The sequence below is a fragment of the Arthrobacter sp. CC3 genome (assembly GCF_039907775.1).
Taxonomy (GTDB): domain Bacteria; phylum Actinomycetota; class Actinomycetes; order Actinomycetales; family Micrococcaceae; genus Arthrobacter.
Genome location: NZ_JARCCY010000013.1, coordinates 1 through 56,973, shown reverse-complemented (window position 1 = coordinate 56,973; position 56,973 = coordinate 1). Strand labels below are relative to the sequence as shown.

The window sequence follows — 56,973 nt, the reverse complement described above, 5'->3', positions numbered from 1 at the left end:
GTCAGTGCCGCCGTTCGAGTCAGCAGGCAGGGCACGGGCATCGCAGCCCTTAATCGCTCGATCATTCTGGCCACCTCCACGGGGCGCTTCACCAACTTGGCTGCCGTCGCCGCCACCGGGGCCGATCGCAAGCGTTCGGCCGGCGGGCGGCAACGCACTCTGACCATTGAGGCCGCCGGCATTCGTCGACGCGTTCTTGCCGCCGCCCGCGTTGCCAGCATTCAGCGGTCGTGAACCGCCGACGGGCTTGCCACCGATGCCCGCAGCGAGCTTCTGCCCGGCCGCAGCGCCAGCACCGGTTCCCAGCGCCTGCGCCGGCGATGGCATCGCCCCAGCCTTGTCCGCCTTGGACGGAGTACTGGTCTCGAGGAACTTGTCCACCAGCTTGGTGAAGACCTCGTCCATCGCCTGCAGCACGACCTTGCGCACCCGCAGGAGGGCGAAGGTCACGCCCATGATCACCAGCGACGACACGATCGTCAGGAGCACCACGACGATCCCGCCAAGCAGCGGGCTCCCGAGCAGGCCGTCGGGAGCCAGCAAGCTCGACACCGGACCGGACATGATCTCCGGGATCGAGATCAGGAACTCGGAGACGAACTGGTAGATGAACAGCGTGACGATGACCTCGAGGATGAGCGCGACCGAGTAGACCACCACCTTCGCGATCGCGGAGAGGGCTCCGAGCGTGGCGAACGGGATCGCCGCCACGAGGCTGAAGGTCCGCTTGACCGCGCCCGCGAGCATTCCGATCGCGTACCAGAACCCCAGGAGGGCGATGCAGCCGAGGACCGTCGCGGCGTTCTGCCAGTACATGAACTTCGCTGGGCCTGTGCCGACCTGGCTGACCGCAATGTGGTCTTCGCGGGTCAGGCCGCTGGTGACGTTGTTCGAGGAGTACATGGTCAGCGAGTCGGAACCGAACCCGGTGTTCAGGTAGTTGTATGCCGACAGCGCCGACAGGTTGCACGAGGCGAGGTTCCCGTCAGCGTCCAGGACGCTGAACCCGCAGCCCTGCTTGTTGCCTGGGGTCGTGAACGTCGTCGAGCTCCCGCCAGGGTTTGAAGAGGTCAGGCCCTCCGTGCCCGCGGTCGCGAGGACGGGGTGCTCACTCGGTGCGGGGCCGCCCTGCTCCCCGAACCCCTCGACGTCGCCGTAGCTGCGGTCGTCGACGAACCACTCCTTCTTCTCACCGTCGCCGACGTCCAGGTCCGTGATCGCGCTCTTGATGCCCGACTCGAAGTCCGAAGCGGACGTGATCTGGCCGGAGATGTACTTGTTCAGGATCCCGAAGGTCGAGAACACAGCCTGGACGTCGTCTCCCGCGGAGCCGCCGACGTCGACGGTGCCGGCGCGCCACGCGGCCTCGGCGTCGCTCGTCTTCGTGCCGACCGAGATGCCACTGAACTCCGGGTTTGACTGGGCGTTGATCGCCAGTGCGCTGTTCCGGACCGACATCATCGACTCGGAGCCAGCCTGTCCGTCCGCCCACGAGATGGACGCCTGGTCGGGCACGGCCAAGCGGTCGTTCATCATCCACGCCTCGAAGTCCACGTACGTCGAGAGAACCACTCGGGTCGGCCCGGAGTGCTGACCGAGCAAAGAGTCGTCGAACTTGTCGAGGACGCCGGTGTACATCGAGCCCAGCAGCGGCAGGCCCACGCCGATGAAGACGACGCGGACGATCAGCGTCTTGATCGCCGAACCGCGGTCCATCTTCTTGAACAGGACCAGCCCGATGAGCAGGAGCGCGATGAACAGCGGGACCAGCGCCTCCCAGGCGATGGACTGCAGCAGCCCGTACCAGCTCGAGATCCAGTGCTGCAGCCCTGCCAGCGCCCCGCCGCCTGCGTCGCCGCCGGTCATGCCGTCGGCGAGCTCCTGCTGGTGGGAGCTGTTGGTGTTCCCGCTGGCGTCGGCGACGCTGGCCACGGCTTGGTAGAACCACATGAACGGGTTGATCGCCTTGAGCACCTGGATGATCAGGAAGAACACAGTGCCCAGAGCTAGCGCCAGGAGGTACAGCAGCCAGATCACGCCGCCGCCGATCATCGAGACGATCTGACCGCCGATGCCGGAGGACATCGTGTCCAGGCCGAGATCGGCGTTGGCTGCTCCGAAGTGGACGTAGTCGAGCATGCCCGCGTAGTCGTTCCCGTCCTCGCCGCCGGACGTCCTGAGCGTGTCGTAGGTGATGGTCTGAGTGGAGCCCGTCGACTCGGCGAAGAGCCACCCGATGACGTCTCCCATGCTGAAATTCGGGTCGGCGTAGCCGAGCATGTCGCCGCCCGTGGCGGGACTGCTCGTGATCGCGTCCCAGTCCTCGTGCAGGCCATCGCCGCCATCGGGCGAGTTCTTCTCCCCGAAGTAGGACGAGGCGTTCGAGGCGAGCTGGTAGAGCGAGTAGTTGTCGCGCTCCTCCTCGTCGTCCGCGTGCGCCGCGGACGGGAACGCCGTCATCAGCAGCGGCACGACGAGAGCGGCATGCAGCACGACGCGGAGCAGACGAAGGAATCCGCAGTGGCCTCGAGCCGTGTTCGCGGCGCTCATCGAACCTCACCGCTGTCGGAGGAGTCGACGAACTGCGCGTCCAGCCACGCGTCAAGGTCAGCCAGGTAGTAGCGCACCTCGCCGCCGACCTTCTGGAACCGGGGGCCGTAGCGGCGCATGCGCCACTTGCGCAGGGTACCTTCGGCGATGCCGAGATACAGCGCCGCAGAAGCGGAGGTGGTGAAGTCATGGCCGTCGGCGAGGGTTTCGTCGCGGATCTGCTCGCGGATGGCGGCGATCGGAGGGGCAGGCACGGTCGACTCCTTCAATGCTCGGATCTTCTTCAGATCCGAGCCCGGAGATTGCTCGGCCGCGCAGGCCATTACGCCCTTTAACGCTCTGCGCGTGCCCGTCCTCGCCGTGAGAGGAGTCGATTGCTCGCGCCCGGCGGACTTCCCCATGGGAGGTTGCCCGTGCATCCGATGGTACCTGCGTGTTGACCGCTGTTCCAGGCCGTACCGGACGAGACAGGCCGTTCTGACTCGGATTCCAGGAAAAAGAAAGTTTCGGCTCATTCGCCGTACCCGCGCTCTCGCTGCAACTGCGCGACCTCCACCCCGAGGCGCTCCCCGCCGTCCGCGATGAACTGTTCGCGGTCGCCGGACTCGAGTTCGAGGTCTCCGGCCACGCCATGCTCTACCTCGAACCGCGCTAGGCGCTGATCGACGAATCGCTCGAAGCCGGGACGGTAGGAGCGGCCGCTTGGATCCATCCGGTCGAGGTACTCCTCGACGAGGAGCGGGATCGGCTGGAACCGGAGCCGCTCGAGATAAGCCTTGAGCGCCTCGTCGGCCTGAACCTTCGCCGCGCTGCGCTCGGCCGCGTAGCACTCCCTGCGCACCTCGTCCCGCGTCTCCTCGGCGATGCGCCGTCGCAGCCGCGGCAGGGCGGCCTCTCGTTCGTCGAGTTCGGCGGACCGCGCGTCGAACTCATTCCGGATCTCGGCCACCTTCTCCTTGAACGCTGCGATCTTGGTCCTGTTGGCTGCGGACGTCGCCCTCGCGCCCTGGAGAGCGGCGTTGGCCTCGGCGGCGGCGTCCATCGCCGCTTCGAACTCGGGCTTCGATAGTTCCTTGCCGTGCCGCTCGGAGACCTCCTCCTGCACTGGCCAGCCGAGTGCGACCATGTGGGCGCGGAAGCCGGCCTGATGGTCTCTCATCTTCGCCGGCCCGCTGATCTGGCGGCCGCGCTCGTCCGTCACCTCTCGATGCGAGCCGTATGCCTGGTTGTGCTCCGTCCGCAGAGCATCGGGCCGGTCCTCGGGAGTCCTGGGGTCCGGGGCGAACGGATCGGCCATGATCTGGATGTGCGGCGTTGACTCGTCGAAGTTTGTGGCCCAACCGTGGATCGCCTCCTGTCCGCCGGGGACGATGTGGCTGCCGAGCCGGTCGATCGCGTCGCGGAAGTAGCGCATCGCTTCATCCTGGTCTCGTGCGACCCAGCGCGATCTGGACATCGGCTCGCCCGTGGCCGGATCCAGCCGCTCGGAACCGTCGGCGTTCAGCCTCGGGTAGTAATTCGGGATCTCCATGCACATCGTCTTCGGCAGGTGGACGACGAAGAGGTTTGTGGTTACCTGCTTCTCGTTGATCTTCCGTCGCACCCGCTTCTGACGGGCGTCGCCGTAGTCGAGGACTTCCTTGACGGTCTTCGCGTTGCGGAATCCGCCAGCGCCGTCGTTGACGAAGGCGGCGTTCGAGTGCGCTTCGGCGGGAACGATGGAGGGGTTCCTCGCAGCGTGACGCGCGACGTCCTTGGCGTTCAGGTGCCGCATGGATTCGTGGAGGATTGCCCGCCTGTCGGCGCGGTTCCCGCTCGTGCCGTGCGCGACGTGCCTGAGGTGGAACGCAGCGTGCCCGGACTGCTCGCTCACGGTGATTCCTCGCTTTCGTTGCTGTGAAGACTTCGGACGCCGATCGGTCCCTGGCGGGACCACTCGGCAGCGCTTGATCGATGGCCGGGAGCCCTTCCCGCGCCGCGGTCCCGACCATCAATCAAGCGCGCCATTCCATGTCTCGGGTGCCCTCCAACAACTGGGCCCCTGCACCCCGTTGTTGGAGCCTCTGGCACCCCGAGACATGGAATGTCATAGCCCCGTAAGACATTCACTCGCTCCGCTCCTGAATGTCCGGGGCCCTCCGGGGGCCGCTGCGCGGGCAGCCTGCCCGAGCGCGGACCGCGCAAGCTCCGCTCGCCGCCCCACAGGGGCGGCTCACGGAACCCTGCGGCCACGTCCGCGAAGTTCCATGTGCCGACGGGATCGAAAGCACCCCCGAGACCACGCAGGACCGCACGAGGCGTCGCTGCGCGGTCCTGCGTGGGTCCGATCCGGGTCTCGCAACGGTCTTGTGACGGTCCCGACCTGGGCCGGCTCCGGTCTTGCTGGACGCTGGACTCTTCGAGGGCTCCTGACGGTCGCGTCCTGGACCTTCGAGGGGCCCTGCGAGGCGTCGTTCGGGGCTCCTCACGACGTCTAGTGCAATTGGACAGTTCGAGGTCTCATCGAGGTCTTCGGTGCGGCGTTCGATGGTCTCCGCCAGGTCTGGTCGGCGACCCATGAAGGCCACCGACCGCGTTGGACCCCGCGACGTCTCGTAGAGGGCTTCAGCGGGGCTCATTGTGGTCCCATTCAGGTGCGTCTGTGGTCGCTGAATGTCCGCCCGCGTACACGAGGGCATCGAGCACGCACCGCAGGGCGTCGGGTCGAGGCCCGTGACGGCATCGCTGAGGTCGACGGGGTGCACGGCGCTGGCGAGCGACGACGCGATGGCCAGCGCGCGGCGCTCCACGCCGCTCAGATGTCCGCCCGCTTCCGCGGCGACGTCAGGGTCGAACCAGAACGAACCGAAGCCTCCCGGACGGACCCAGGGGCCGTCGACGAGGCGGCCCGCGCCGAACGAGACCAGCATCTCGACCGCGACCAACTGGGCGGTGACGCCGTCCGCCCAATGGCGGAGGCGTTCCGGGATCACAGCGGGGCTCCCCACGTCTCGGCCTCGAACGTCGTGCCGTCCTCGCGCGTCACGACGCACCGCACGTTCGAGGGCGCGCGCACCTGGGTGCGCAGGATCGTCTCGCGGTAGTTCCTGTCCGAGTCCGGGCTGCGTTCGGCGAAGGCGAGGACGACGACGTCGCCATCGGGATAGGTCAGCGTGATCCTGCGCCAGCAGCCGGCGGGCACCGCGCTGAGCGGGTGGCCGGGGACACGGTCGCCGTAGAGGATGGCTTCGCTCTTGAACATCTCTTCTCCTTCGTCGTGGTGGGGACTGCCGAGGACGTCATCGGGCATTTGCAGCGACCATCGCGGCGGCTCGATCGAGCAGGAACGGTCGGCCGTTGCGCCGCTCTACGTGCTTAGCTCGGCTCGGGATCGTCTCCAGGGCCGCCTTGTAGAGCAGCCAGGCCTGATCGCTTGACGAGTACGTGGTGAAGCTCCGGAAGCCGACGACGACCAAGTGGCGGCGCATCTCCCGGAAGAGCGTCCCGAGGATCGAGAACTCCCAGCGCGAGCGGTCGCCGCCGAAGTCGTCGAGGCGCTTCAGCCTCGGCCGTGCGCCCTCCAGCGTCCGTTCGACGATCTGTTCGCCGCCCCTGATCTCCGGAGCCTCGTCATCAGTGCCCACCATCGTCGCGCAGGCGCTCGGCGACGCCTTCGCCCTCGACGCCAGCGAGGCGTACAGGTGCTCGATCGAGGCGAAAGGGGCAGCCGCGAGGTCCTGCCTGCCGACCTGCGGCCAGGTGTCCTCGTGGACGGGCAGACGGGTGAAGGTCACCCAGTGCTCGAGCAGGAGCTCGTACCAGCCGTGCTCCTCTCTCAGCACTCGTTTGGAGGACGCGCCGCCGTAGTGGTGGAAGTTGTCCGGCAGCGCGGCCATGAGGTGGTAGCCATGGCCGGACATCGAGGTCTCCGTGTACAGGAGCCCAGGGAGCGCGAGCAGATTGGCCGCGATCTCAGCCGGGCAGTCCGGCTCGACGTCGATGACCATCAGGCCATCGACCGCCGCCTGCAAGTAGTAGGCCGCGTTGGCCGCGTTCGGCAGCGCAGCGGTCAGCTCGTCGAGCATGACCAGGCACTGGTCGCCGACCGACCATGCCCCTCGCACCCTGCCGATGTCGAGCAGGGCCCGCATGTCGATCGGGGCCTTGCCCTTTGCGCCCACGTCGTCTCCCAGGCGTCCCGAGACCGTCCATCGCGACGCGCGGGCGAGGGCACTAATCGCTGGGTTGCCGTAGAACGCAGGGAAGAGCTCCTGCGGGGAGGCGAGGCGGCTCATCGCCGCGTCCCCTCGCGAGCATCGCCGCGGTCGGCGACGATCCGGTCGAACGAGGCGAGAGTCAGGCCCAGGCGGTCCAAGTCGTCGAAGAGGCGCTGGTCGATGGCCTGCGAGGTCAGGGCCATCGCCTGGAGGTCGGCGTCTCCGTGGAACTTTGGACTCTCACGCAGGACCAGTGCCCGTTCGCCAGCGTTCTCGGGCTGCATGCCGTCGGCGACGAGCCGATCGGTCCACCGCGCAACGTCGAGCTCGTGCAGCTCGCGCGCGGCCTGCACGACGGCGATGTCCGAGGCCGTGACGCGCTCCGCTCCAGGAGGCACCAGGACCCAGGTCTTCGGCCGCTTGCTCTGAGGGTCGGGCACGACCTGCTCGACCACCCAGCCGGCCTTGCGCAGGTCGGGAGCGACCTTCTTGAGCTTCCCGCTGACGCCCCTCTGCTCGGGCCAGAACTTGTCGTCGACCGGCCGCGGCAGCAGGGCGTACAGGTCCTTGCCGGTGCCCTCCCAGCGCTTGGTGATCTGCACGGAGATCGCGGAGAGGAACTTGTCGGTGGCGACGATTTCCTCGGAGACTGTTTCCTGCGAGCGGGCGTAGTGCTCCAGCCCGTTCGCGCCTGTGGCGAGGTCGACGGCGGCCAACACCTCGGCGAAGTCCGCCATGCGGGGCTTCTCGGCGAGATCCACCTCGGGGAGCCTCTCCAGCGTCTTCGCGACGAGGTCGAACAGGCCGCCGACCATCGACGGATAGGCCTCGTCCCACATCGCATTGAGCTCGCGCTCGGAGCGGCGCTCGGTCCTGGGGATCACGCAGAGGTCGGCCCAGACGCACCGCTCGGCGAAGTCCCCGGCGAGGGCTCCGACGTCGATGCCGGTGAAGCCAACCACGCCCTGGAACTCGATGATGCGCTGCTCGTCGTCGGTGTACAGGGCCCGGTCGACGTCGGAACCGCCAGTGACGGCCTGGCAGAGGATGTCCGACATCCACTTGGGGATCGACGACAGGTTGTCGAAGCCGGTGGTCCGCGACCCGTGCAGCGAGTGGAGGAGCTTGCCCGCGTCCTTGGGAGGCATCCGGACCTCGGCCTTGCTCGGGTCGAAGAGCTGGAACGTCCTGCGCATCGCGCTCGACTTGGCGGTGCCCTGCTCCCCGAGCAGTGCCAGGACGGGGCACGGGAGCCCGACGAGCATCACGGCACCGACAAGCCAGCCGCGGATCACCTGCCGGTCGTACTCGCGAGGCGCGTTGACGAAGTCCCAGAGCCGGTCGAGATCGCCGCCTGGCTCCGGGGTCGGCAGCGCGAGCGTGAGGGCAGAGCGACGGAACAGCACGGGCACATCGGTGTTGCCGTCGAGGACCTCCCAGCCGGCGGCGGTGATGCGGACGACGCGTTCGGTCTGGTCGCCGAGGTCGACGTAGAGCTCGCCGTCGCTCGGCCTCGCCACCCGTACGGCGAGCTCGGCCGGCTCCTTCTCTGTGGCCTCGAACTCGAGGACGTCCATCGCCTCGGCCAGCGCGTTCTGGGACGCGGTCTTGCCGGTCATGCGGTAGAAGAGGCCGCCCAGCTCCTTCCGGAGCGAGCGCTTGCCGCCCTTGAGCGGGCGCGTCACGTGGCCTCCCTTGCGTACGGCGAAGGGCTTGTCGTCGGTGTCGACGCCTAGGTCGTAGCATTCGAGCGCCAGCTCGACGAGCTGCTGCGCCGCCGACTTCTTCTCAGGCTTTTTCGTGCTCTGGGCGAAGGCCTGAAGCTCTTCGGGGTCGCCGTGGATGGCCTTGGTCGGAGTTTCACGGTCAGGTACCATGGGGGTATCCCTTCGGGTCAGATGCGAGGTGCGAACTCGCGATCCAGATGGGTTGAGGTTTGAGGAAAGCCCCGCTTTGGCGGGGCTTTTTTCATGTCGTCACGCGGACGCGAGGAGGCGGCTGAGCTCGCTCTTGCGTTCAGCGGAGAGTCGAGGCCAAGTCGAGACGATGCGTGCTGCCAGTGCAGCGAGGTCGTCGAGATCGGCTGGAACAGCGGCGATAGGGCGCTCGCTGGGAAGCGCCGGCAGGCCTTTCGACTTCCGCAGGCGCACCAAATCGGGCTGTCTCATCAAGTCGGACTGCCGCACGATGAACGTGCCGCGGTCGTCGACGCGCTCGGCGGGGAGCTTGCCCGCCTTGATACGCCGACGCAGCGTCTGCGTGTGACCCCAGCCCGCGACAGATGCCTCATGCAAGGTGAGTGAGAGATCGTCTGCATCGGTGGGGGTGGTGGCAACTGAGATAGCGGACATTGCGATTCTCCTGAGATGCGATGAATCGCCGTCCGCAGTTTCCGTGGTCCGCTGCGGGGACTTCCGAGTCCGTCTTGCTCGGCTCCCGATTTCTCGAGTTCAGACGCCCTCACTCCGGGCCTCTCGGTCGGTGCCGCTCGTATTGAATGAACACCTGCCATCAGTCTATCCACAGCATGCGCGCAGTACAAGGTGATTTGCGACATGAGATGCTTGAGATGCATGAATCGCTCGAGAATAAGGAGAACCGAGATGTCGTCATTACCGGGACCAATCTTTGCCCGCCGTCTCCGCGACGAGCGAGGGCGCGCGGGAGTCAGCCAGGCTGCGCTCGCAGATCACCTCACCGCCACGCTTGATCACCGCGTCGACGCCAGTGCGATCTCCCGGATGGAAAAGGGCGATCGCCCGGCCCGGCTCGACGAGGCGGTAGTGATCGCCGAGAAGCTCGGCGTGCCGCTCGCGACACTGCTGCGGGATCGCGATGCGATCGATGAGCGGATCGACGAGCTGCGGTCACAGCTCTCGGAGTACGTCTGGCGGCTCGACCAGGCAAAGGGTGAACTCGAGCGTGCGCAGGCCTCTATCGATGCGGCTGAGCGTGCAATCGCCGAGCTGATGGCGTCGCGCGGAGAATGATCGCCAGATCTCAGGCTGGACCGACTGGCCGGGCTCGGTCAGGGAGGCGAGTCAGCCGGTCGGGAGGGAGCACGCCATGCGGATGCGGATTCCGCCCCCATGTTTCTCTTGGTTCAGCCAATACCCTTCTCTTCTTCTAACGTGTGAGGAGAGAAGTAGGTGGGTTCCGTCCGCAGTTCCGCAAATTTCGGGCCGACTTCCATACGTGACCTGGGCAAATGCACGTGCGGAACTTTTGCGGAAACCCCTGCGGAACTCGCCTGCGTGGCAGTTCCGCAGGGGTTTCCGCAAGAGTTCCGCATCGCTGATCGGCCACGATCAACGCCCCCAGTCGCGTCAGGCCTCGGGCGTCTTGTCGCCGCCTAGCGATCCCTTGCCGGTGATCAAAGCGCCTGCAATGGCTGTTACTCCTGCGATGGCGAGCCCCCTGAGCACCGGCTTGCCCTTCTCCCAGGTGACCGACCCGCCTTCGGCGAGGGCGTTCTTCACCTGCTCGACCTCGAGCAACGCTGCCCGCCACTGCTTTGCCGTAATGTCGTCCCAGTCGATCTCGAGACCGAGCGCGTCATAGAGATTCTTAACCGAGCCTCGAGATTCTTTGATCGTGCCGAGCACCCTAGGCGACTTCTTGGGGTGCCCCACCACGTTCTTATTGGCCCTCTCGGCGCTTGCCGTCATCTGGCCCATCAGATCGGCGACACCGTCGGACAGCTCGATGATCGCCTCTCGCCGGTCCTCCTGGATCGCCCGGCGCTTGGCGTCGAGTTTGCTCGGAGCGATCATCGCCGTGTGCTCCAGTTCGAGCGCAGAGAACTCGTCCAGGGCGGTGAAGCAGCGTGCGATCACTCCAACCCACAGCTCGACCTGCTTTTTCAACTCCGGCAGGTGGGCGTCGAGGTCTCCGACGCGCTTGTGCTGCTCCATGTCTGCAGCGACGCCGCGCAGCTTCTCGACCGCCGTGGACTGGATCTCCCGGATCCTCTGCGGAGCGCCGGCGATCTTGTCCCACTCCTGTGTGTCGACCTCGCCCTGAATCCGCAGGAACGTCTGAGCGGAGCGGAGATGCCGCTCAACACCCCTCAGAGGACCGAGAACCTCGTCGCGCTGGCCGCGGAGCACTTTATCGATCTTTGCGTCCAAGGACTCCAGCAGAGCCCGCAGCTGCTCGGCCTCGGCTTGGCTAGCGGCCTGCGCAAGCCCGCCGGCGACGCCGGAGAGCATACCGGGGTTCGTGAGCCTTGCACCTGTCGAGGTGCTGATCTTCAGCCACTGCTTGATGTCGCCGGGGCGGCCCGCCATTGCGTAGGCCACGCCGGGGACGTCGGTCTCAGTGAGCCCGAACTCCTTGATCGCCTGGGCCGACTCCTCAGTGAGTTTGACCCACAACCCCGATTCCGCGCCTTCGTCCGCGATTGTTTGGGTCACTTCTGAGGCAGTGCGGAGTATCGGCACGAGCTGCTGGGAGGTGATCACCCTGGCACGTTCCAGCAGGCCAGCCGAGAGCATGAAGCCCTCTACAGCACGTTTGCTGCTTCCGACGACGAGGAGGTTCTCCCCGTCTCGCATCAGTTCTACCTCGTCGGCCGGCTCAACCGTGTCGTCAGGCTCTTCGCTCATCTTCGAAGGGTATCTGGGAGTGTGCTGATGCAGCGAGTGCGTTCCGCAGCCCGGCACACCTCAGAGGTGGTGAAAGTCTTTCCAATACTCCCGCCAGCACCCACGTCGGGCAGTCCAACGGCGGGCGACCGGACGCGGACCGGCCTAGCTGCGCTCCTTCGACGATCCGACCGGAACGTTCTGCACGGCGATCGATAGCTTTCGGGCATCGTTGCGCGGGGAGTCCTCCAGTCCGTCGTATCCATATTGAAGGTCTGCGACCGGAAGTCGCATGAACTGTACATGTCCGGGCAAGATGGCCTCATGCTCATCGTCGTGCTTGATACAAACGCCCTCCACTCGGACGCATGGCTGACGGGCCAGCATGGCCGAGCACTCGTGGACCTCGCCTCAAAAGGCCGTATTCGACTCATTGTTCCGGAGGTAGTGCGCGACGAGATCCTCCGCCAGCGGCGTGAAGCAGCCGAGAAGGCGTGGAAAACGGCCGACGAGGCATTGGACGAGATGCAGAAGGCCGGCCTCGATGTCAGTGAGTCCAAGGCCCGTTTGAAGGCGACCTTCGGGAGGATCGACAGCGAATTCGACGGGGCATTCGCCGAGCTCTTCGGCCGAGACGGCGTCTCGATGGAACCCACGCCCGACATCGACGTCAAGAAGCTTGTGGAACGCGATCTGGCTCGTCGACGTCCATTCCTCGAAACCGAACAGGAGCGGAAGAAGAAGAGCTTCGGTTTCAGGGACGTGGTGATCTGGGAAACGGTGCTTGCAGTGCTTGACGGGGCCGACCCGGAGGACACCTTCTTGTTCGTCTCCGCTGACAACGGCTTCGTCGAGAGAGGCGAGGCGGTCAAGATCCACCCGGACCTCCTTGAGGACTTCGATGCGCGCGGCATCGACCACGGGCGCATCGCGAACGCCAAGGCGCTCAACCATGTTGTGGCCGTAATCAAGACCCATGATGAAGTTTCACGGGTGAACGTCGCGACCGAGGCGGTCTACGCCCTGGCCGGCGAAGAAGTCGGCATTCAGCTGCTGCACGGGGGAGACTACGACTACCCCGACTTCGTCAAGTTCACCGTGCCCGACTTCGAGAACCCTGAAATCTCCGAACTCGAGCTGGCTACCCCATTCGCCTTAGAGGAAGACGGCACCAATGTCACTGCTACGGCGGATGTCGACCTGTATCTCGACGGGGCCATCTACAAGGGAGACTGGCTCGGCGGCGACGATGAGCCATTTCACGTCGGTTCGGAGCTCAACCGTCACTACTTCGAGGCCGATGCCTCGATTACAGTTCGAGCCGTCGTCGAGCTGGACGTTAGCGGCCGCGACCCAGTCGTGACCAGTATTGAGCTCCACGACAAGGAAGAGGCCCAGCCGTCGGCCGCAGGATCGTAGGGTCGCGAGGAAGAGGCGGCAGCCAGTCCGAGGTGCTGGCACGGGATCGAGTACAGTCGCTCAATGAGTGGTATCGAGAGTCTCCAGATGGTCAGCAGGACGCCCGTGCGCAAGCGCCGGTACTGGACCCCCACCTACGAGAGCTCTTCCGACTTCCAGATGCTGTGGTGGCGGGACAAGTACGAGAGCGAACCGCCAATCGAAGACCATTGGGTGTCGTTCGTGCTCGGCGATCGAGAAGTCGCGCGCTGCAAGTACGTCATGACAGGCGCGCGTGCGGACCCTGTTCTCGGCGACCTCCCGCACGGGCAGCTCGACATCCTCGCGTTCGAAGTCGCGGTCCCCATGCGCCACAAGGGCATTGGCCGCGCGGCGATTCAGGCGATCCGGGACCAAAACCCGCTGCCACGCCTGACTGCTTTGAACGATGGCGTCGAATCGAGGAAGTTCTGGGACGGCATCGGCTGGATCAGGCACGAGCCTGCTCATGCCATCTTTAGGGACGTCGAACGCGTGACTTACTCCGAGCCATGAGGCTTGCGCACGATGCGCATTCGGAGAAGGAATCCTGTAGGCCGCGACATCTGGTGTCCGGGGATGCCGGCACCTCTCGGACTATCCTGCTCCGAAGGGCGGGGCGATGCGGAACGCGATTGTGCCTGGACAGAGCGGTTTCAATGTCGTCACGTTGAGAGTCAGTACCATCCCAGAAGTCTTGTCAGATCCTTGTCAGATCGCTTCTCCGTCAATGACGAAGGCCCCGAGATCCTTGATTTCTCAAGGATCTCGGGGCCTTCTACGTGGCGGTGACGGTGGGATTTGAACCCCCAGCCGCGGCACGGCCGCATAGGGCATTGGCGATGCGTCAGTTGGTCCGAGGCAGTTCCGTGCGTTCAGCTTCCTTCCTCGTCTGATTCTGCGTCGGCCGGCACTGAAGTTGACATGCTCTGGAATTGCGCGCGAAGGTCGCGCAGCCGACGCCCGTCCGCGACAGCCCAGAAGTACCAGCCGTTCGTGGCCTTCTTGCGCAGGTGGTGGCCGGCCGATGACGGGGCGGTGAAACGCTTGCCATCAAGCTCGATCGATCCGTCCGACCTGACCAGCGCTTCGACGCCCTTGAAGTCGCGGTGCGTGGCGATGAGCTTGTCGCCCGAGGAAAGGAGACCAGCAGCAATCAGGTGCTTGAGCTGGACCCAATCTTCCGCCTTGGCCTGGGGGTCGACTACCTGACCTTTGTGTCCGTCGGGGACAGGCCACACCCTGAGAAGCGTTTCGACCAGGACCTCTGTCCGGTGGTCAATGAGCGATTCACGCCACACTTCTCCTTCGGTGTCCGCGACCACGCGCCCGGTCAGACTGATCGTGTTGTGCTTGAGCATCGCGTGGCGTTTGGCCGGCCACGGGCCATTGGAGACCTTCGAGTTGAGGGGAGAGGTCAGGAGTGTCAGGTTGCCGAGGCGGTGCACATGAGCTTGACGGTCCTGCTGTTCTTCAGGTGTGTCCAGTGGCCAGTTGTCCTGCCACTTCTGCGGAAGGATGTGCTCGATAGGAAGCCCGGATCGCACGACTTGTGCCTGCTTGGTTTCGGCGCGGAAGTGGTTCTCGATCGCCTCCAGGAACATGCGCAGGCGAGGGCGTGGGTAACGGCGGTAGGCGGGCTCATCCTTGAGCGCCACCCTGATCTCGTCGTCCCCAGGCCAATACGTGCTTGAGACATTGAGACGGGCGAGGTACCCGGTGACGCGCTCGACCAGTTCGCTGACTTCGACATCGGAGTTGGCGTGGATAACATCGGCAACGATGCGGCCGAGATCGGAGCCCGTGAGGCGAAGCAGTTGCCGACGGATGACCCAGCTCTCTGCGACACGGATCACGGCGTCGAGAACGTGCTGTGGAAGATCCCTGCCGGGTTCGTACAGCCAGAGCATGAGTGGCTTAAGAAGCTCTATGCCAGCGGCATTCATGCGGTGGAAAGCCATCTCGACAGCGCCGAGATTGCCGTCAGGCCTGAGCGAGGCTTCCGTCCACGACTCATAGAACGCAGCTTGCTGCTTGATCACGGCGAGCAGGTCAACCATCTTGTGCCCGGCTGTGTGCTCGACGTACGACTTGAATCTGGTGAACGTCGACTGCGGGCTGATCTCCTCACCTGTACGAGAGATCAACCACTGGTTGAAGAAGAGCGAGCTTCGGCTCACGAGGTAGCGACCGACGCTGACCTCCTTCGTCCAGAACCTGGCCTCGAAGGGCCAGTCCTCGCGGTAGGCCTTCCTGGTGTCTCCGCCTTCAGCTTCAAGCCGCTGGAACACAAAGTTCCGGATCAGATCCGCCGCCGTCAGGGGAGTCCCGCGGGCGTTGAGCGTCTCGAAGATCTCCTGCGAGTTCTCGGACGCTTTGAGCTCGATGGTCACCAGCTGCAGGTCATCGAGCAGGACGCGAGCGAGTTCTTTGGCCTTCGCCGCAAACTCGTCTGTGCCAGGGTTCCCGAGCCACTGGGTGACTGCTGTCGTGAAGTACCGATGCGCATGAACGATCCGGGATTCTTGGTGCTTGAGGTCAGAGTGGTCGATCGGTGGCTCCGCTGTCATGACTTCCAGGAAGGCGTCGTGATCATTATTGAGGTGCCGAACCTTGAGCGGGCTTTCGTCTTCCTCGATGAAGCTCTCGGAGTTGTGCGTCAGGCCTTCCAACTGACTGGCGTGCTTCGAAAGCCCTGCCTGGGCGAAGATGGCGCACGTCGCGTCGGCGAGCAGCTGCAGCGTCGTTAGTCGCTGCTGGCCGTCGATGACATTCCATGTGGTGAGCCGTGCGCTCTCGGCTTCCTGTGCCTGGAGAACGACGGCTCCCAGGAAGTGTTTTGGTGCCAGGTGGGGCTCGCTCATGCGCAGCTCTGCAACGCGCCGAATGTCTTTCCACAGTGGCTCCCACTGCTCATCCTCTTTCCAGACGTAGGGGCGCTGGAACAGGGGTATGACGAAGTGCTGCGGCAAATTGAACAGCTGTAGCGGCGTCCGCTTGAAAGTCTCCACGAAGGTAAGCCTGCCTTAAGGGTCCAACCATTGCGGTCAGTCCTTTTCTTTCAAGGCCAGCGTGTCGCGTGGAACAGTTCGAGCATCGCGCGTTTCAGCCGGGAGCTGGACGGGTTCTTCTACTCCAATTCAGATGCTCCTTTTGAACCAGCGGAACTGCCCGCGTATATGGCGGCGACGACGAGACCCGGGACTCAAGCCCCCTTGTCGGCCAGTGACGGTATGTTTTGGCCGTGAGCTTCCCTAAACCGAACCAGCACTCAGGGCCGATGGCGGGCCATGTTGGGCGGCCTGCCAGCCCGGAGACGCGAACAAACCCAGGCGTAGATCGTCCCGGGCTGATTCACGCTCCGCTGGGAGGTCAGGCCGCCCTCCGCTCGGGCTTTTGGACTCCTCGTCCTCGCCGGGCTGACCCGCCCACGAAGAGGGCGTGCAGCTGGTGGAACTGATCATCGGAGAGCGGGGGAGCCTCGGCGGCGATGCGCCTCGCCCACTCTTTCAGCGGCTCTTCGGCTTGGGTGTCCTGCTTCTCGGTGGTCGCGGGTGCGGCCATGCGCGTTCTCCTTCGAATGAAGGAGTGCTTCGCGCGGCGCACCCGCTGCTAGGTCTTGCACGAGGCGGGCCCACCGCCTCGACCAACCGCCCACGTCGGAGCGGCGACACTCTCGGTCGTCTGTCCTCATCATTTTAGTCGCGAGTAGCGACAATTTCTTACTTCCACGCGAACGACACACGTTCGCGGTTGATGCCCTTCCGGCCTTTCCAGTCCTCGCCGATTGGGCCGATCCTAGGTGTGACAAGCAGCCGGATCACCTGCCGCCGGTCAATCAGGGAGAGGTCCTCCCAACGCGCTCCAACGTCGTCCGCGCCAGCGAGTTCGATGATCAGCGGGTCGGTCGCCGCCAACGACTCCAGCCGCTTCTGCGCAGCCTCGATCTTTGGGGCAACCCGGCGTTCCTGGTCGAACAGGGCGCTGAGGTTCCGGACCCTCTCGGCCTCCGCACGGACCTCTTCCAGCCATTCCCGGTGGCCTCGGATCTCCTCCAGCAGAGCGGCGCGCTCAGCGTCCACGCCGTCGTCCTGCTGGCCGACCCGGGCGAGGAAGTCCGGGCGCTGGATCCGCGCCAGCACGACCTCGGTGACGAGCAGGTCCAAGTGGTCCTCTTTCATGGCCACGTGGAAGCCCGTCTTCCCAGGCGCGCCCTGGCATAAGTAGGTGTTGTAGTGCTCTTGCGGCAGTTTCTCGCCGGTTTCTTTATCGATTCGAGGCCGGCCTTTGTTCTGCTTGCCAATCCGCATACCCGCACCGCAGACGCCGCACTCGGCGATGCCGCCCAACAGATGTTTCGCCGGCCAGCTGTTCGTCTTCTGCCGGCTCCGCCCGGCCATGACTCCCTGTAGCCTGTGCCATTCGTCCGGTTCGAGCAGCGGCGGCCACACCGCTTCGACGTCCTGGAGTACCTTCCCCTGGTGTTGCCGCAACCCGGCATAGGCGGGCATCGATAGCATTTGCCTGATGGCCGGAGGTGTCCAACCCAGGACGCGACGGCGCTGTGTGAACGAGGACCGCCGCGGCGGGATACCGCGGGCGTTGAAGTCCTTCGCGACCGAGTAGTAGGTCTCGCCGGCGAGGATCCGCTTGCCCGCCTCCCGCACGATCGGTCCGTGCTCCGGGTGCTCGACTACCTCAACGAGCTGCCGGGTCACCTGGTCGTACACGCGCTCGTAACCGTATATGTTCTTCCCGTGAGGCCGGCCCTTCATGGCGTTGGCGCGCATGTTGCGCAGCAGCCGCTCGCTGGTCTTGTCGCTCTCGTACTCGGCATCCGAGGCGTCCTCGCGTAAGCTCCGGCGGTCACGGGCATTGCGAGGGTCGTAGACGCGGTTGTGCGTCATGACCCAGATCAGCACGCCGCGATCGGCGCAGAATTCGATCAGGTCGATCCATTCACCGGTCCTGCGGGAGCCGCGGCTGGACTCCCAGATGCCGAGCATGTCGGCGTCGAAAGTACCGTCCTCGAGATCCGCCATCAGTTCGGCGAACCCCTCGCGCGCCTTCCTGGCGTATCTGCTGGCGCTGCGGTCGGTGTCACGGTACGGCCGCGGATGGAGGGTCCAGCCTTTCTGTCGTGCTGCTGTCGCCATCTCGTCGTGCTGCTGTCCGGGGCTCTTGCCGGTCCCTGAGCGGTCCTGGGACACGCGGAGGTACTCTCTCAGGACGGGTTCCTTGGCTTCCACTTACCCATCTTAAAGTTGACCCGTACATGGAGAAGGTTTGCGAGATGGGTGTCGGAACTTTGGGTGGAGGCAACTGCCGTCCGCCCCCAGCGCGGTGACCCTGACCTGGTCCGGCGAGCGAGCCCTCAGCGGCTTTCGTACGCGTCCGGTGGGGATTCCTGGTCCGGCGTGCTCGGTTGGCCGCGATCGGTCAGGCACCCCCCGGCGGGAACCTTAGCGGGTTCTCAGTCAGTGAAGAGGCGAATCAGCTGCCAAGCCAGGCAGTCTTGTGGAGTCGAAAGTGAGTCGGCGCGAGCGGGGAACAACCGGCGGGGTGTGGCCGCGACAAGACTCGGGACATTTGCCAGCGGGTCTCTGGTAAGTGCGCTTATCGGGGCATGGAGGAAGACTGCCCTCGCGTGACGCGGTGAGGGAAAAACAACCGCCGCACCGTCCCGGATAAGATCACGGGGAGGTAGTGCGTCCCGCCCTGCCATGTAAGGAGTAACAACGTGTGTGAACCGTGGTCGTCTGCCGACGGTATTTCAGCTAGTGCCAGGGACAAGGGCCTCGTCACCAATTGCACGGCGGCCCATGATGGGATCACGTTCGCGAAGGAAACTCGTTCATGGTGAAGCTCAACCTGAAAGCCGTCGAGGAACGCGTTGCCCCGCTCGGCGGCCGTGAGTCCTACGATCGCGAGTTCATTTTCAGCCTGCTGCTGGCCTACGGCAAGCCGCAGGGCAACGTGACCAGGTTGCGCAATGGCTCACTGAATGTTGCCCACGACCCGGCCACTGAGGTCGCGCAGAAGAACGTCGTCTACTTCAAAGAGACGAGCGGTGATCCTCTCGCGGTCATCGACGAACTGAAGACTTCACCGTTGGTCGTCCGGTACAACACCCGCTTCGTGATCGTCACCGACTATACGGAGCTGCTGGCCATCGACACGAAGACCGGCGAGAACCTGATGATCCCGATCCGGGACATCGACCAGTACTTCACGTTCTTCCTGCCCTGGGCCGGCATGGAGAAGGCACAATACGTCGCTGAGGCGCACGCTGACGTCAAAGCTGCCGAGCGGATGGGCAAACTTTTCGATGAGTTGCTGGTGGCGAACCCCGAAATGTTCGACATGGCGCACGGGCGTCATGCGCTCAACGTCTTCTTCACCCGGCTCCTGTTCTGCTTCTTCGCCGAAGACACCGGCATCTTTGATGAGGGTGTCTTTGTAAATGCAGTCGGCTCACATACTCAGCCTGATGGATCCGACGTCGCGGAGTTCCTCACTGAGGTCTTTCGGGCACTTGATACTGAAGACACCGCCGAGAAACCGGTGCACCTGGCGCAGTTCCCATACGTCAACGGCCGGCTGTTTACAATGAAACCTGATCATGTGGTGCCGCAGTTCACGAAAAGAGCCCGAGACCTTCTGATCGAGTTGGGCACGCTGATCTGGCGTGACATCAACCCGGACATTTTCGGGTCGATGTTCCAGGCGATCGTCACTCCGGGCAAGCGCAGCGACCTAGGTCAGCACTACACGTCAGTGCCGAACATCCTCAAGACCATCGAACCTTTGTTCCTGGATGGCTTGAAGGAACAGCTTGATGTAGGTTTCGACTCCGTCAAAAAGCTTGAAGCACTGCTCGAACGCATCAGCGCGATCAAAGTTTTCGACCCTGCCTGTGGATCCGGCAACTTCCTCATCATTGCCTATAAGGAACTGCGCCGGCTGGAGCACGCGATCCTTGAGCGTCTTTTCGAGATCGACCCAAAGCACCAGATGCTGTACGCAGAGTCCAAGATCAACATCGAAAATTTCTACGGTATTGAGATCGACGATTTCGCAGTCGAGGTAGCGATCCTCTCCCTATGGATCGCAAAGCACCAGATGAATGCGGAGTTCAAAGATAAGTTCAACATCTCTATCCCACTGATTCCGCTCAAGGAAACAGGTCAGATCCGGCAGGGTAATGCCAACCGCGTCGACTGGAAGTCAGTCTGCCCCAACAACGAAAATGAAGAGATCTACGTTATCGGGAACCCACCGTACAAGGGGTCAAGCGAGCAGTCGCAAGAAATGAAGAGCGACTTTCCATTCGTCTTTGGTAACCGATCGTACTCAAAAAACCTTGACTACATCGCCCTTTGGTTTGTCAAGGGTTCTGACTATATCGTTGGCACTAAGTCTGAGTTAGCGTTCGTCACTACAAACTCGGTCGCCCAGGGTCAGCACGTCGAACTAATGTTTCCATCAATTTTCTCGCAAGGCATCGAGATCGGTTATGCCTACACCTCGTTCAAGTGGGAGAACAATGCGAAGCGCAACGCAGGTGTAACAGTGGTCGTCATCAACCTCCGCGTGGCTCGCTCCGGGCCAAAGTACATCTTCACTAATGGGTTACAGATTGAAGCGAAGAACATCAACGGTTACCTAGCTGATGGCCACACTGGCTTCGTTCCAGCAAGACGCAAGCCCCTCGCAGGATCCCTTCCGGCAATGGCATACGGGTCCAAGCCTACGGATGGGGGATATCTGACTCTCGATCTGCCTGAGCGTGACAGACTTGTCGATGCTTCGCCGCAGGCGACAGAATTTATCAAGCGATTTCTCGGAGCGGACGAATTCATTGATGGGAAACAACGCTTCTGCTTGTGGATCGATACACAGATGCTTGGTATAGCCCGGGCCATTCCCGAAATTGGCAGACGTCTCGATGGGACGGCTTCGATGCGCCGAGATAGCAAGAAACTGGCGACTCAGAAGCTTGCAGCAGTCCCGCATCGATTTGGGGAATCCCGTTACAAGGCCACAGATTCAATTATCGTTCCGGGTCATTCGTCGGAGCGCCGGGAGTACATTCCGATGGGCTATCTTGCCTCTGATACGGTGATCTCAAATGCAGCCTTCGCGGTGTATGAAGCGGAACCATGGTTATTTGCATTGTTGACATCACGCATGCACATGACATGGACCCGGGCCGTTGGTGGCCGCATAAAGATGGACTATCGATACTCAAACACAATCGTCTACAACAACTTCCCCGTCCCTCCGCTTTCTGACACGGTAAAGGAAAGGCTGACTATTGCAGCGTTGCGGGTGTTGGATGTACGCGAATATCACTGCGAACGAACCTTGGCTGAACTTTACGACCCAGAGCTGATGCCTGCAGATTTGCGGCAGGCACACGCCGAGGTCGACAACCTGGTGGATTCGATCTACTCCAAACGTGACTACGAAACCGACGAGCAGAGATTGTCAGACCTCTTCGGTATGTATGACGAGATGACTGCCGCCGAGGCCACAAAGGGGACGAAGTGAACAAGCCGATAAACATCGTCGACGTGACATATGCCCGCACTAAGGCATCGGTAAACACCGATGCACTGGGCATGCGGGAGATGCAGCAGCGCGTCTTCGCCAAGAGAGATGCCCAGCACCTTCTGGTCAAAGCACCGCCGGCGTCAGGGAAGTCGCGAGCCCTGATGTTTGTTGCGCTCGACAAGCTCTACAACCAGGACCGGAAAAAGGTCATCGTCGCCGTCCCCGAGCGATCCATCGGAGCCTCCTTCTCCTCAACGAAGCTCACCTCGCACGGATTCTTCGCAGACTGGGAAATCAAAGACAAGCACAACCTCTGCGACGCCGGTTCCTCGCAGGGCAAAGTAGGAGCGTTCATTGACTTTCTTGAAGGCTCTGACGCCACGTTGGTCTGCACGCACGCGACGCTGCGGTTCGCCTTCGAGAAGCTCGCACCGGAAGCGTTCAACGGCACCGTGCTGGCAATAGATGAGTTCCACCATGTCTCCGCTGATACCGAGGCCAACCGCCTCGGCGCGCTCCTGCGTGAAGTCATGAACGGCTCGGACGTGCACATCGTGGCAATGACCGGCTCGTACTTCCGCGGAGACTCAGTGCCGGTTCTGTCCGCTGAAGACGAGGCACAGTTCACGCCGGTCACGTTCAACTACTACGACCAGCTCAACGGTTATGAGCACTTGCACTCGCTCGGCATCGGGCATCACTTCTACCAGGGCCGCTATACGGACGCTATCGGTGAAGTCCTGCACCTGGACAAGAAGACCATCGTTCATATTCCGAACGTCAACTCGGGGGAGTCCACCAAGGACAAGATCGAAGAAGTCGGGTTCATTATCGATGCGATCGGCCACGTCGAAGCCACTGACCCCGATACCGGAATCATCAGCATCCGCCACAAAGATACCGGTGAGATTCTTCGCGTCGCCGACCTCGTGGATGACACCGACCAGAAAAAACGTGCTGACACGCTCCACTATCTCTCCCATGTCGCCTCGAAAGAGCGCGATGCCGTGGACATCATCATCGCCCTGGGCATGGCGAAGGAAGGCTTCGACTGGCCTTTTGCCGAGCACGCCCTGACCGTCGGGTACCGTGCCTCGCTGACCGAGGTCATCCAGATCATCGGCCGGGTCACCCGCGACAGCCCCGGCAAGGAGCATGCCCAGTTCACGAACCTGATCGCCGAACCCGACGCCACTCAGGGTGAAGTGAAGGTCTCGGTGAACAACATGTTGAAGGCGATTACGGCATCGTTGCTCATGGAGCAGGTGCTCGCACAGAACTTCACCTTCAAAACAAAGAAGTTCGACGGGGACGACTCGAAGATCCCCGGTCAGCTGAAGATTAAGGGCTTCAAGGAGCCCTCGACGGAGCGTGTCAGGCAGATCGTCGAGACGGATCTGAACGACCTGAAAGCTACGATCTTGCAAGACGACACCTTCGCTCGCGCAGCAGCGGGCTCGATCGACGCAGAGACCGCCAACAAGGTCCTGATCCCGAAGATCATCCGAGAAAAGTACCCGGACCTTGACGAATCGCAGGTTGAAGAAGTGCGGCAGCAGGTCGTCGTGGACTCAGTGGTCAAGAACGGTGAGGTCCGCGAAGTCGGAGACAAACGCTTCATCAAGATGGCAGAGAAGTTCGTCAACATCGATGAACTCTCCATCAACCTCATCGACTCGGTGAACCCCTTCCAGCGCGCCTTCGAGGTCATGTCCAAGTCGGTGACTCCCTCCGTACTGCGGATCATCCAGGACCAGATCACGGCTACCCGCGTCGAGTTCACCGAGGAAGAGGCTCTGGCTCTTGTTCCCCGGATCAAGAACTGGATCAAGGTCAACAATCGACGGCCAGACTCCCGTGCCGAGGAACCGACTGAGAAACGATACGCCGACGCGCTGCTCTGGCTCCAGCGGGCCAAGCAGAAACTCGAAGCCCAAAAGCGTGCGACTGAAATGGCATCGGACGAATGATCGATAACGACGAAATTTTCGAGGAAGCGCCGGCTTCCCTGCAAGACCTCATCGACAACGACCTCGATGGCCTGCTCAACGTGCCCGAGAAAGCCAAGAAGGTCACCTCGTCTGACCGCCTTGAGCGGGCTTTCCTAGAGATCGTAGAGTTCCGCCGGACACACGAGCGTCTGCCGAGCTCGGCGACGAGGGAGATCGCCGAGCGGAAGCTTGGGGCCCGCCTGGAGGGCATCCTGGCCAACGACGAAAAGATGGCAGCGCTCAAACACCTCGACACGGAGTTCGAACTCCTGGCTGTAGAGGCAGCGCCAGAGTCATTGGACGAGCTTCTTGACAGCGATGACCTGGACGATCTGCTCGGCGACGACAGTGGCATCCTCGACGTATCGGATCTTCCCGTGATCAAACGGCCCGAGTCTCCGGACTCGGTCGCTCAGCGGGTAAAGGCCGAGGACTTCGACCTGTTCGAACCTTTGTTCAAAGCGAAGCACGCCGAGCTGGCCGAAGGCACATATAGTCTGGTGCCTTTCACCGGCATGGATCTTATCCGTGAGGGTGCGTTCTTCGTTCTCAGTGGCGTTATGTGCTTTGTCGCTGAGGTCGGTGAAGACGTGGACCTGATTGTCGGCGGCAAGCCCAGGCAGAAGCAGCGGCTCCGCCTCGTCTTCGAAAACGGCACTGAATCGGCGATGTACAAACAGAGCCTCATGACCCGCATGTACGAAGCACAGGGCCAGGTCCTGGCGCGGACAGGCCACGATGCTACCGAAGCCCTCGACGCCGACGTGGAGAGCGGCCACATCTACGTATTGCAGTCGCTCAGCAAGGATCCTGTTGTCGCTGGGATGAAGGATCTCCACAAGATCGGCTTCTCGACTACCAAGGTCGAGACCCGCATCAAAAACGCGGCGAAGTCGCCGACCTACCTGATGGCACCCGTGAAGGTGCTGGCAGACTACCGCCTCTACAATGTGCGTGCGTCGTGGCTGGAGCACCTCTTGCACCGCGTGTTCGCCGAGGTGCGTCTGGACCTGACGCAGGTCGACCGGAAGGGACGCGACTACGACCCATCGGAGTGGTTCGTGGTGCCGCTGGAAACCATCAACAAAGCCGTCGCAATGATCATGTCCGGCGAGATCACCGACTATGTCTACGACGCTCAGCTCAAGAAACTCGTCGAACGACAACAGGCAGGATGGGAATGACGAATGGCTGTTGAGATGGGCTTGTGGCGGGCAGAGGGCGGCCAACTCAGCCGGATAGTGCCGACATCAATCGGCTTGGAATCCCAGTTGGAGGGCTACATCGAGTCTGACCCGTCAGTGCTTGGCGAGCCGCTTCTCGTCATTGGCCGGCAGGTTCCGACCGCGCACGGGGGATTCGTAGATCTGCTCGCCCTGGACGAAACGGCGTCGCTGCACGTAATCGAACTCAAACGCGACAAAACTCCACGCGATGTTGCCGCTCAGACCCTCGATTACGGCTCCTGGGCAGCAACCCTTGGCCGAAGCGATATCGACAATATCTTCGCCACCTACCGTCCAGGCCTTGCTCTTGAAGAAGCGTTTGCCGATCGTTTCGGCGACACTCTTCCTGAAGAGGTCAACACTGCACAAGAATTTAGAATCGTTGCCGCCAGTGTTGACGCCGCTACCGAGCGCATCGTGCGGTTCCTCAATGAAGACTTCGATGTCCCCATCAACGTCGTCTTCTTCAGACATTTTCAGGACAACGGATCTTCGTATCTTGCCCGCAGCTGGCTGGTCGATCAGAGCGAACAAGCCAAGTCGTCCATTGCCGCGACCTCACGGAAGAACAAGACACGTGAACCCTGGAACGGGTCTGACTGGTACGTCTCATTTGGCGACGAGCCAACAGGCCGGCAATGGGTCGACGGCATGAAGTACGGCTTCGTCTCAGGCGGCGGCGGCAAGAAGTATTCACAAACGCTGAAAAACTTGCCCCTCGGTGCCCGAATCTTCACCTACATCCCCAAAATCGGATACGTCGGAGTTGGTACTGTCGCGGGCGAGGCCCAGAGATTCGACGAAACCACCGTCATCGTAGATGGAATCGAGCGGAAGCTGACTGATCTCGCCCTGGCAGGAAACTATCATCATGACGGCGACGAGGACGACGACAATGCAGAATGGGCAGTACCGGTCGAATGGACACGCGCCGTTCCGCGTGATCAGGGAGTGCGGAAGACCGGGCTCTACGCCAACCAGAACACAGCTACAAAGATGCGCAGCCAGTTTACGATCGAGCACCTCACTGCTGCCTTCGGTCTTGATGACTGAGCCTGGGCGGATGGCCTATCGAGACTTATGCGGACGAGAGCGTTCGCGAATAGCAGGCCTGACCCTCGCCTGAGGCGACGCTCTTGTCGAACCAGTCCGCCGTGGGAGAATCGTGAGGATGACGACGGCACTTCCCGACCTCTGGATCGACTGGTGCTCGGTCATGGGCGTGCCTGCCGGAAGGATTGATGAGGCCTCACTCTCTCGCTTTTCGCGGCAGGTACAGCCGTCCCGGGCTGTGCTCTCGACTCTTCGCCGGCGACTGGCTCCTGACGTTCCAGCGGCCCCCGCGTGGCCGCGCGGGCACACGGAGGACACCGGCTCCCTGCAGCGGCTGATCCGGCGCGGGACGGCGATCGTCCAGCACCCTGGTACCCACTGGGTCTTCCGGCTGCGGCTGCGCAGGTTGCTGTTCGCTGCGGTTCTGCTGGCACCGCCCTCCCACGGAGGCCTCGGGCTGGACAGGGCGGGGGCGCTTGGGCTGCGGCCGGAGAGGATGCGCGAGCTGCGCCAGTGGATTGGCATCGCCGAGGACCCGAGCGCCTGTCCGGCGTGCGCCACCTGGTCGTGGCTCGATGTGATCGGCACCAACAGCGGGTGGTCGCACGGCTCCGTCCGGGCCCTGGGGCACCGCCGCGACGAAGTAGGCTCCGCGCACCGGCACCTGCGGCCGGATCCCAATCCGGACTGGCACCTCTGCGTCGGCATGCTGCCAGCCGTGGACCGCTGGGGATGGATCGATGCCTACCGCTCCATGCACCTATCCTCGCTGTCGGCGGTCATCAGTGCCGCGGCCCTGCTGCTCGACGGTCCGGAGCCCGCACCTGCGCCGGTGCCTGCTGCAGCTGCGATGCCGGCCAGCCCCCGGCGGCAGATGTCGCGTGAGGAGGAAGAGCAGATCCTCAAGCGCGCCGACGAACTGACCGCGCGCGTCGAGGCGATCCTTCGCGAGTTCGATACCGGCCGATAAAGTCGTGTGTATGGGATTCAACTGGGAGCAGGTCCTCGGGACCAAGGGTGCAGACCTCTCCGACAGCTACGACCAGAGCGCCTCGGACGCGCTGTACCAGGACCACCCGGGCGCGGCTCCGCCAGCAAGTCCGGAAGACCCGGGCGATGAGGTCGTCCGCCTGCCGTTCGACGAGAGCTGAGCCTTCAATCTCCCACGCCGTGGTGTCCGTTTTGAGACATAACCTGAGGTCAGCGCGCATGCACACTTAAATGTGTAGTCCCCCGGGTCGATGTCCTTAAGCATGTATGCGTGGAGGCGTACGAGCTGTGGCCGATTTGCCGTCAAACATGCGCGCGACATCTTGCGATCCTCCGAGAGATCAACGCCGTGGTCCCGTTTCAGGGAGAGGTTGGAGGACCCAAGAAATCGTTGTCTGGTGTCACTCCCGCCCACCTTTGTTGCAGGTCCCGGCTAGGATGACGGTAATAGTTCTCAGGTCAGGTGGGGGAATGGCGCAAGAGTTCATCGCGGATCGGTATGCGGCGATCAGGGGTAGCCACAGGCAAGGTGGACAAGGCGATGTCTTCAAGGCCGTCGATCTGGACAGTGGTAAAGAAGTCGCGGTTAAGGTCATTCCAGGCACAAAGGATGCGGTCAACGCGATCTTTTTCACGAGGGAGACGGATGCACTCGCCCGACTCGACCATCCCAATGTCGCCCGGCTCCTCGACAAAGGCTTCGACGCCCAACGTGGTGACTACTACATCGTCCTTGAGTGGATTCCAGACTCCCTGACGGACTGGCTCGCAGGCCTGGGCGAGCCCCCAGGGTGGGATGATCTGTGCGAGACTATTGGGCTCCCCCTTTCGAGCGCGCTAGCCCACGCCCACGCCAACGGTGTGTTGCACAGGGATATCAAACCCACCAACGTCTTGTGGGACGGCCATGGACCGCTGCTTGCCGACTTCGGCATCAGCAAAATTAAAAACCAAGTGGCTGCACCGGGAGATGCCACAGTCGTGGACCACGCCTCCACGCCTTATGCACCGCCGGAAAAGGTCACGAAGGCGGCATCGAACCGGGACGTCCATGGGCTCGCAGCCACGCTAGTCCGCTGTCTCGTCCCCTACGAGCTGCACAACTATGCAGACATCTCACGAGCCTTGTCCGACGACGTAGACGGCATAGATGTCCCTGAACAGGTCATGGACCTGTTGAAACGTTGTCTGAGCAATGACCCGAGTAACAGGCCCAAAGATGGCCAGGTCCTGGACCTCGAGCTCCGTAAGCTCCACTCCAACCGCAGCCGGAAATGGCGCGCCCAAACCGAGATGGCAGTCAACCTCACCACGCAGGCCCGTACGCAGTTGCTGAAAGCACGTGCTGACTCGATCCCTGAACGCTCGATCGAAACCCTCATGGGAACAGCCACGTACGCCGTGCCCCGCAGAGCCCAGAAGGGTTCAGCGGTCATCCTCAACCCGGACGAGTTCGAGCTCGTCGGCGACGAGCTTTGCCTCGTCGTCAAGTTCACAGAGGGAGGCATGGTCTGCACGCGAGCAGACGTCCGCGATTTCTACGAACTTGAGGCACGCCGTCGCTCGCCAGCAGCAGTCCTCCTGCCGTCAGATCAGTACGTCTGGACCGCCCGGCCACCGGCGAGCCCGCTGGCTGCACACCGCGCGACCAAAGAGCTTCACGAACTCCTTCGGCAGGCCATCCAGGATGCCGAGGACCGCGACAGCGAACGATTCCGCCAAAGCCGACTTGACGGCTGGTCACGACTCATCGAGGCCAAGGAGGAACTCGACAGGAAACTCGAAGACCCTGTCGGATACAGGCTCAACTCCCGTCACTGGAACACCGCAAACCTCCAACTGGACCACGAACCACGTGAGGAAATCCTCGACCAGGACCTCTTGGCCCGCGAAACAGCCCGGCCTATGTCCGGAACCTCTGTTTCATGCGTCGTGGAGGAGATCGACGGAGACGAGGCGACCGTCCGAATCTCAGGAAACCCTGCCGATTTTCCTGAAGACGGAGTCCTGGTCAGGAACCGGACAGCCTCGAACACCGCAGTGCGGCGACAACGGGAAGCACTCGGCTCGCTCCGCGACCAAAGAAGCCTGCGCCCGGACCTTCGCGACCTGGTACTGGACCCCGCGTCGAGCTCCCCTGCCCAGCCAGTGGAGTTCGCGCCCATCAACGCGGACCTCGACGACGACAAGAAGGTCGCAGTGGCAAAGGCACTCGGAGCCTCTGACCTCTTCCTCGTCCAAGGCCCACCGGGCACCGGAAAGACGTCTTTCATCTGCGAGCTCGTCGCACAGCACCTGAGGGCCCGCCCACATGACAGGATCCTCCTCGTCAGCCAGATGCACGTTGCTCTTGACAACGCCGTAAGCCGTCTCGACAGGGCAGGAGTGGACGGCCTTGTCCGACTCTCGACGCGAGAAGACCAGGTAGCCCAAGAGGCGGCCCATCTCCTCCTGCCGAACAAAATCAAAGCCTGGATAGAGGAGGTGAGGCACAGGGCTGGCCAAGGGCTCGAGCAGTTGGCCGCTGCCGTCGACGTCTCGGCCCCGCGCCTTCGATTGGCCTTCGCCGCAGAGGAAGCCGCAGCCGCGCTGCGGCTCCGGGACCAGCGTAAGGCAGAACTCGAATCATTCGACCCACAGGACAGCGACGACGACGTCGAAAACGAACTGACGGATCGGCTGGACAGGGCCGAGAAGGCGGCAGCCCTCGCCTTGGACACGGTTCGGCAGCAGGCAGGCGTCGTTGACGCCAATGTCGCCGAACAGGAAAGCATCGAAACGCTCACTCATCTTTCCGCAGCGTGCCTCGACAGAAACCCCGACGCTGCCCGCCTCCGGGACATCATGCGCGCCCAGGCCGACTGGCTGGCAAGCCTGCAGGATCCCCGCTCGGCCGAGCTGCTGTTCCTTCCGAAACAGTCCGTCATCGCCGGGACGTGCATGGGATTCCTGGGAAACCAGAGCGTCCGCGATATCGACTTCGACCTCTGCATCGTCGACGAGGCGTCACGGGCAACTTCCACCGAGCTCTTCGTCCCTATGGTGCGTTCGCGCCGGTGGGTGCTCGTGGGCGACACGAAACAGCTCCCGCCGATGCGCGAAGAGGTCATGGACCACAGTGAGCTTGTCGATACCTACAACCTCGACGAACTGCTCGGCTCCGACTCGTTGTTCAGCATCCTGGTGGCAGAGTCACCAAATGACTGCAGAGAGAGCCTCGTCACGCAGCATCGGATGGCTCGCCCCATCGGACAACTGATCTCCAACACCTTCTATGACGAGCAACTTGTGCACGATCCGCATCCTTCACTCCACGGAGAAGCCCTCAGCGGGCAACCTCGCGTGGCGTGGTTCTCGACAAGTCGTCGCGAAACCCGGCATGAAGACTCGGTCAAGGCGAAAAGCTCCTCGAACGCGACCGAGGTCGACATCGTCTGCCGACGACTTTGCCGACTGGAAGAAATGGCCAGAAGGGGTGAGCTCCGCCGTCTGGACGGCAACCGGACGGAAGTCCTTGTCCTCACCGGGTACCAACGACAGCTCCACATGCTGGACCGCGCAGTCCGCGCCCTTACTCTTCCCCACCTCGACATCAGCGTCAAAACGATCGACGCCGTACAGGGCAGAGAAGCGGACGTCGTAATATTCTCCGTCACCCGGAGCAACACTCGCCTCGACATGGGCTTCCTCTCAGAGTCCTTCGGGGAAGGCCGCATCAACGTGGCTCTTTCACGCGCACGCGAACTCCTCTGGATCGTCGGAGACTCGGAATTCTGCACTGCCAAAGACGGACCGCTGAAAAGAGTGCTCAACCACATAGATCACACCGACGACTGCCGAATGGAGTTCGTGTGACCGACCCCTTCGCCCTCGCTGCCCGACGCCACGCCCACGTCATCCCCGGCCACCTCTTGGTGTCCGCAGAGCCCTGCGCCATCCCAGCCTCAGTGCTCACCGTCGACCTGCTGGCCGAAAGAGCCAGCGAGCTCGGCGTCGCCGAGCGATACACCCTCCGGGCCATCAAATTAGGTTTGAAGCGGATCGAGGAAATCTCCTGGTTCCTCGGACTCGACCAAGACGATACCGCCAATGTGATCGGCGCCCTGCTGCAGAGGGAGATGATCGACTACAGGGCGCTCGACACCGACCACCGCCACATACAACTACTGCCCCCTGGGCAAGACGCACTCGAGGATACCGTGGCCGAGGCGCCGAAAGTCGTCACCCTCTCGGTCATGTTCGACAGGATCGTCCGCAAACCAGTCGCCTGGACCAAACGATCCCTCACACGCGCGGCCGAGATAGGGAACCGTGAAGGAATATTGGTCCTGCCGCCAGCGTCAGGCGAACCTGCAACCGTAGACGAACTGTCCGCAGCCGACCTCACCGCAATCCTGGGAGGCAGGAACCAGGTCAACCGGATACTCGGCACTCTCGGTGTCACCGAGAACCGGAAGTACTTCAAAGAAGCCATCCTGCTGATCTATAAAGGAATCGACTCCGACTCGGTTCGTCTGGGCCTAGACATCGACGGTACGTGGAGTCCGGCCCACGAGGTACAACTCGAGCGCCTTCAGACCGTCGATCGACTCGGCATCAGAATCGAAGGACCGCAGTCGCCCGCCGACGGCCAAACACGGACCTACGCCCCGGAGCCCGGCAGAACCCCGAAGATGGCGCGAGAAGAGGTTCTCACGCTCCAAGCGATCGCAGACGGTCCCGAAACCCGGACAGAGGGGCCCCATGCGGATACCAGCGCAGAAGCCGGCCAGACTGTCGATTCGGCCGCGATACGGTGGCTCGGCACCTATGAGCATCCCTGGATTCTCGATGAAGCAGTAACAAATACCCGGCGGAGACTCCTCATCATCAGCCCGTGGATCACAAGTGCGGTGGTCACAAAAACCTGGATCAGGCAGATCGAGAAACTGGCTGCCAAGTGCCCTGTCATCATTGCCTGGGGATATGAAGACCAGCCCAAGATCGACGAGTCCCTCACCGAGCTTCATTCGGCAGCGCGACGGTCAAAACAGCTCGCCGTAGTGCGATTGAAGAACACCCACGCTAAGGTGCTCGTCGGCGACGACTTCTATGTCACGACCAGTTTCAACTGGCTTTCGTTCAGAGGCGACAGGAGCCGACGGTACCGAATGGAGGAAGGAACCCTCGTCCGTGACCGCAGGCTCGCCGACCTGGCCTATGAGCGGTATCTGGACCAGGTCAGAGAGCAGGCCTTAGAAGTGATCGGCAACCTGCCAAACCCGTCCGGGGCCGCACTTCCGGATGCCAGCACCTCGAGCACGTCGCCAAACGCTGCATCCGATGCCCAAGATGACAACAGTAAAGGCCACAGCAGCCGGCCACCACGGCACCGGAAGCCGAGGAAGACGCCCCCAGAGGAGGTATGGGCACAGCTTCGCACCGGAGAGACGATTCCTGGCCGGATCCAAGGCTTTGCCGTCTTCGGGGTGTTCGTCACCCTCGAAAACGGCATCGTGGGCCTCATCCACAATTCGCAACTGCCGTCCACCATGCGAAGGCCCGAGGGGAACGGCCTCGGTATCGGAGAACGCGTCATTGTCCGGATTCTTGAGGTCCAGCCCGAACGCAAACGCGTCTCGCTCGCACTGCAGGGCTAAAGATACGGCCCGCTTCTGTATTGGCGTGTCCACCTCAAACGGATCGTCAGCCCGCCTCCGGGCCGTGGCCGAGAAGCCTTTCACGTGACCTGTGCCGGCGACATGCCCAGATCTCCGCGTTCGCGTTCGGCGTTCGCGGGGGCCAGCTGTTCTGGTGGGATCCGCAATATCAGCGGAAGATGCGCTGCCAAAGACGCTTGAACCATCCGGGTCTCGCCGAGGAACGGTAGTCTTCCACGGCATGCTGGTCGGCCTCCAGTGCCCGCTCAGTCTCGCTGGGAGTGAGTTTCCGGTCCCAATCGACTTCTCCGCGGGTGATGAAGTAGTGGGAGTTGCAGGGCAGGGCGATGGCTCCCACGGAGGGTGCGAGGGAGATCTGCCCGTCGTAGGTGATCCGCCACCTTGCGGGGGAGAGCTTGGTGACGACCTCGTTCCCGCACCCGCAGGCGCAGGAATGCCCCGCGGTGGAGTACTTCGCCGAAATATAGAGAATTCCCGGTTCCATGGGAGTTGGGAACGAGTCGACGAAGGCGGCGCTGTAGTGCCGCGGGCCGGTCATGCGGGGCCGCCGTTTCGGATTTCGTTGAGGTAGAGCTTGTACATGACCTCCGGGGCCGGCGAGTACGAGGCATAGTAGCCCAGGTACCGTTTCCAGGTGATCACGGCCATGAGCGCGTTCAGGGCATTAAGGTCCGCGACCTGGATGTTGCTGCTGTAGTCATCCTCACCTGGAGGCGCGGCAGGCTCGGTTGGGGGGATCATCCCGTTGCCGGGCATGTAGGCCGTGGTTTTCAGCAGCCCGGTCAGACCGGCTTCTTCCTGGCTGAGCCCAAGCCCTACGTCGATGAACGGCACGCCCCGCTCCTGGAGCCAAGCCATGATCTGCGGGCGTTCCTGGGCGTCGGCGGCGGCGAGGAACACGAAGGTCGCATCTTCGATGAGGTGAAGGTTGTCGGCCCGCAGGCTGTGTGGGTGGGCTGTGATCCCGGTGTGCATGCGGGAGTATTCGGCGGCGAAGTACTGGGCCTTGTTCGGCCCAGCCTGCAGTGTTTCCAACGCGGCTGCTCCCGGGGCGCGGAATGCGTTGTGGTTTTCGAACTCGTCGCCGTCGACCAGGATGATGCGGTCAACCCAGGTCTTCGCTACTTGGTCGAGGATGTAGCTGCCGGTCCCGCCGACCCCGACAATGGCGATGGTGTGTCCCCGGAAGACGCTGTTCAGTGCCGTCAACCCGGCCCGGGTGGTGTTGGTGTCCCGGTACACGAACGGAAGACCGTCTTCAACGGCCTGGAACGCTGCCCCCGGGGTTGCGTTCACGGTCGGGTCCAGCTGCTGCGCGGCGCTGCTGAGGATGCGGGCGTAGCTGCGGACCTTCTCGTAAAGCCCGGGGTGGTGTCCGCTTGGTGGCTTGAAGGAGAGCATCCAGGGCACCGTCCCGATCCCGACTATGTCGCGGGGAGGGATGGATGCGCCGAGCGGTGTTCCGTGTTCGTCGCGTGGTTCTTCCCCGGCGAACAAGATGGTGTGGTCCCCGATGACGTCGATGATCGATCCGGCGCTGTCGTTGACCGGAAGGACCAGCCGCCCGTCCGTACGCACCTCGCCGTCCGGGGCGATGTAGGGGACACGGCGCACACTCAGGTGCCCGTGGCCGAGGGTCAGGTCATACCCCTCAGCGAGGAGTCGGTCTACGGGGCTTTCAGGAGCGGACTGCGGGTTCGGCATCGAAAACCATTCCTTCCTTGACGTTCACGCTCTCGCCCTGGCGGAGCGAATGGTCCGGGCCGTGGCCGCGGCTGTACTCGACGCTCGTTGCCGCCGGATCGTAGTTTTGGCCCGGGAACGCAAGTCCCAGAACCTGCTCGAAGGTGATCTTCTTCTCGTTCCAGACGAAGGGGCGCGTGTTGATGACGATCGTGGCCGTGAATTCGTGGCCCTTCGCGGGTGCTGCTGTTGTTGTCTGATCAGTCATGACTGGTCATCCTTTTCCGTTTTATGGGCTCGCCTGTCTTGGTTGACGGGTCTCGCTCGGACTTCCGTGTTTCAGAAGTAAAACACTGCTTCAACTATAAGATGGTTCGCGTCGAACTTCAAACGGCGCTTCGAAAGTGCAACACTGTAGGTGAACCTCGAAAGGAGGATGCATATGACAAAGGCGAAGATTGATGTCCGCGGGCTGCATGCCGCCTTGGATGCAGAACGGCAGGCGCGTGGCTTGTCCTGGCGGTCGCTTGCCAAGGAGATCGGCGTCAGCCCCTCGTTGTTGTCCCGGATCGGCAATGACCTGCGCCCGGATGCGGATGGTTTCGCCACGCTCGTGCGCTGGTTGAACATGCCGGCTGAGAAGTTCATGGTCGATACCGACACTGACCGTTCCGCTCAGCGGGAACCGGACCTGATGACGGAGTTGGCGCCCCTGCTGCGGGCGCGGCAGGACCTCGACGCTCCCACCATCGCCTACATCGAAGAAGTCGTCCGGGCCGCGGTGCGGCATGCCCAGGCCCCGCGCGAGGGGACTGCGTGAGCGCCAAGTACGGTTTCAACAAAGCCGCGTGCAAGCGCCTTGCCGCTGAACTGCGCACGGAAATCGGTTTGGACCCCCTGGAGCCCCTCGACCCGTGGCAGCTTGCCGACCTGTACGGGATCCGGGTGATGTCCCTGAGTGCGCTGCCGATCGATGACAAGGTCCGGGAGTACTTCACTGTCGACCGTCAGGACGTGTTCTCCGGTGCGCTGGTTCCCCTCGGCAGCGGGGCTGTCATCATTGAAAATGACTCACACCCCGAGGCGCGCCGCCGCTCGACCATGAGCCACGAACTCGCCCATGTCGTCGGTGAACATACCTTCGGCACGAGCCTGGTCAACGAACGGGGGTGCCGGGTCGCGGACCCGACCCAGGAAGGCGAAGCGGCAGAAATCGCCGGAGAACTCCTCGTTCCTTTCGAAGCTGCCAAGCTCCTTGCCCGCAAAGGCCAGACCAACGAGGAAGTCGCCCTCCGGTTCGGGGTCAGCGTGGACATGGCACGGTGGCGGATGGATTCAACCGGGGCCCGCATCATCGCCAAGCGACGCACCGGGGCATACCGGGGTAAAGCCCGCAGTTGACCGGCCACCACATTGGGGGCACCCGGGCAAAAGCGCCGGGGAGGAAACCCAGTCGCACGGCCAGACAGGCGCCGTCCCCAGGTCTGACGCGCGGGCAGCCTCGACAAGATGGACGTCACGACGGTGCCCGCCTCTTCAACCGAACAAGCAGACACACCAGCGGCACACCCGCGTCGGATCCTGTATATGATCACTACGAGTGAGCCCTTGGCCCATGCAACGCCAAGGCACAGTAGCGCCGACCGCGGGGAGCGGGGGTGTAGTCCCGATAGTCGCATGACTGAAGGTTATTTTTGGGGGCAGTTGAAATGATGTTCGGGGAAGGGTTGTTCGCCAACGGCCGGCCTGAGTACGAAAAGGAACTCGGAGCGGGCATCACTGAGGCAAAAGTGCTGATCACGGTCAAGGCCGCTCCACAGCCCTCGGCTAACCACGGTGACACTGTTTGCGTGGCGGGTCTCAGACTTGCGGAAGGTGGCCCGGAATGGATTCGTCTTTACCCGATCCCCTTCCGCTATCTCGAGGCCGACGCGAAATTCAAGAAGTACGACATCGTGAAACTAAAGATCACACCAGCGTCCAAAGATCGACGACCCGAGAGCTACACCCCGATCCTTGACTCTTTGACCATCGACTCCCACCTTGAGCCGTGGAAGCCACGGCACCCACACGTTGATCCGCTCATCGGTGCGTTTAACACCTGCGAACTCAACGCCCGCGCCTTGAACGGATCGGCCGGCCCATCCCTGGCGGCAGTAGTGCCCGCGGATATCGACAAGCTGGAATTACGACTTTTCGACGGGTGGACCTCGGAACAACAAGCCAAGATGGAAGCGCATCTGCACCAAGACACACTCTTTGGACCCAAGACGGACAAATCGATCCTGTCCCCGCCGCGATTTGAAGGTCATTTTCGCTACCGCTGCACTGGCAGGATTTGCAAAGGACACCGGCAAGGTCTGCTGGATTGGGAGTTCACTGAACTTCAGCGGCGGCACGCGGGGGACACCGATGAAGCCGCCAAAGCGGCAATCCAAAAGAGATTCCTTGATCAACTGTGCGCTACGGCCCGCGGTCCCGTGTTTTTCCTGGGCAACCAGCTGAAAAGACCCCAGGCGTTCGGTGTCTTGGGTGTTTACGCAGCAGGGGCCCGTTAGCTGCCGACCAGAGCAGCCAGGCGTTCTTTAACACGGGCGAGAACGTATTTGCGGTGGCAGCACAGCTCGCTGGCCTCAAAGCACAGCACGGCCACACGCTGCCCCGCGGCAAGGTCTGTGAGCTCAATAATCTTTTCGGCAGCTACTTCACTGTCAAGCAGAGACTCGAAACGCTCGCCCGCAACCTTTGCGGCTGCAGTGCCCGGAGCCCAAAAACCTTCACGGTTGTCCTTGGGATTCCCTAACGCCGGCATGTGGCTGTAGCCGACACCGGCCTCGGCCAGAGCTTCGGTCAGGGCCCTCTTTGAGAAGCCTTTTTTCCTTGAGATCGGGTTCAACCGAACGTCAACGACCGTCCCGATTTTCCAGGCAGTCAGTTCCTCAAGGAACGACGCAATGTCCTTCCCTTCGTAACCAACACCGATGACGCCGCTCGTTTCAGTCCACATGGTTTCATTCTTGCACGGGCGCAAAATCGGCCGACGTCGCACCGCTTTGCCGCAGCCTCTACCCGTGCGGTCAATCCCATGTCTGGCCGCACCAGCAGCGGCCCTCCTGGTGCTCCTGGATGACAAGGACACGTTCCTCTCCGAGCAGGATGATGTCTTCGTAGCTGAGCATGCCCCCAGTGCAGCATCAGCGGGCCGGCTGCCGGTAGGGGCGTCTTGGTCTATGCGGAAACCGCAAGTAACGGCATCCGATTGCTCTGCCCGTGAGCCTGCTGTGACCACCATCGAAATCCGAGCGGCGGCGAACCAAGAACGAGCCTCCAGTTCCGGGAACCTACGCGGATGCACCACCAACTCTTTCCTTCACCCTCGAGGGCGAGTTTGGCCGGCGTGTGCTGTCGGAACTCGACAGTTAGTGAACATGTGGTGATCGCAGTGGGATGGGGCTGTTTGTGCTGATTTAGCAGGGATCCCTTCTTCTCGATTATGAGGGAAAAACATACCCCTCACATAGACCCCCGGGGGTATGCCCTTAACCATGTATATGAGAAGGGGTAAGCCGCTAAGCCATCTCACGGCGGTCTCTAGCGAAAAGTTTGGGGATGGGTGTCGCAGCCCGGCCGCGCCGCATGCCTACGCAAAACGGCTGTTGGCGCAGCGTTGGCGGGAACATGCCGCCCGCACTCCATCACCTTAGGGTCCGGTCATCGCATAGCTCGTCCGGCGGGTTGCTGTCTCTCGGTGCGTGTGCGTCCGTATTTGGTGATGCCGCGGGGTTTGTACACCGACAGCACGGCGGCCACTGCCAGGACGAGGACCGCGGCGCCGGCGTCTGCGATGAGCTGGGTGCGCATTCCGGTCATGTTGGTGGGGGACAGGTCCGAGGTGGATGCTATTCCTGCCATGTGGCTTACGGGCTGCAGGTGGAGGAGCAGCAGGGCCGTGGCCAGGGCGGTGATGATGAGCTTGATCAGGACCCAGTAGTGGCGGAACAGTCCCCACACGGTACCCAGGGCCTGGACGATGCCGGAGATCAGGGATGCCAGGCTCAGCGGGAAGATGAGGGACCAGCCGATGAGGTCCATGGCCATATATGCGCCCCGAACCATCACCGGTTCTGTGCTGGTCAGCCCGGCGATGGCCAGGACGAGGAAGGACACGACCGCACCAAGCCAGCCAACTGAACTCACCACATGGATGGTGAGGGCAAGTTTCCGCAGGCCCGGGGGCATCAGCTTCATGGTGTGTGGCTTCCCATTCCTCCGCCGGTGAGATGGAGGACGGCGAACGCCACGACCAGGATAACCGCCGTGATTAGGAAGGCCTTGACCCAACGGGGCGTGCGCGGTTCAGGGCTGCCGCCCGGTCGGTAGCCGGGTCGATCCTTCTCATTCGGCCGTTCAGTGGATTCAGTCATCATTGTCCTTCTCTCCGTCATGCAGGACTTTGCAATACAGTATGTATTGCTGCTGTCAAAGTGTCCACCTTAACGTCGGGTTGTATGATTTCTCCATGCCGAAGCTCTGGAACGAGACGATCGAGACGCACCGCAGCGCGGTGCGGACCGCCATCTTGGACACCACGGCTGCTTTGGTGGGGGAGCAGGGGCTGGCTTCGGTAACGATGTCGCAGATCGCGCAGTCAGCCGGGATCGGGCGGGCTACTCTGTACAAGTATTTTCCCGATGTTGACGCCATTCTCGACGCCTGGCACGAGCGCCAGGTCCAGGCACACCTGAAACAACTGGCCCAGGTCCGGCACAGCGCCGACGGCCCTGAGCGGCAGCTCGAAGCCGTTCTCCAGACCTACGCCATGATTTCCTACTCGCGCCATGGCGGGGCAGAGGCGGCGCGGCTGCACCAGGGCCAACATGTGAGCCACGCTCAGCAGCACCTCAACGACTTCCTCGCTGACCTGCTGCGCGAGGGCGCAGAGGTGGGGGTCTTCCGTGACGATGTCGCTCCCGACGAGCTCGCCGGGTACTGCCTGCACGCCTTGGAGGCGGCAGCCGGGCTGACGTCCCGCGAAGCCGCCCACCGGCTTGTTAGAGTCACGATGAGCGGACTGCGGCCACCGGCGGGAACACCGCATCTCCGGCCGGAGGAGATCGGCTAGCAGATAGATCAGCCAGCCGGCAGCGGGCGGCGGCCCGGTGTCTCACCCCACCGCAGCCAGGAGTGCGGCGCAGGCGTCTTCGCAGCGGCGGCAGACCTCGGCGCAGATCCTGCAGTGTTCGTGCATGCCGGCGTGCTGCTCGCACTCTTCGGCGCAGGCGGCCCGGCAGGCTTCAAGCAACGCACTCGTAATGGCTGTATTGGTGGCGGTTTGGCGGGTCAGGATGTTGCCGGTAGCGGCGCAAATGTCGGAGCAGTCCAGCTCCATGCGGATACAGGCCGCAAGGTCGGCGACCATCTTTTCGCCCAGGCAGGCGTCAGCGCACGCCGTGCAGGCCTGCGCACATTCAAAGCAGGCTCCGATGCACTAGGCCAGCTTGTCCTGATCAAGAGTGCCGACCCCCTTAGGGTGGGCACCGAGCATCGCACTGATGTGATGAGTCATGATGCAGCTCCTGTCACTGCGGCCGGGCCATTGCCGGCCGTCACGCCCCACCCTAGACCCGCCGCGGTCACGCCGTCAGCCTCTCTCGCTGGCACCACCAGGCGACAGGCGTACTAGCGAAGGATCAACTTGGCCAGCACGACGAAGAGTCCAGGCAGGAAGAGCACCAGGCGAAGGAACGATCCGACTGCTTCGGCGGCCCTGACCTGCTCCGGCTCGGCCGGCACCGCGGTCTCGTACAGTGCTGCTGCGATCCGAAGCTGGTAGCTCAGGACCTCCTGGCGGAAGATGAACCACACGACGGCGAGGACCATCATGACAAAGCCGAGTTCAACGGTGATGCCGGACCCCGCGGAGGGCGAGGTGCCGATTCCGTAGACCACGGCGACATCAAGACCGGCCGCGGCCACGGCCACACAGCCTGCAAGTCCCCAGCGGTGGCGCACACCTTTAGCGGCAGCCTGGTTCTGCCGGATCGCTTCGGAGGGCTGCCGACCCGCCGCGGTCCGGCTGCCGCCTCTGGCCAGGCCAACCCCGAGTGCGATAGCGACAGCAACGATGGCTACACCTATCAGGAGCAGGAACGGGTCATGCATGGTCGGGTCCTCCTATCCCGGAAGCCCTGGATGCATGGGCAATGGACGCGCTGGGGAGCGCAGCCCCGGATTTTCGCCGTGAGTGCCATTCCTGGGAGACGCGGTTCGGGAGTATGAGGATGGCCACGGAAACGTTCCACGGCGGAGATTCAGGCATGGGGCGAAGCAGACCTGCGGGGCGTCGGTGTGCCAGATGGTCAGATGGGTGTGAGGAAGGTTCCGGAGAGGTTCTGAAGCCGGTAGATCCATTGCACCCAGACGCCGGTGTCCATGAGGACTCCAAGGATGATGAGCATGGAGGCACCGGCGATGTTGACTGTGCGGATGTGCCGGCGGACGAAGTCCAGTGCGGACCCGACCCAGCCTAGGCCCAGGGCCGCGAGGGTGAATGGGATGCCCAGCCCCAGGCAGTAGGCGAAGGCCAGAAGCGCCCCTCGTTCGGCGCTGCCGGTGGTGACGCTGAGGGACAGGACAGCGCTCAGGGTCGGGCCCATGCACGGTGTCCAGCCGAGGCCGAAAACGATGCCCAGCAGCGGAGCTCCGGCCAGGCCCGTCCGGCGGCCGAGGGTGATTTTCCGGGTCTGCTGCAGCCAGGGGATCATGCCGAGCAACGCCAGGCCCATGAGGATTACCACGACGCCGAGGCCGCGCATCAGGGTGTCCTGCCAGCGCAGCAGCCAGGAGCCGATGGCCCCGAACGCCGCCCCGTAGAGGGTGAACACTGCAGCGAATCCCAGCACGAAGAGTCCGACACCGGGCGAGCACGCGGCTGCGGTTCAGGGGCTGCGTCGGATCGGTCAGCCCGGAAACGAATCCGAGGTAGCCCGGTACCAGCGGCAGGATGCAGGGGGAGAGGAACGACACCAGACCCGCTGTCATGGCCAGGGGGATGGCGATGAGCAACGCGCCGGAGGTCACCGTGGAGGCGAAGTATTCTCCGATGTTCACTGGTTCAGGACTCCGGGGAGGGCCGGAAGGTCGTGCCGCCGTCGGTGGAGACGACGATCCCTTCCTGGGTGGCCGCCCAGATCTGTGATTGGCCGTTGGCGCTCTTGACTGCCGCTATCGCCAGGACTTCCTTATCGATCCGGCCCTTCTTCGTCCAGGTCACGCCGGCGTCGGCCGAGTAGTGGACGGTTCCGTCGGGTTCGGCTCCCGCCACTTCCGCCGCGGTAGCGAAGGCGGCGAACTGGATGACCGGCCCTGACTCCACCGCCGCCCACGTGGTGCCGCCGTTGGTGGAGCGCTGGATTCCTTCCTGGGTGGTGGCCAGAACGGTGTCACTGCCAGGGTGCCCTGCCAGGACTGCCGGGGCGAACCCTGCTGACACGGTTTTCCAGGTCTTGCCGTCAGGGCTGGTGCGCAGCGTTCCGTCGAATGCCACGATCCCGGACTTGGTGGTGGTCATGGCGTGGAAGTCTGATTCGCCTTGCCGGGAAAGCTGTTCCCAGGTCTTTCCCCCGTCGACGGTCTTGAGGAGACCGAGGGGGTTGGGCAGGTTGGATCCGGCTCCCGGGTGGCCCGAGGCATAGAAGATGCCGGAATCCTTGCCGGCGGTGAAGCCCATCAGGTCGTTGGTGCCGCCGATCTTGCTGGCGGGCTGTTTGCTCACATCGAACAATCCGTCGTGCGTGGCCAGCAGGACCTGGCTGGTGTCACCGCTGACGGTCAGCCCATGGACGTGGCTGCTGGGAAGGCCGCTGCCGGCCTGCCCGGTTGATGATGCGCCGGCTGCCTGCCCAGTGGAGGGCGTGCAGGCGGCAAGGGCCAGGACGAGCGCGGCGGCTCCGGCCAGCACGGCTGAGGACCGTGACATGGTTTTGGATGAGATAGGCATGAAAACTCCGAGTGTTGGGGGACGAAAAGGGAGAGTGCAGGGCCGGGCACCGGCCTTGCCGCACGTGGGCGGCGGGCCGGCACCCGAAGGTGATGGTTACAGGGTGGCCAGCAGCTTTTGCATTTCCTGGATTTCTGCTTCCTGCGCGGCGACAATGTCCTTGCTGAGCTGGACCGCGTCGGCGTTCTTGCCGGCCGTGTTTTCGGTCTTGGCCATCATGATCGCACCTTCATGGTGGGCGGTCATCTGCTTCAGGAAGAGCCGGGCCGCATCGCTACCCTGGGCGGCGTCGAGCTTCTGCATGTCCGCGTCGCTCATCATGCCGGTCATGCTGTGGCTGGAGGGCATCGTGGCGGTCTCGTTCCAGCTCTTGAGCCAGCCGGTCATTGTCTCGATTTCGGGGCCTTGGGCTGCCTTGATCTTGGTGGCCAGCGCGGTGACGGACGCCGGGATGTCTTTCTTCTTGAGCATCGTGTCGCTCATTTCCACGGCCTGGGTGTGGTGCGGGATCATCGTCTGCGCGAACGTGACGTCCGCGGTGTTGTGGTCCGCGGCGGCTGCCGTTGCGCTGCCGGGGATGCTGCTGGCTGTCGCGCTGGAGCTGCCGTGGTCCATGCCGGGCGTGGAGGTGCCGGAGGGTCCGGCTCCGGATCCGGAGGCGCAGCCGGCCAAGGCGATGGCCGCGGCGATGCCGGTGACGGAAAGGGTCAGAAACTTCTTAGTCATGAGATCAGGTCCTTCATACATCAGCTGGCGCGCAAGGGCGCCTGAGGAATACGTGCATCAGTGATGCACCCGACGGTCCGCTTGGGACTGTCAGGGTAAAGGGGGCATGCGCCGGGAGGGTGGCGGCGCGGGGCCTCTTTTACGTCCTGCTGATGGACAGCTCACAAGGCGAAGGGCTGCCGGGAAGATAGGACCACTGGCCGGTGACGGCACCTGCTGCGGTGTTGTTGCTGTTGCCCAGCACGTTGGTGCCTGGCGGCGGCGCGGCCATGGACGCGGTTTTCGCCGAGGGAGTGCAGGCAGTCGTCATGGCCTGCATGCTGGTGCAGTCACCCGACTCTGAACACTGCTCAACGGCGACCCCGGCCATGTTCTGCCCTGCAGAGGCATGGTCAGGGACCGTGCCGGATTCCGCCGGGTGTCCGGTGTGGTCAGGGGATGCTTCCGTGGTGTGCGCGTCGGCGGCTGGCGTGGCTGAGGCCGGGGAGTGCATGGCGTGGGTGCCGGTGAGGACGTGCATGCCGAAGATTCCAGCGATGATGGCCAGCACCGCGGCGACCAGACCCGCACGGCGAAGGAACCCCGGCGCCTGGCGGTGAGCTGTTGCGGTCATGACGTTCCTCCTTTCGATGCGGCTCTGGTGTCGCTTCTAGGCTACCGGCCACGGGGCGATGCGGTGCTCCCCTGGCCGGTAGCGCCTCTTGGGTCAACGAACCTCGGATGGGTTCAGTTTCACCCGTCGCAGCAGCTGCGCATTGAGCGCGACCACGATGGTGGAGACAGACATCAGGACCGCGCCGGCGGCGCGGGAGAGCACGACGCCTGCGAAGGCGAGCACCCCGGCGGCCAGGGGCACGGACAGGACGTTGTAGCCGGTGGCCCAGATGAGGTTCTGCCACATCTTCCGGTAGCTGGCCCGCGACAGGTCCACCATGGACAGCACCGCCCGAGGATCATTTCCCGCCAGGACCACTCCGGCTGATTCCATGGCCCGTCGGTCCCGGCGCCGATCGCGATGCCGACCTCTGCTCTGGCCAGCGCCGGGGAGTCATTGACCCCGTCGCCCACCATGGCGACCTTCATCCCCCGCCTCTACCGCAGCACTGCCGCTTTCGCCGCCCGGAGATGGGTGGCCCTGCTCTTTCTCTGCTGCCTCACAGTGAAGGGGCCCCAAGTCGCCCCATCACCAGTGCCCGCACGGAAGGGTCTGGCCTCTTATTAGGTTTCTTCCAGCGCGCCGCTGACGAGGGCTGAGGGTGTTCCTCGGCACGGCCGAGCATGCGAATCCGAGCCAGCACCGATGAAACACCTCCATCCTCCCTGTCCTGCTTTAGGGAACACATGCTTCCGTCCCGTTATGCAAATGTGACAAAGTGCCGGGTTTTCGAGTACGGTCGAACGCGTGCCGGTTTCTCCGAATGCGGCACTCCTGAGCAGATTGCCTAGCTCTGCCGCTGCCCGGGATCCGTTCGCAAAATTCGTCCGGCAGAGACGGGGAACCCAAGAGTGGCCTGCTTCGGGCAGGCCTTGGGGTGAAGCCGCGCTTCCGGCCTTGCGCTGGAACTGCGGCCGGGTGTCTCCCATCCGAATCCGACAGCTAACCTCGCAGGCAGTGGGAGAGGCCCTTTCATGTCCATTCGCCGTACTCACGGCCGCCACCGCGCGGTTCCCGTCCAGACCAGCGCCCTTGCGGTCCTGTCCAAATCCGTCGCTGACAACGCCGGCGGTGTGGGCCGACAGGCGGCCGTCATTGCCGCAGCTTCCGGACTCGTCCTGACCAGCGGCGTTGCTGCGCAGGCAGCTGAGGCCCCGGCCCAGCGCGACGCGGAGCCGACCTCGTACCTGGAGGTCACCAGCCAGGTACAGGCTCCGCTCAGCGCAGATGCCACGGTCCAGATTTCCTTCGAACGTCCTGCCGTGGAGACCACGCCCGCCCCTGTTGTAGAAGCACCCAAACCCGTCGCCGTTGCGAAGGCTGCTGCGCCGGCCAAGGCTCAGATCACCGTCACGCCCGCTGCGGCCGCGCCGGTGGCCGCCCCGGCAGCAGGCGGAGTCAACGCGACGATGGTTTCCGCCGCCTACGCCCAGATCGGCATGATCCAGGACTGCACACGACTGGTGGAAAACGCCCTTAACGCTGCCGGGATCCCCGTCGGAGACCTCGGCCCCATGCAGTTCATGAATTACGGGACCGTCGTGAGTGACCCGCAGCCCGGTGACATGGTCATGCAGCCCGGACACGTCGGCATCTATGTCGGCGACGGCCAGGTCCTCAGCTCCGGTTTGAACGGCAAGAACGAAACGGCTGTCCACCCGCTGACCTGGATGACTTCCAAAGGCTCAGTAACTTTCGTCCGGGCCGGGGCCTAACACCCAACTGAAGGCTGGCGTTTCGTTGCCTTGGGGGCAGCGAAACGCCGACCTTCAGTGTGCCACCCGGTCGATGAGCAGCCCCCACTCCTGCCCGCCCGGCCGGTCGGATCGTTGCATGTTCGATCCAGCGGATGCTGTAACGTCAGGGAAGGTAAAACAGCTGCCACCCCTTACTCAGGCACCACGGCAGTCCTGCGTCCGGCAGTCCCACTTTTCAAAGGAATTTCATGGATACGAACACGCCAGCTCAGGCGTCCAACGCTGGGCCCCTGCCAGGCGGGGACCAGGGCAAAACGGCCGGCATGCCCTTGGGCGCCCGGCGACTGGTGCTCATTGGCGGGCTGTGTATCCCGGTCGGGCTTGTCGCAGGGCCATACCTGTTCGGTATCCAGCTGATCGCTGTCGCCGGTGTCGTGGCGGTCAGTGTTGCCTTGTCTTACGGGATCGGGCCTGCATGGTTCACGCGGTGGCCACGGCTGACAGCCGCGGCCGGCGAGGCCTGGATGGCGGCCACGATCGGCTACTGGCTGACCGTCATGGCCGCTGCTGACGCCTCGGCCCCGGCCCCGGAAATGTCCTCAGTACTGTTCTACACCGGCGTTGCTGCCGTTGTGGTGATGGCGGCAGCAGTTCTGGCCGGTACCGTCGGACGCTTCAGGTCCCGCAGACTTCCCGCCGGAGCAGCCGCTTAACGTCCCGACCGCCTTAAACGACCGGTCCGCAGGGCCCCGGGAGGTGTGCTCATCCCCGGGGCCCTGCGGCCGCAGAAAGCCCGGTGCTCTGGTTCAGGCGCCGCTGTCGCCTGTCCGCTCCCGGCGGCGGGACAGATAAATAAGGCCGCCGATGACCGCCAGGACGATGGCGGCGATGCCGACCGTGAGGAGGGCGTTGCTGTCATCGGGCGGCGGTACGCGGTCCGGCACGGTGTTCGCCGGGGCGCTGGCCGTCGCTGTCGCTGTCGCTGTTGCTGTTGCTGTTGCTGTTGCCGTTGCCGTTGCCGTTGCTGATGCCGGCCCGGTTGCCGCGCCCACAGCCGGGTCCTCGACGGTGAAGGCGAAGGTTCCCTCGATCGGGTGGCCGTCGGAGGAAACGGTGCGCCACAGGACCTTGTAGGGTCCGTTGCTTCCCGGTGTGACGTTGGTTGATATGGTCGGTCCCGCGACCGTGACCTCACCGTTGCTGAGCGTTTTTCCGGTTGAGTCTGTCACCGTGATGATACTCAGGTTCAGGCTTTTCGAATCCGTGGGTGGTTCCGAGAGCGTCAGAGTCACAATCTCCGGGGCCGCGGCCACGGTGGTGTCGCGTTCAGGGGATGTTGACTGGAGGGCATCGTGGGCCTGCGCCGGCCCGGCCCCCAGCGCGGTGAACAGCAGGGCACCGGCGAGGGCAAGCACTGCCTTGGAGCGTCCACGATTCAGATCATTCATGAAATTGGTTCTGCAATTCTGGTTGTATCCGGACACTTGACGCCGTACTTTTGCGGCGCGGTGGCCCCCTTAGCAGGCGGGGGCTTGGAGGTTGCAGAACCTGTGCGGGGGTCCCCGGACACCGACCTGCCCGGGAACCGCAGCCCTGGCCGGGACCGTCCGTGGCTGTGCGGGCAGGACCCGGAAACGCGGCGGAATGGTCCCGGTTTCAGAGATCCCGTGCAGCGGCTTCAACCAGGCCGCCAGCGCCCAGAGGGCAGCCTCGCCCCGGGCCAGAAAGATCGCCGTCAGCAGTGTCGCCGCCAGGTGCAGGAGCGTCATTGTTGAACCGGCATCGGCCGCCAGATGCTCGTAGGGCGACGGGGTCTGGGCCGACACCGAACTGGCCGCCGTGGTGGCGAACCCATGGTGGGGCTGGCCGGTAGGACCGGACGTCCCGGCGTCTGCGAGCCGTGAGAAGGCCAGGTGCAGGGCGAGCTGGGAGGCGCCGAGGTAGCCGACCAGGCGCGGGGCGCTCATTTTCCGCCCCGCGAGAAGAACCGTGGAGAGGCCAACAACCGCGGCCACCGCCGTCAGGATCGGCAGTGCCGGGAGCTGCCCGCCGGCGGCGACGTGAGCGCCGCCGGCCAGGGTTAGCACGGTCAGCGCCACGGCACCGGCCCGCGGCAACCGCAGAGGTGCACGGTGCAGGATCATCATGGCTGCCTCCTTCCAGCCCAAATTACCGTTCTACATCATGTAGAACGGTAGCGGTTCTGAACCTTGCTGTGTGAGCTATTTGACGGCGTCGGCCAGTTTCTGCCGGAATTCGGCTTCGGTGTTGAGGGTGAGCTTTTCGCCGTTCAGGAAAAAGGTTGGAGTACCGGAAACGCCAAGAGCTTTCCCGTCGGCAATATCTTTGCGGATCCGTTCCTTGGTCTCTTCAGCAGCCATGGCCGCGTCGTATTTTTCCATGTCCAGTCCAAGCTCTTCGGCGAAGGTCCTGAACAGGGCGTTCTGGAAGTCCTGCTTCTCGCCCCACTGCGGCTGGGTTTCAAACATCTTGGCGTACATCTGTTCGTACTTTCCCTGCTGCGCTGCTGCTTCGACGGCGAGGGCGGCCTGGCCGGAGTTCTTGTGCGATGGCAGGGGGAAGTACCGGTTCACGAAGGTGACCTGGTCACCGAATTCCTTCTTCAGTTCCTCCACCAGCGGCACGGCGGCGCGGCAGGCTTCACATTCGAAGTCCAGGAATTCCACCAGTTGCGCTTTCTCTGTCGCCGGTGAGGTAACGCGGTGGCTGTCCTCGCGCACGAGCTGGGCGTCCGGTGCGGCCTGGGGCTCCACAGGGGCGGGTTTGGCAGCCGTAAAAACGGCGAACCAGATGATGCCTGCGCCCACGATGATGGCCAGCAGGATCCAAATGACCCGGCGGGCTTTTTTGGCGGGGTCCATCGGGGAGTGCTCTGGTCGTGAAGGGGCGGTCTTGGTCGGTGGTGTCATCAGTGATGCATGCTTTCCTGGTCGCGGTGGGCGGCTGGTTCGATCTGGAAGGTGGAGTGTTCAATGCTGACGTCAAAGTGCTCGGCCACGCATCGTTGCAGGTCCGCCAGGATTTCTGTGGCGTGTCCGTCGGTCATGCAGCCGTCTTCGACGGTGACGTGGGCTGAGAGGACCGGTATTCCTGAGGCGACGAGGGATGCGTGCAGGTCATGGACGTCAATGACGTGGGGCAGCTCCAGGATGTGTTCGCGGACCTTGGCCATGTCCAGGCCCTGGGGTGCGTTTTCCATGAGCACATTGACGGTGTCGCGGAGCAGCTTGAGTGTGCGGGGAATGATCAGTACACCGATGAGCAGGGACACGACGGCGTCGGCCTGGACCCAGCCGGTGACGGCGATGATGATGGCCGCTGCGATGACGGCAACGGATCCCAGGGCGTCGTTGAGCACTTCCAGGAATGCGGCCTTCATGTTGAAGTTGTGGTTCCGGCCGGAGGCGAGGACCACCAGGCCGACGGCGTTGCCGGCCAGGCCGATGATGCCGAACCACAGCATCGTGGATCCGGCGATTTCGGGAGGCTCGAAGAGCCGTCGGATTCCTTCGACGATGACGAAGCCGCCGACGCCGAGCAGAAGGGCCGCCTGCCCTGCGGCGGCGATGATTTCGGCACGCTTGTAGCCCCAGGTGCGTTTGAGCGTGGCGGGCTTCAGGGCAAGGGAGGCGGCGATGAGGGCGATCAGCAGACCGGTCGAGTCGGTGAACATGTGGCCCGCGTCGGCCAGGAGCGCCAAGCTGCCGGTGAGGACCGATCCGATGATTTCCGCGATCATCACGGCGAAGGTGATGGAAAATACGATGAGCAGTTTGCCGCGCTGGCGGGTTCCGGCGGCGCCGTGGTCGTGATCATGTCCGCTCATGGGCGTACTTCCAGGGGGTGAAGGTCAGTGGGGGCAAGGGCCTGCTTGTCCTGGGCGCAGTCGGGTTCGGCGCAGCTGCAGATCGGATCGACGGTCAGGATGGTGCCCAGCAAGTCACCCAGGGCGTGCGCCAGCCTGGGGTCCGAGAGTTCGTAGCGGACCCGGCGGCCGGCAGGTTCGGCGGCGACCAGGCCGCAATCGCGCAGGCAGGCCAGATGGTTGGACAGGATCTGGCGGCTGACGCCGATCCCCTCGGCCAGATCGGACGGGAATGCGGGACCGTTTTTCAGTTCCAGCAGGATCGCCGCCCGGGTCGGGTCGGCCAGGGCTTTGCCGAACCGGGCCAGGACATCGATGGTGGAGAGTATGCGCATACCCGAAATGATACAGACGTTTGTGGATTCAGAATATTCTGAATCAAGATCGGCTGACGAACGACGTTCCCGGCAACCGGCAATCGGCGCTGTCCTATTTGCCGGGGTCATGGCCCCGGCCCGTTGTACTGCTGCGTTCATTGAGCCGGGCGAGCATGGCGTTGTAGGCGGTCAGGTCGGCGTCGTTGGTGCGTGCCGCGGCCCGGTCGGTGCGGCGCATCTCGCGGGCGTCGGAGCGTGACCACATGATGGCCACGCCGATGGCGATCAGCAGGGTGGGGATTTCGCCGATGCCCCAGGTGATGGCACCGGCCATCTGCTGGTCCTCCAGGGCAGGCAGTCCCCAGTCCCGTCCCAGCCCGGTGAACCAGTCCGGCTGCAGGAGGGTGGTCGAGCCCATGAGCGTCACGCCAAAGAAGGCGTGGAAGGCCATGGTCGCCAACAGCAGCAGGAGCCGCAGCGGGTAGGGGGCGCGGAGGGGCACCGGGTCTGTGCCGATCATCGAGAGGATGAACAGGTAACCGGTGATGAGGAAGTGGGCGGTCATCAGCTCGTGTCCGGCGTGTTCGCGCAGAGCAAATCCGAAGGCGTCCGAGTAGTAGAACAGCACTATGGAACCGGCAAAGTTGGCGGCAACGAACAAAGGATGCGTCAGGACCGCAGCGGCCCGGGAATGGACCAGGACCATCACCCACTCACGGGGTCCGCGGGAACCGTCCCGCCGGGGCCCAAGCGTGCGCAGCGCAAGCGTTACCGGGGCGCCCAGGACCAGGAAGATGGGCACGATCATGGTCAGGGCCATGTGGTCGAGCATGTGGGCGCTGAAAAGGACCCGGCCGTAGACCGAGGGGCCGCCGGAGGTGAAGAACACCAGTGCGGCCAGGCCAATGAACCACAGTACGGTCCGGATCCACGGCCAGCTGTCTCCGCGCCACCGTAGGCGCCGGGCACCCATGAGGTAGAAGACGGCGGCGGTTATGGCCAGGGCGATCCACAGCCAGTCCGGCCGCCACACCGTAAACCACCGTTCCGGCGTCAGTTCCGGCGGAAGGACATATCCGGTGAGGATTTCGGCCGGGGTGAGGGCGGCGCGGATTTCCTCCCCGCCCGGGGGAGGGGTGCGGCTCAACGCCGCGGCCAGGCCGCTGGCGGCGCCCATGATCAGCAGTTCGGCAACGATGAACCGCCACAGCACCGGGCCCGCACTCCCGCTCGGGGCTTTCTGCTCCAGCGCCGGGATCAGTCGTGCACGGTGCAGGTAGCCGATGATGCCCAGGACGATGACGGCTGCGGTCTTGGCCAGTACCAAGACCCCGTACGGGGAAGTCAGCCCTTCGGGCAGCGGCATCCGGATCGAGGCGTTGATGATGCCGGAGGCGGAGACCAGAATGAAAGCGAACAGGGCCAGGGACGAGAACCGGCGCAGGACAGCGGCTGTGTCCTTGCCCAGTGCTGTTCCGGCGACGGTGAGGGCGATCAGTCCGCCGAACCAGAGGCACACCCCGACCAGGTGCAGGCCCAGGGAGTTGGTGGCCTGCTCGTGGTCGTTGCCGCTGGAGGCGTGGCCGATCAGGATCAGGGGCAGCACCCCTGCCATGGCCAGCAGCGCAGTAGCCGCCAGGGGCGCCGGGGACCGGACACTGAAGAGCAGAGTCGATACCATTGCTGCGATCATGACCACCGCCAGCCACGCATTGCCGGTGGGCAGTTCGCTGATGTAGGCGGCGAGGCCGGCGGAGAACTCGGGGCTGCCCGAGACGGGCAGACCGGCGATGTCCGCGAAGCCCAGCACCAGCACGGCGACGGCTGACAAGGTCCAGAGGACGCTGGCGGCGGCGGCCAGCATCATGATCCGGGTAAAGGCCGGATGTTCGGCCGCCGCCCGGGATGCCCGAACGTCACCGCCGTGGTCCCGGGAACCCCGTCCCGGAGCCTTCAGCAGGGGCGGGACGATGAACGTGGCAAAGACAAGGGCCCCGATCGTTGCAGCCATCGCGAGATTATGTCCGGTCTGCGCGACACCGTATCCCCACCGGACCAGCGCCCCCGGATCCCGGGCCTCAGCCGGAAGAGTTCCCCGGCCAAAGGCTGTCGCAACCAAAAGCACCGCCAGGGCGATTGCACAAGCGACAACCAGCCATACCGGCCTGGGCGAAACAGCCGGCCTCTCCTGTGAAGTGGAGGCTTTGAGGGCCACAATAAGTCCTAACCTGGTCCTGACCCCGTCCCGAAAGGGCAGGAAATGGAGCGCGAAACTGAGGGCAGCGCGCGACACCAGATTATCTGTAGAGTTGTTCACACGTTAATCGCCCGCTCCCAGACGGGCGTACCCGCGCCTGCCAGCACTCCGTACGGTTTGCCAGGGAACTATGGGGAAACGCGAAGCGTTAGCACGTAAAGGTAGCCTAGATGGATGACGCAGATTCCACCCCGAGCCCCCGCCGGGCCGGAGTGTTTTGTCCGGCTTGTCGATGCAGACAAAGTGGAGGCTGTCAGATCCAAGATGCCCGGGGACTCGGACGTGGCGGACCTGGCCGTGATCTTCGGGTTGCTCTCGGACCCTGGCCGGGTCAGGATCCTCATCGCTCTCCTCGAAGGAGAAATGTGCGTGTGCGACCTGGCAGCAACGACCGGTTTGAGCGAGTCCGGGGTCTCCCATGCCCTGCGCCTGCTGCGCGGGCCGCGGGTCGTGTCGGTGCGCCGTTCGGGAAGGATGGCCTACTACTCACTGGCCGACTCCCACGTCCGGATGCTTCTCGATCTCGGCCTGACACACGTCGGCCACACCGGTCAGGACCGGCTGCGGATGGTCGGAAGTGCTCACGCACCCTGACAGGTGCAGTCCGGTCCCGGCAGGGCGATACCCGGTGCAGCGATGTCTGTGCCTGACATGACCGGTCCGGTCTGGCTTCCGTCGCTGCCCCCGTCGCTGGCTGAATACCTGGCGCCTAACCTGCAGCCTGTTCCGCTAATCCCTGCCCTGATGCTCCTGGCCGCAGTGCTCTACCTGGCGGGGGCGATCAGACTGTGGCGGCAGGGCCGGCGCTGGTCCGTGGTGCGGACCTGTTCCTTCCTGCTGGGCTGCCTGGCCCTCATCGTGGTCATGGGCGCCGGCATTGAAGGGTACGGGCTGCGGATGTTCTCCATCTTCATGTTCCAGCAGCTGACCCTGATGATGGCCGTTCCGCCACTGCTGGTCATCGGATCCCCCGGGACACTGCTGCTGCGGGCAACACCGCACGGCAGGATGGGCCGCCCCGTCCTCCGGACAGCACTCTGGGGGCTGCGTTCACGATGGGGACGCCTGGCAATTCACCCCGCCTTCATGATCCCGCTGTTCCTGCTCAGCTTTTACGGGGTGTACTTCTCCGGGCTGGCGGACCTGCTGCTGCCGACCTGGTACGGCCACGTCGGCCTGGAACTGCTGTTTTTGATCTCCGGGATCCTGTTCACGGTGCCGCTGATTTCCGCTGATCCGCTGCCGAGCCGCCAGACCCACTTCGGACGGATGATCGACATCTTCGCGGAGATGCCGCTGCACGCCTTCTTCGGGGTGGTACTCATGATGGCCACCGCACCCATGGTGAAATTCTTCGCCACACCGCCTCCAGGCTGGAACATCAACCCGATAACGGACCAGGGCATAGCCGGCGGACTGGCCTGGTCCTACGGCGAACTGCCGGGAGTGCTCCTGCTGATGTTCATCCTGGTCCGATGGCAACGCGAAGAAACCAAATCCAATGCCAGTATCGACCGGGCCGAACTGACCGCAGGGACCCCCGAACTCGACGCCTACAACGACTACCTGCAGGAGTTGGCGGACAGGCCCGAACCGCGGCGCTGGCCCGAGTAGTCCGGGAACGATTTGACCCTCGTGAGAGTTGTACGGGTTGTAGAAAACACCATCTCCGTTGTTATCGAATTGTGACATATGTGGTGGTCGTGTAATGTTGATTCAGGCTTTTCTGTATTAAGCCTTGGCTCCGGACGCTCAGCCCCGCCGGCGGCGCCATACTACGAACTCACACGGCGGGGGCGGAGGACCCATTAACGGCAGCGTGCTGCCTTGGGGTTAAGACACACAGCGGTACGGGTCCACGCGGGCCGGCGCCGGAACTGTGTCCGGGCTTTTTTCCTTGGTCCGAACCCGACAGCTAACTTCGCAGGCGACCCGAAAGGATCAGCTGTGCCCCCCTCCCGCCACGGCCGCCGCCGCGCCCTTCCCCATGACCGCTCCCGCCGCCGCGCCGCCGCCCGACCTCAGGCTCCGTCCCCGCGCCCGGCCTGGCTGCCCGGGGCTTCGGCTTTTGCCGCTGTTGTCATGCTGGCCGCCGGCATACCCGCCGCGCATGCCGGACTTATTGCCGCCGCAGGTACCGTCGCCGCCGCCCAGCCGGCTGCTGTCGAGGCCGCTGCCCCGGCCATAGCAGCACAGGCACAGGCAGTCATCACCTATCCACGGACTGAAGTCGGGACCCGGCCCGCCGACCGGCCGGCGCCGGCAGCGCCTGCAGGATCCGCTGCCGGGACCCCCGCCGCAGCGGCGGCACCGCCAATGGCCGTACCTGTTGATTCCAGCCTGGGCGCGCCGCTGGCCAGCATGTCCATCTCCTCTCCGTTCGGATTCCGTACCAGCCCGATCACGGGAGGTTCGGGTGAGCTTCATACCGGGCTGGACCTGGTCGCCTCCTGCCAGACCGCAGTGTTCACCGCCGGCTCCGGGACCGTCGTGGAAGCTGGATGGTCCCAGAACGGTGGCGGGAACCGCATCGTGGTTGACCATGGCAATGGCATGAAAAGCACGTACAACCATCTGTCTTCGATAGAGGTTTCGGTCGGTGCGGTGGTGGCCAAGGGCCAGCGGCTCGGCGGGGCCGGAACGACCGGAAACTCCACCGGATGTCACCTGCACTTCGAAATTGTCCGAAACGGCGTAACTGTCGATCCGCAGGGCTGGCTCCGGTCGTGAACCTCACTGAGCCGCGTGAACAGCTCACGGCACCATCGCCGCTGCCCAGGAAGCGGCTCTGGGCTGTTTTCGTCACAGTCGTGGCCCTCACCGCACTGGGTTTCTTTGCCCTGGGCCGGCTTTCGACAGCGCCCGCACTCGTCCAGGACTCGGGCGCGGATGCGGGATTTTCCCGGGACATGCAGACCCATCACGCGCAGGCAGTGGAGATGGCCCTGTTGATCCGGGACAAGTCCGACGACCCCGAGGTCCGGGCGGTCGCCTACGACATTGCCACCGCCCAGCAGCATCAGAATGGCCAGATGTTCGCTTGGCTGCAGGACTGGGGCCTGTCCCAGGCCGGGTCAGCACCGCCGATGGCGTGGATGAGGGCCGGCGGTACTCATGACGGGTCCGGAGCCTCGCACGGGAGCCAAGGAGACGGCGCCGAAGGTGTCATGGAAGGGATGGCCACCCCGGAACAGATGCAGGCGCTTCGCGAATCCTCAGGTGCGGAGGCTGACTGGTTGTTCACGGACTTGATGATCCGCCATCATCAAGGTGGCGTCGCCATGGCCTCCGCCGGTACCCGCTTAGCGGAAACCTCAAAGGTCCGGGACTTCGCCGCCCGTATCGTAGAAGCCCAGACAGCTGAAATTACTGCCCTTGAAGAGCTCCGCGGCCGACTTTGACCGCACCTAAGAAAGCGAGACCGCCCATGTCTGGTAAACCGAAAGCCCACGAGGACCGTAAAGCGCTCCTGGCTGCGGTGCAGGCCAAACAGCGCGCGGCCGACAGGCGGCGGGCCTGGCTGATCTACGGCACGGGTGCGGCCGTGGTCCTCGCAATCGTCGCGGCGGTGAGCTTCGTCGTTGTCGGGGAGGTCCAGCAGCGCGACCGGCTTAATGCCGCGGCGGCCCGGCCCATCGACGGGGAGCAGGACTATCCCGACCAGTCCAGGAACCACACCAGCGAGCCCGTCAGTTATCCGCGGACTCCGGCCACGGGCGGGGACCATGCCCCGGTCTGGACGAACTGCGGGGTCTACACCACGCCCGTGGAACAAACGCGGGCAGTGCATTCTCTGGAACACGGGGCGGTCTGGCTCACCTACCGTCCCGACCTGGGCGCCGACCAGCTCGCCGAGCTGACGGCCTTGGCTGGCAAGCAGGACTATCTCCTGCTCAGCCCGGTAGCCGAACAAGCCAAACCCGTGGTGGCAACAGCCTGGGGCAAACAGCTCGCCGTGGACAGCGGCAGCGATGAACGTCTGGCCCCGTTCATCAAGAAGTACCGTCAAGGGCCGCAGTCCCCCGAACCGGGGGCCGTCTGTTCCGGCGGCATGCAGGGCTGACGCGATGCCAAGCAAGGACAGGGCACCCCGTGCCTACGGGTTCCTGCTGTCCTGGCGATGGCTGGGCATTCTGGGCATGGCCGCGCTGTTTGCCGCGGCCTGCGTGGGGCTGGGTAATTGGCAGATGGACCGGAGGAACCAGGCGGTGGCCGAAATCCGCCGCGTCCAGCAGAACTACGACAAGGCGCCCGTGCCTTACGAAGAGGCCAGCCGCTACTTCGAGGCCCCGGACCCGGACGTGAAATGGACGACGGTTTCTGTCAGGGGTCACTATCTTGCCGAGGACCAACGCATCGTCCGGAACCGGCCCAATCACTCTGCGGCCGGGTACGAGGTTGTGGTGCCGTTCCGCGTGGTCTCCGGGGAAACAATCATTATCAACCGGGGCTGGCTTCCTATCGGGAACAACCGGCCCGGCTACCCGGATACCGTTCCTGCGCCGCCGCGCGGAACCATCGCTGCAGTCGTGCGGATCAAACCCTCAGAAGCTGACTTTGACCGCAGCGCTCCGGAGGGGCAACTGGCCAGCATTGACCTGGCCTCCTACGCGCGCCAGCTGGAGTATCCGGTCAAGACCGGCAGCTATGGGCTCATGGCCTCCGAAACGCCCCCGCCTGAACTCGCACCTCAGGAGCTCGCCCCACCAAAGGTGCAGGAAGGGTCCAACCTTTCCTACGCGTTGCAGTGGATTACCTTCGGGGTCCTGGCCTTTGTCGGGTTCGGCTACATGGCCCGGCAGCAGGCCCGCATCGACCGGGAGGAGCGTGAAATCCAGGAACCTTCCGGGCCCGGACAGCGCACCGGCCCACCAGGCAAACCGCGTCGCCAGGGCTCCGATGACGAGGAAGATGCTCTTCTGGACGCCATGGGCCTCTGACCCGGCGTCAGACAACCTTGCTTTAGCCTCGTTTCGCGCCGGCGGCACCAGCGTCAGGCGGCCTGCAGGGTCAGCTGAAGCGCGGCGCACTCCACAAGGACGCCCTTCACAGCTGCGGACTGCCACGCGGCACGCATCCAATGCTGAACGCTCCGTTGGAGGATTCCCCGCCACCGGCCGAACTCTGGAGGGCCTGCCGGGTCGTGCGCTGATCTTTCCGGCGTTGCCTCCGCTTCCAGGCCCAGGCGGAGATGCACCACGGTGCCGGCGCCGCCGATCAGCCTCTCTGCTTCCTCCGCCGGGCCATGGCCAATGAAAGTGCCTTCGATGTGCAGCTCACGGCACTCGTCGGCGTTGACCTGGAGCCGATCCAATGCGGCAGTCAGATGCCCCTTGCCTTCACGCGGCGATGTCCGGAGCAGAGTTTCCACGCCCACCAGGGCCGTTCTCCGGCCTGGAATGGACAGGAGCGGAGCCCTCCTTGCGTGCCTCTAGCCTCGATTTTTCATGATGGTCGGTGATGGTCGCTGGTTCGTGCCGGTGTGTTGATCGGCGGGTGTTTTCTGTT

At 63.6% G+C, this 56,973-nt stretch carries 50 protein-coding genes, 3 pseudogenes and 2 riboswitches (1 of these 55 only partly in view); of the genes and pseudogenes, 23 read left to right on the top strand and 30 right to left on the bottom strand.

All coding sequences use genetic code 11. From position 1 onward, the window contains the following. The 7 genes from PV761_RS10015 to PV761_RS09985 form a co-directional block, all read right to left on the bottom strand. Positions 1-2,550, bottom strand: partial view of a hypothetical protein gene (locus tag PV761_RS10015; RefSeq protein ID WP_347896351.1) — the 5' portion only. It extends 816 nt beyond the left edge of the window; only the first 2,550 of its 3,366 coding nucleotides appear in the window; the start codon lies at positions 2,548-2,550; its stop codon lies off the left edge, out of view. After that, a complete protein-coding gene (locus tag PV761_RS10010; RefSeq protein WP_347896349.1) occupies positions 2,547-2,804 on the bottom strand; it encodes a helix-turn-helix domain-containing protein in 258 nt (85 codons plus the stop codon). The genes PV761_RS10015 and PV761_RS10010 overlap by 4 nt, the downstream gene beginning before the upstream one ends. Positions 2,805-3,061: 257 nt before the next feature. Next, complete coding sequence (locus PV761_RS10005) at positions 3,062-4,423, bottom strand: hypothetical protein (RefSeq protein ID WP_347896347.1); 1,362 nt, start codon at positions 4,421-4,423, stop codon at positions 3,062-3,064. Between the two features lie 1,095 nt (positions 4,424-5,518). After that, positions 5,519-5,791, bottom strand: coding sequence for a hypothetical protein (locus PV761_RS10000; RefSeq protein ID WP_347896345.1), 273 nt, complete (start codon positions 5,789-5,791; stop codon positions 5,519-5,521). A gap of 37 nt (positions 5,792-5,828) precedes the next feature. Further along, positions 5,829-6,824, bottom strand: a complete 996-nt coding sequence (locus PV761_RS09995) for a hypothetical protein (protein WP_347896343.1) — start codon at positions 6,822-6,824, stop codon at positions 5,829-5,831. After that, complete coding sequence (locus PV761_RS09990; RefSeq protein WP_347896341.1) at positions 6,821-8,623, bottom strand: hypothetical protein; 1,803 nt, start codon at positions 8,621-8,623, stop codon at positions 6,821-6,823. The genes PV761_RS09995 and PV761_RS09990 overlap by 4 nt, the downstream gene beginning before the upstream one ends. A 99-nt stretch (positions 8,624-8,722) precedes the next feature. Continuing rightward, positions 8,723-9,097: a hypothetical protein gene (locus PV761_RS09985; protein ID WP_347896339.1), complete on the bottom strand. Its 375-nt coding sequence runs from the start codon at positions 9,095-9,097 to the stop codon at positions 8,723-8,725. Positions 9,098-9,349: 252 nt separating this feature from the next. Between PV761_RS09985 and PV761_RS09980 the strand changes: the two genes are divergently transcribed. Further along, positions 9,350-9,736 carry a helix-turn-helix transcriptional regulator gene (locus PV761_RS09980; protein ID WP_347896337.1) on the top strand — a complete coding sequence of 129 codons (387 nt, stop codon included), beginning with the start codon at positions 9,350-9,352 and terminating at the stop codon, positions 9,734-9,736. A gap of 336 nt (positions 9,737-10,072) precedes the next feature. Here PV761_RS09980 and PV761_RS09975 read toward each other — a convergent pair whose 3' ends face one another. Then, positions 10,073-11,353 carry a hypothetical protein gene (locus tag PV761_RS09975; protein WP_347896335.1) on the bottom strand — a complete coding sequence of 427 codons (1,281 nt, stop codon included), beginning with the start codon at positions 11,351-11,353 and terminating at the stop codon, positions 10,073-10,075. A 303-nt stretch (positions 11,354-11,656) separates the two neighbouring features. On the opposite strand from PV761_RS09975, the gene PV761_RS09970 reads away from it, so the two are divergent. Next, on the top strand, positions 11,657-12,751 hold the full coding sequence (locus PV761_RS09970; protein WP_347896333.1) for a PIN domain-containing protein: 1,095 nt from the start codon (positions 11,657-11,659) through the stop codon (positions 12,749-12,751). A 63-nt stretch (positions 12,752-12,814) separates the two neighbouring features. Next, the gene (locus PV761_RS09965; RefSeq protein ID WP_347896331.1) at positions 12,815-13,285 is read left to right on the top strand and encodes a hypothetical protein; all 471 of its coding nucleotides are present in this window, start codon (positions 12,815-12,817) and stop codon (positions 13,283-13,285) included. A 359-nt stretch (positions 13,286-13,644) separates the two neighbouring features. Here PV761_RS09965 and PV761_RS09960 read toward each other — a convergent pair whose 3' ends face one another. The 3 genes from PV761_RS09960 to PV761_RS09950 form a co-directional block, all read right to left on the bottom strand. After that, on the bottom strand, positions 13,645-15,780 hold the full coding sequence (locus PV761_RS09960; RefSeq protein ID WP_347896329.1) for a DUF262 domain-containing protein: 2,136 nt from the start codon (positions 15,778-15,780) through the stop codon (positions 13,645-13,647). A 361-nt stretch (positions 15,781-16,141) separates the two neighbouring features. Next, positions 16,142-16,333, bottom strand: coding sequence for a hypothetical protein (locus tag PV761_RS09955; protein ID WP_347896327.1), 192 nt, complete (start codon positions 16,331-16,333; stop codon positions 16,142-16,144). Positions 16,334-16,491: 158 nt separating this feature from the next. Beyond that, positions 16,492-18,018, bottom strand: coding sequence for a recombinase family protein (locus PV761_RS09950; protein ID WP_347896325.1), 1,527 nt, complete (start codon positions 18,016-18,018; stop codon positions 16,492-16,494). Between the two features lie 607 nt (positions 18,019-18,625). On the opposite strand from PV761_RS09950, the gene PV761_RS09945 reads away from it, so the two are divergent. From PV761_RS09945 to PV761_RS09910, 8 genes are all read left to right on the top strand, one after another. Further along, positions 18,626-21,322, top strand: a complete 2,697-nt coding sequence (locus PV761_RS09945; protein ID WP_347896323.1) for a DNA methyltransferase — start codon at positions 18,626-18,628, stop codon at positions 21,320-21,322. Continuing rightward, positions 21,319-23,295, top strand: coding sequence for a DEAD/DEAH box helicase (locus tag PV761_RS09940; protein ID WP_347896321.1), 1,977 nt, complete (start codon positions 21,319-21,321; stop codon positions 23,293-23,295). The genes PV761_RS09945 and PV761_RS09940 overlap by 4 nt, the downstream gene beginning before the upstream one ends. Further along, a complete protein-coding gene (locus PV761_RS09935) occupies positions 23,292-24,500 on the top strand; it encodes a GIY-YIG nuclease family protein (RefSeq protein ID WP_347896319.1) in 1,209 nt (402 codons plus the stop codon). The genes PV761_RS09940 and PV761_RS09935 overlap by 4 nt, the downstream gene beginning before the upstream one ends. A 3-nt stretch (positions 24,501-24,503) precedes the next feature. Then, on the top strand, positions 24,504-25,595 hold the full coding sequence (locus tag PV761_RS09930; protein ID WP_347896317.1) for a hypothetical protein: 1,092 nt from the start codon (positions 24,504-24,506) through the stop codon (positions 25,593-25,595). Between the two features lie 118 nt (positions 25,596-25,713). Continuing rightward, a complete protein-coding gene (locus tag PV761_RS09925) occupies positions 25,714-26,565 on the top strand; it encodes a hypothetical protein (RefSeq protein ID WP_347896315.1) in 852 nt (283 codons plus the stop codon). A gap of 10 nt (positions 26,566-26,575) precedes the next feature. Continuing rightward, entirely contained in the window at positions 26,576-26,746 is a 171-nt protein-coding gene (locus tag PV761_RS09920; RefSeq protein ID WP_347896313.1) for a hypothetical protein, read from the top strand. A 310-nt stretch (positions 26,747-27,056) separates the two neighbouring features. After that, positions 27,057-30,440, top strand: coding sequence for an AAA domain-containing protein (locus tag PV761_RS09915; protein WP_347896311.1), 3,384 nt, complete (start codon positions 27,057-27,059; stop codon positions 30,438-30,440). Further along, positions 30,437-32,224, top strand: coding sequence for a S1 RNA-binding domain-containing protein (locus PV761_RS09910; protein WP_347896309.1), 1,788 nt, complete (start codon positions 30,437-30,439; stop codon positions 32,222-32,224). The genes PV761_RS09915 and PV761_RS09910 overlap by 4 nt, the downstream gene beginning before the upstream one ends. A 169-nt stretch (positions 32,225-32,393) precedes the next feature. Here the strand turns inward: PV761_RS09910 and PV761_RS09905 are convergent, their stop codons facing one another. From PV761_RS09905 to PV761_RS09895, 3 genes are read right to left on the bottom strand one after another with little or no spacing between them, the layout of a single operon-like run. Next, a complete protein-coding gene (locus PV761_RS09905; RefSeq protein WP_347896307.1) occupies positions 32,394-32,783 on the bottom strand; it encodes a DUF6527 family protein in 390 nt (129 codons plus the stop codon). Continuing rightward, positions 32,780-33,949: a ThiF family adenylyltransferase gene (locus PV761_RS09900; protein WP_347896305.1), complete on the bottom strand. Its 1,170-nt coding sequence runs from the start codon at positions 33,947-33,949 to the stop codon at positions 32,780-32,782. Before PV761_RS09900 ends, PV761_RS09905 begins: the two co-directional genes overlap by 4 nt. Next, complete coding sequence (locus PV761_RS09895; RefSeq protein ID WP_347896303.1) at positions 33,924-34,196, bottom strand: multiubiquitin domain-containing protein; 273 nt, start codon at positions 34,194-34,196, stop codon at positions 33,924-33,926. Before PV761_RS09895 ends, PV761_RS09900 begins: the two co-directional genes overlap by 26 nt. A 174-nt stretch (positions 34,197-34,370) precedes the next feature. Here PV761_RS09895 and PV761_RS09890 point away from each other — a divergent pair, with 174 nt between their 5' ends. The 3 genes from PV761_RS09890 to PV761_RS09880 all read left to right on the top strand — a co-directional run bounded on the left by PV761_RS09890 (position 34,371) and on the right by PV761_RS09880 (position 36,486). After that, the gene (locus tag PV761_RS09890) at positions 34,371-34,748 is read left to right on the top strand and encodes a helix-turn-helix domain-containing protein (RefSeq protein ID WP_347896301.1); all 378 of its coding nucleotides are present in this window, start codon (positions 34,371-34,373) and stop codon (positions 34,746-34,748) included. After that, complete coding sequence (locus PV761_RS09885; RefSeq protein ID WP_347896299.1) at positions 34,745-35,329, top strand: ImmA/IrrE family metallo-endopeptidase; 585 nt, start codon at positions 34,745-34,747, stop codon at positions 35,327-35,329. Before PV761_RS09890 ends, PV761_RS09885 begins: the two co-directional genes overlap by 4 nt. A gap of 293 nt (positions 35,330-35,622) precedes the next feature. Next, positions 35,623-36,486 carry a hypothetical protein gene (locus PV761_RS09880; protein ID WP_347896297.1) on the top strand — a complete coding sequence of 288 codons (864 nt, stop codon included), beginning with the start codon at positions 35,623-35,625 and terminating at the stop codon, positions 36,484-36,486. On the opposite strand, the gene PV761_RS09875 is transcribed toward PV761_RS09880, so the two are convergent. Both PV761_RS09875 and PV761_RS09870 read right to left on the bottom strand, forming a co-directional pair. After that, complete coding sequence (locus PV761_RS09875; protein ID WP_275779823.1) at positions 36,483-36,935, bottom strand: DUF488 domain-containing protein; 453 nt, start codon at positions 36,933-36,935, stop codon at positions 36,483-36,485. The genes PV761_RS09880 and PV761_RS09875 overlap by 4 nt on opposite strands. A 704-nt stretch (positions 36,936-37,639) precedes the next feature. Further along, positions 37,640-38,176, bottom strand: a complete 537-nt coding sequence (locus tag PV761_RS09870; RefSeq protein WP_347896295.1) for a DUF2269 domain-containing protein — start codon at positions 38,174-38,176, stop codon at positions 37,640-37,642. A gap of 271 nt (positions 38,177-38,447) precedes the next feature. Between PV761_RS09870 and PV761_RS09865 the strand changes: the two genes are divergently transcribed. Beyond that, positions 38,448-39,050, top strand: coding sequence for a TetR/AcrR family transcriptional regulator (locus PV761_RS09865; RefSeq protein WP_347896293.1), 603 nt, complete (start codon positions 38,448-38,450; stop codon positions 39,048-39,050). Positions 39,051-39,092: 42 nt separating this feature from the next. On the opposite strand, the pseudogene PV761_RS09860 reads toward PV761_RS09865, so the two are convergent. The 7 genes and pseudogenes from PV761_RS09860 to PV761_RS09830 form a co-directional block, all read right to left on the bottom strand. Continuing rightward, positions 39,093-39,494, bottom strand: a pseudogene (locus tag PV761_RS09860) (four-helix bundle copper-binding protein). 113 nt (positions 39,495-39,607) lie between these two features. Continuing rightward, complete coding sequence (locus tag PV761_RS09855) at positions 39,608-40,090, bottom strand: hypothetical protein (RefSeq protein WP_347896291.1); 483 nt, start codon at positions 40,088-40,090, stop codon at positions 39,608-39,610. A gap of 197 nt (positions 40,091-40,287) precedes the next feature. Then, positions 40,288-41,038: pseudogene (locus PV761_RS09850) on the bottom strand (cytochrome c biogenesis protein CcdA). Between the two features lie 4 nt (positions 41,039-41,042). After that, complete coding sequence (locus PV761_RS09845; RefSeq protein ID WP_347896289.1) at positions 41,043-41,927, bottom strand: F510_1955 family glycosylhydrolase; 885 nt, start codon at positions 41,925-41,927, stop codon at positions 41,043-41,045. 96 nt (positions 41,928-42,023) lie between these two features. Continuing rightward, positions 42,024-42,653, bottom strand: a complete 630-nt coding sequence (locus tag PV761_RS09840) for a DUF305 domain-containing protein (RefSeq protein ID WP_347896287.1) — start codon at positions 42,651-42,653, stop codon at positions 42,024-42,026. Positions 42,654-42,792: 139 nt separating this feature from the next. Then, the gene (locus PV761_RS09835) at positions 42,793-43,266 is read right to left on the bottom strand and encodes a hypothetical protein (protein ID WP_347896285.1); all 474 of its coding nucleotides are present in this window, start codon (positions 43,264-43,266) and stop codon (positions 42,793-42,795) included. A gap of 93 nt (positions 43,267-43,359) precedes the next feature. Then, positions 43,360-43,742: pseudogene (locus PV761_RS09830) on the bottom strand (HAD-IC family P-type ATPase); the annotation flags it as partial. Positions 43,743-44,113: 371 nt separating this feature from the next. Continuing rightward, a riboswitch (cyclic di-AMP (ydaO/yuaA leader) is annotated at positions 44,114-44,279 on the top strand. A 3-nt stretch (positions 44,280-44,282) separates the two neighbouring features. On the opposite strand from PV761_RS09830, the gene PV761_RS09825 reads away from it, so the two are divergent. Then, the gene (locus PV761_RS09825) at positions 44,283-45,023 is read left to right on the top strand and encodes an NlpC/P60 family protein (protein WP_347896283.1); all 741 of its coding nucleotides are present in this window, start codon (positions 44,283-44,285) and stop codon (positions 45,021-45,023) included. A gap of 230 nt (positions 45,024-45,253) precedes the next feature. Next, a complete protein-coding gene (locus PV761_RS09820) occupies positions 45,254-45,718 on the top strand; it encodes a hypothetical protein (protein WP_347896281.1) in 465 nt (154 codons plus the stop codon). A 93-nt stretch (positions 45,719-45,811) separates the two neighbouring features. Here the strand turns inward: PV761_RS09820 and PV761_RS09815 are convergent, their stop codons facing one another. The 6 genes from PV761_RS09815 to PV761_RS09790 form a co-directional block, all read right to left on the bottom strand. Beyond that, on the bottom strand, positions 45,812-46,453 hold the full coding sequence (locus PV761_RS09815) for a copper resistance CopC family protein (protein ID WP_347896279.1): 642 nt from the start codon (positions 46,451-46,453) through the stop codon (positions 45,812-45,814). 69 nt (positions 46,454-46,522) lie between these two features. Continuing rightward, positions 46,523-47,152: a hypothetical protein gene (locus PV761_RS09810; protein WP_347896277.1), complete on the bottom strand. Its 630-nt coding sequence runs from the start codon at positions 47,150-47,152 to the stop codon at positions 46,523-46,525. A 75-nt stretch (positions 47,153-47,227) separates the two neighbouring features. Further along, the gene (locus PV761_RS09805; protein ID WP_347896275.1) at positions 47,228-47,935 is read right to left on the bottom strand and encodes a thioredoxin domain-containing protein; all 708 of its coding nucleotides are present in this window, start codon (positions 47,933-47,935) and stop codon (positions 47,228-47,230) included. Continuing rightward, positions 47,935-48,852 carry a cation diffusion facilitator family transporter gene (locus tag PV761_RS09800; protein ID WP_347896273.1) on the bottom strand — a complete coding sequence of 306 codons (918 nt, stop codon included), beginning with the start codon at positions 48,850-48,852 and terminating at the stop codon, positions 47,935-47,937. The genes PV761_RS09805 and PV761_RS09800 overlap by 1 nt, the downstream gene beginning before the upstream one ends. After that, on the bottom strand, positions 48,849-49,226 hold the full coding sequence (locus tag PV761_RS09795; RefSeq protein WP_347896271.1) for a metalloregulator ArsR/SmtB family transcription factor: 378 nt from the start codon (positions 49,224-49,226) through the stop codon (positions 48,849-48,851). Before PV761_RS09795 ends, PV761_RS09800 begins: the two co-directional genes overlap by 4 nt. Positions 49,227-49,320: 94 nt before the next feature. Next, positions 49,321-51,219, bottom strand: coding sequence for a cytochrome c oxidase assembly protein (locus tag PV761_RS09790; protein ID WP_347896269.1), 1,899 nt, complete (start codon positions 51,217-51,219; stop codon positions 49,321-49,323). A 420-nt stretch (positions 51,220-51,639) separates the two neighbouring features. Between PV761_RS09790 and PV761_RS09785 the strand changes: the two genes are divergently transcribed. From PV761_RS09785 to PV761_RS09760, 6 genes are all read left to right on the top strand, one after another. Beyond that, positions 51,640-52,059 carry a metalloregulator ArsR/SmtB family transcription factor gene (locus tag PV761_RS09785; RefSeq protein WP_347896267.1) on the top strand — a complete coding sequence of 140 codons (420 nt, stop codon included), beginning with the start codon at positions 51,640-51,642 and terminating at the stop codon, positions 52,057-52,059. 42 nt (positions 52,060-52,101) lie between these two features. Beyond that, entirely contained in the window at positions 52,102-53,079 is a 978-nt protein-coding gene (locus tag PV761_RS09780; protein WP_347896265.1) for a cytochrome c oxidase assembly protein, read from the top strand. A 144-nt stretch (positions 53,080-53,223) separates the two neighbouring features. Then, positions 53,224-53,409, top strand: a riboswitch (cyclic di-AMP (ydaO/yuaA leader). A gap of 3 nt (positions 53,410-53,412) precedes the next feature. Further along, entirely contained in the window at positions 53,413-54,195 is a 783-nt protein-coding gene (locus tag PV761_RS09775) for a M23 family metallopeptidase (RefSeq protein ID WP_347896263.1), read from the top strand. Next, complete coding sequence (locus PV761_RS09770) at positions 54,192-54,866, top strand: DUF305 domain-containing protein (protein ID WP_347896261.1); 675 nt, start codon at positions 54,192-54,194, stop codon at positions 54,864-54,866. The genes PV761_RS09775 and PV761_RS09770 overlap by 4 nt, the downstream gene beginning before the upstream one ends. Before the next feature lie 26 nt (positions 54,867-54,892). Beyond that, positions 54,893-55,528 (top strand): DUF3105 domain-containing protein, encoded by a 636-nt coding sequence (locus tag PV761_RS09765; protein ID WP_347896259.1) that lies wholly within the window; start codon positions 54,893-54,895, stop codon positions 55,526-55,528. A 4-nt stretch (positions 55,529-55,532) separates the two neighbouring features. Beyond that, positions 55,533-56,405, top strand: a complete 873-nt coding sequence (locus PV761_RS09760; protein ID WP_347896257.1) for an SURF1 family protein — start codon at positions 55,533-55,535, stop codon at positions 56,403-56,405. Between the two features lie 53 nt (positions 56,406-56,458). Here PV761_RS09760 and PV761_RS09755 read toward each other — a convergent pair whose 3' ends face one another. Next, a complete protein-coding gene (locus PV761_RS09755) occupies positions 56,459-56,836 on the bottom strand; it encodes a hypothetical protein (RefSeq protein WP_347896255.1) in 378 nt (125 codons plus the stop codon). Positions 56,837-56,973 lie beyond the last annotated feature (137 nt).

Bases quoted from the DNA above. Each gene is read 5' to 3' on its own strand.
- PV761_RS10000 (WP_347896345.1), bottom strand. From the start codon at position 5,791: ATGTTCAAGAGCGAAGCCATCCTCTACGGCGACCGTGTCCCCGGCCAC.
- PV761_RS09995 (WP_347896343.1), bottom strand. From the start codon at position 6,824: ATGAGCCGCCTCGCCTCCCCGCAGGAGCTCTTCCCTGCGTTCTACGGC.
- PV761_RS09990 (WP_347896341.1), bottom strand. From the start codon at position 8,623: ATGGTACCTGACCGTGAAACTCCGACCAAGGCCATCCACGGCGACCCC.
- PV761_RS09985 (WP_347896339.1), bottom strand. From the start codon at position 9,097: ATGTCCGCTATCTCAGTTGCCACCACCCCCACCGATGCAGACGATCTC.
- PV761_RS09980 (WP_347896337.1), top strand. From the start codon at position 9,350: ATGTCGTCATTACCGGGACCAATCTTTGCCCGCCGTCTCCGCGACGAG.
- PV761_RS09975 (WP_347896335.1), bottom strand. From the start codon at position 11,353: ATGAGCGAAGAGCCTGACGACACGGTTGAGCCGGCCGACGAGGTAGAA.
- PV761_RS09970 (WP_347896333.1), top strand. From the start codon at position 11,657: ATGCTCATCGTCGTGCTTGATACAAACGCCCTCCACTCGGACGCATGG.
- PV761_RS09965 (WP_347896331.1), top strand. From the start codon at position 12,815: ATGAGTGGTATCGAGAGTCTCCAGATGGTCAGCAGGACGCCCGTGCGC.
- PV761_RS09955 (WP_347896327.1), bottom strand. From the start codon at position 16,333: ATGGCCGCACCCGCGACCACCGAGAAGCAGGACACCCAAGCCGAAGAG.
- PV761_RS09945 (WP_347896323.1), top strand. From the start codon at position 18,626: ATGGTGAAGCTCAACCTGAAAGCCGTCGAGGAACGCGTTGCCCCGCTC.
- PV761_RS09935 (WP_347896319.1), top strand. From the start codon at position 23,292: ATGATCGATAACGACGAAATTTTCGAGGAAGCGCCGGCTTCCCTGCAA.
- PV761_RS09930 (WP_347896317.1), top strand. From the start codon at position 24,504: ATGGCTGTTGAGATGGGCTTGTGGCGGGCAGAGGGCGGCCAACTCAGC.
- PV761_RS09925 (WP_347896315.1), top strand. From the start codon at position 25,714: ATGACGACGGCACTTCCCGACCTCTGGATCGACTGGTGCTCGGTCATG.
- PV761_RS09920 (WP_347896313.1), top strand. From the start codon at position 26,576: ATGGGATTCAACTGGGAGCAGGTCCTCGGGACCAAGGGTGCAGACCTC.
- PV761_RS09915 (WP_347896311.1), top strand. From the start codon at position 27,057: ATGGCGCAAGAGTTCATCGCGGATCGGTATGCGGCGATCAGGGGTAGC.
- PV761_RS09905 (WP_347896307.1), bottom strand. From the start codon at position 32,783: ATGACCGGCCCGCGGCACTACAGCGCCGCCTTCGTCGACTCGTTCCCA.
- PV761_RS09900 (WP_347896305.1), bottom strand. From the start codon at position 33,949: ATGCCGAACCCGCAGTCCGCTCCTGAAAGCCCCGTAGACCGACTCCTC.
- PV761_RS09895 (WP_347896303.1), bottom strand. From the start codon at position 34,196: ATGACTGATCAGACAACAACAGCAGCACCCGCGAAGGGCCACGAATTC.
- PV761_RS09890 (WP_347896301.1), top strand. From the start codon at position 34,371: ATGACAAAGGCGAAGATTGATGTCCGCGGGCTGCATGCCGCCTTGGAT.
- PV761_RS09875 (WP_275779823.1), bottom strand. From the start codon at position 36,935: ATGTGGACTGAAACGAGCGGCGTCATCGGTGTTGGTTACGAAGGGAAG.
- PV761_RS09870 (WP_347896295.1), bottom strand. From the start codon at position 38,176: ATGAAGCTGATGCCCCCGGGCCTGCGGAAACTTGCCCTCACCATCCAT.
- PV761_RS09865 (WP_347896293.1), top strand. From the start codon at position 38,448: ATGCCGAAGCTCTGGAACGAGACGATCGAGACGCACCGCAGCGCGGTG.
- PV761_RS09855 (WP_347896291.1), bottom strand. From the start codon at position 40,090: ATGCATGACCCGTTCCTGCTCCTGATAGGTGTAGCCATCGTTGCTGTC.
- PV761_RS09845 (WP_347896289.1), bottom strand. From the start codon at position 41,927: ATGCCTATCTCATCCAAAACCATGTCACGGTCCTCAGCCGTGCTGGCC.
- PV761_RS09840 (WP_347896287.1), bottom strand. From the start codon at position 42,653: ATGACTAAGAAGTTTCTGACCCTTTCCGTCACCGGCATCGCCGCGGCC.
- PV761_RS09835 (WP_347896285.1), bottom strand. From the start codon at position 43,266: ATGACCGCAACAGCTCACCGCCAGGCGCCGGGGTTCCTTCGCCGTGCG.
- PV761_RS09825 (WP_347896283.1), top strand. From the start codon at position 44,283: ATGTCCATTCGCCGTACTCACGGCCGCCACCGCGCGGTTCCCGTCCAG.
- PV761_RS09820 (WP_347896281.1), top strand. From the start codon at position 45,254: ATGGATACGAACACGCCAGCTCAGGCGTCCAACGCTGGGCCCCTGCCA.
- PV761_RS09815 (WP_347896279.1), bottom strand. From the start codon at position 46,453: ATGAATGATCTGAATCGTGGACGCTCCAAGGCAGTGCTTGCCCTCGCC.
- PV761_RS09810 (WP_347896277.1), bottom strand. From the start codon at position 47,152: ATGATGATCCTGCACCGTGCACCTCTGCGGTTGCCGCGGGCCGGTGCC.
- PV761_RS09805 (WP_347896275.1), bottom strand. From the start codon at position 47,935: ATGACACCACCGACCAAGACCGCCCCTTCACGACCAGAGCACTCCCCG.
- PV761_RS09800 (WP_347896273.1), bottom strand. From the start codon at position 48,852: ATGAGCGGACATGATCACGACCACGGCGCCGCCGGAACCCGCCAGCGC.
- PV761_RS09795 (WP_347896271.1), bottom strand. From the start codon at position 49,226: ATGCGCATACTCTCCACCATCGATGTCCTGGCCCGGTTCGGCAAAGCC.
- PV761_RS09790 (WP_347896269.1), bottom strand. From the start codon at position 51,219: ATGGCTGCAACGATCGGGGCCCTTGTCTTTGCCACGTTCATCGTCCCG.
- PV761_RS09785 (WP_347896267.1), top strand. From the start codon at position 51,640: ATGACGCAGATTCCACCCCGAGCCCCCGCCGGGCCGGAGTGTTTTGTC.
- PV761_RS09780 (WP_347896265.1), top strand. From the start codon at position 52,102: ATGTCTGTGCCTGACATGACCGGTCCGGTCTGGCTTCCGTCGCTGCCC.
- PV761_RS09765 (WP_347896259.1), top strand. From the start codon at position 54,893: ATGTCTGGTAAACCGAAAGCCCACGAGGACCGTAAAGCGCTCCTGGCT.
- PV761_RS09760 (WP_347896257.1), top strand. From the start codon at position 55,533: ATGCCAAGCAAGGACAGGGCACCCCGTGCCTACGGGTTCCTGCTGTCC.